Raw genomic sequence first — 55,188 nt, forward strand, 5'->3', positions numbered from 1 at the left:
GTAGTAAGTATTTTTTTATGACATTTTAACTGGTCAAGACAGTCGATAAACAGGCTACCGGACATAATTCCACCCTTTATATTATAGAATATAAGGATAATATAGCACAATTTTTTCTGTGTCACGATATTTTATACTGTTTTCTTCATAGTTCTCCTTTTTTCAATTTCCCCGGCTCGTTATGGGCTAAACTTGACCCACAACAAGGGGTGTGCCAGATGCTATTCCAGGCGCCCCTAACCTTTATACATTTCCCACTTCTTTCCGAAAAGACTTTTCTTCAGCCCATAAGAATAATATCCTGCTTTTTTCCCGTTGCGGTTGTAGACATCGGCGAAACCGGTGGGAAAACTTGAATCGGTCAACCGTACCCCCGCCTCAATGGTGACACTCATTCTTGAGGCAGTACCTGCAAACGCTCCCTCGTTGATAACGGTAACGCTTGCGGGAATATGCACCTGCTTAACACCATTATCGCTAAATGTAAACACCCCTGATCCGATTTCTGTGACGGGAATGCCTCTGATTTCATTGGGGACATCCACTTCCACTTGTCCTTCCCCACCGGTGTAGCCGGTGAGGGTAACACCTTCGCTGTTCTTTTGAGACGGGAAAAGCGCATCCAGCCGTTTCAATTCTTCCTCCTGCCACTGCCGTTCCACTTCATCAAGTTCCCAGAGCCTCATTTCACCATGCTCATTAGAACTCTTACCGCCAGAGCCTGTGAGCGCGAAGCGCCCGTCGGGGCTGAACGCCACAGAATACACATCGGCGTCCACGGAAAACGTGTGGATTGCCCTGCCCATGCCCATGCGTGTACTTACATCCCATAGTGTCATTTCGCTGCCGGAGCCTGAGAGTACGAAGCGCCCATCGGGACTGAACACCGCAGAACGCGCAATACCGGTATATCCGGAAAACGTATGGGTTTTATAGCAATATTTTACATCGCTTACATCCCACATCTGTATTTCATCCCCTGTGGATAAAAGCACAAAACGCCCATCAAGACTGAACACCACAGAGTACACATCAGGGGTTTTCCGGTTGCCTTCGGAACACGACTTGCTATGGATTAGCTCACCCGTATTTATATCCCACAGAGACATTTCGAGATAATAGGACCCGTTGCTGGCTTTAAATTCTGTGATTGCGAGAGCGAAGCGCCCGTCGGGACTGAACGCCACCTTTTTTACCTCAGTTTGTTCAGCGCCCTTATAAAAAGACAGAGAGCCTTGAGTAGATTTAAGCAAAAACGTGCGGATTTCCTTGCCCGTGCTTACATCCCACAAGTGTACGGTAGTATTTTCCTTATTACTGGAGAGTACAAAGTTCCCATCGGAATTGATCGCCGTATATCTCAAATTGATTTGCTTGGGGAATGTACGGATTTCATTACCTGTGTTTACATCCCACAGCTTCATTGCGTCCACAGTCGATGAAAGCACAAAACGCCCATCGGGACTGAACACCGCACTGTTTGAGAATTTCGGAAGCTCACGAATTTGCCTTCCCGTACTCAGATCCCACTGTCGTACGGTAGACGCAGAGCAGGAAAGCGCGAAGCTCCCTTCGGAACTGAACACCATGGAGTGCACTCTTTCGCCATGTACCGCCCCCTCTCTCGGGATAACCCTTCCGTTTTGCCGCCGCCAGGTGAGTATTTTTTCAAGCGCTTTCTTTATAGCCAGAAACGGTGTTGTATCCAAATACGGCTCTTGCGCTACGAGCAGCACAGACAATGCGGCTATCTGCTGCTCAATCTCCGAAGGAAGCGGGACCGAGAGCGCCTCAAGGGTTTTTTTGAGATTGTCAATCACATATAGTTCTGCAAGCGCCGCGGATGTAGCCATAAAGGGCGCTAAATTCTCAATAACATCGCGTATGTCAAAATACGGCGACTGCTCTGTGGGCGCCGGCAGCGCGGCTATCCACCCCGCAATTGCCGAAGGAAGCGGCCCGGAGTTCGCTTCAAGGTTTTTTTTGCCCTGGTCAAGCGCGTCAAAAGCCTTCCGCAGCGCGGCATAGGTTTCCGCTTTCATGGACGCAATAAGCTTGTCGATGCCGTCATACACCGGTACAAAGTCCGGATCGGAAAGCGGCTTTAGCGCATAGATCCGGTCGGCGATAATGAGCGTCCGCAGCTTGTCCAGGGCGGCGCCGTTGTCGCCCAGCAGTATGTCACAGCGGGCGGCGTTATACAGGGATTCAAGCATCCCGTTTGAATACTCAAAGGACTGGGTATAGGCCGTCCTTGCGTTTGTTAAAAGCGCCGGATCTTCCGCAGTCTTGGCGCTTACCGCTGCGTCCCTTGCCTTGGTCTGCCGTGCCAGAGCCAGAAAAAACAGAATCTCCGCTGCGGTGAGCCGCGCTTCCCCATGTCCGGCAGCATCCGGTTTGATATATTTCGCAGCGCTCTCAAGGGCAGCAATTGATTTGTCGAGATCCATCACGCAGGAAAACTCCCCCGCGCCAAAGAGATAAACTTTGCCCAGCAGGAACCACGATAGGTAATCGGTCTTGTAAATATCCAGCGCTTTCCGGAGGTCTTCAACCGCTTCCTCAAAGAAACCTTTGTTGTAATTCGTAGCGGCGCGGCGGTAGAGTTCCCTTGATTGCATTAAAACGGGGTTGCTCAGCTTTTCATCAATCGCGTCCAGCCTGTCGCAGATGGCCGCGCCGACCCTGGTAAACGTATCGTTAAGCTGCGCCATTCCCTGGTTAAAGTCCGCACGTATACTTCCCAATCCGCTCTCTATCGAATAGAGGCGGGCATTCGTCTCTGCGCCCTGCTGCAAAAGTCCGCTAAATCCCTGTTCCAACACTGCTGTGTTCGCCGTGATGTGCCGCGCAATGGCCGCGCCTTGCTCGTTTATTGCGCCGCTTATCTGTCTGGTAGCGATGGCGGTCGCCGCCACGTTAGCCGCCGCGCCCCGCTCTACCGATCCTACAATGTCTTTGGTCATTGCGGCATGAGACAGGTAATTACGGTAGCTTTCTCCGCTTGTCCCCAGGTAATAGGTTCCAACTCTCGAAATTGATAAATCCGCCATACTCTAATCTCCTTTCCCATACGATAATATATAGTAGGCTATTTAGGGTCAAGTGAATATTCTGCTCAGGACCATATACACCGCGGTTCCGCCAATAATACTGATCAGGGCATTCCGCTTCCAGAGATGCACCAGGGCGGTGAAGGCGGAAGCTATCAGCACCGGGATGCTTATGTGGATGTTGTCTTTGATGAGCCCGCTTATGGCGTTGAAGGCCAGCACGGTCATGGCCACCGGGGGAGCGGTTTTTTCCACCAGGGACAGGAAGGCCTCCGATGTTTTTTTCTGGAAGAACAGGAAAGGAAACGCCCGGCAGAAAAAAATTACCGCCCCCATGACGAAGGTCATGACAAGGGCTTGGGTGACGCTAACCATTACCGGCCTCCGTACCATTCCCGTTTTTTACAGAGCTCTTCCCCGTCAGCAGTTGTACGGCAACCAGGGCAATCACCATGGCCGAAAGCAGGGAGAGCCGGGAAGGCAGAAACACTACGCCCAGGATCGCCGCCAGGGCGGAAATGATAAAGGGCTTGGGGCGCTTTACCCGGAGTATCTGTTCGATCATGAGAACGATAAACAGGGCGGTTAGGGCAAAGCTGATCCCCTCCATGCTGAAGGGGATGAGGGTTCCCAGCAAAGCGCCGATCACCGTGCCAATGGTCCAGTATACATGGTTCAGGAGCGCAACCAGGAACATAAAGCGGCTTTTATTTTCATGACACTGGTCATCCCCCTCGGGCAGGGAAGAGAGGAGGGCGAAGGTTTCATCCGTAAGGGCAAAGATGAGATAGTATTTATAAGGGCCGGCGGCATTGAACCGTTTGAACATGGTGAGGCCGTAGGCTATGTGCCGGGCGTTGACCACCAACTGTACCAGTGCTGCCTCAAGAAGGCCCGCGCCGGCGGCAAAGAGGCCCACGGCGATATACTGGCCGGCTCCGGCGTACATCACCACGCTCATGATCAGGCTGAGCCACCAGGGATAACCGGCGTCTGCCAGGAGGAGCCCGGCGGCTATTCCGATAGTGAAGTAACCCAAGAGGACCGGAAAGGAGTATTTGACGGCGTTGATGAATAATCCCTTGTTGTTTTGCACATTCATGGTTGTTCTCAAATTTGTGTATCCATGATACACTGTATGTATGGATTTTACCATAAATTCCGAAGAACGGAAGGCCCTTTTGGCGGATGCCCGGGAAACTATTGCCGCCAAACTGGAAAACCGGCGACCCGACTATCCTCGGAATCCGGAATTGCAGCGGGCAATCGAAAGCGGGAATTCGGCGCTGCTCCGGCCCTGCGGGGCCTTTGTGACCCTCCGTAAGGCGGGAAATCTTCGGGGTTGTATAGGCAGGATGGCATCCCCGGACCCCTTGGAAAAAACCGTCCGTACCATGGCTTGCGAAGCGGCCTTTGGAGACCCCCGGTTCCCGCCCCTCGCCGGGGACGAATGGCCCGCCTGTGGTATCGAAATCTCCGCCCTCTCCCCCATGGAGGTCTGCGCCGATCCCCGGCTGGTGGTGGTGGGTGTCCACGGGCTTCATCTCAGCCTGAGGGGCCGGGCCGGGGTACTGCTCCCCCAGGTGCCGGTGGAGCAGGGATGGAATCTGGATGAATATCTGGATTACATTTGTGTTAAAGCGGGCCTTCCGCCCGGTTCCTGCGAGAACCCGGAAGCGAAGCTGCAAACCTTTACTGCGATAGTGTTTGGGGAGCATTAAATATGAATATAGACGATCCCAGGGTTGGAGAAAATCTTGGAGAATTATCACGGACCCTTGCTAATACCGGGGAGCCGGAACTTATCGAATCCTTTCTTCGCTGCCTCCTGACCCCTGCGGAAACGGCGGATATTGCCGCCCGGTGGGCCCTGGTCAAAGCCCTGGACGCAGGGCTTCCCCAGCGGGAGATTGCGAAAAACCTGGGGCTTTCGCTTTGCAAGATAACCAGGGGTTCCAGGGAATTAAAAAAGGACAATTCTGCATTCCGGCGTATCCTGGAAACGGCAAAGAAAGGCTCGGTATAGATTTGCTTAGTACCGCAGGGCCAGGAGTTCCCACAGTTCCGCCGGATTATCTATGATCCGGTCGGCGCCGGCGGCCTCCAGGACGGCCCTGCCGCGGAAGCCCCAGCTTACCCCCAGGAAGCTGCATTCTGCGGCCCGGGCTGTGGTCACATCCACCTCCGAATCGCCTACGAACAGGGTTTCCCGGGGACTTGCATCCAGTTCCGTAATAAGTTCCCAGGTAGTGGCAGGGTCCGGTTTTCGCGGAAGGTTCGGCCGCTCTCCCATGACCAGATCAAAAGCATAGGGGGGGAAGAGCTTCCCGATTACCAATTGAGTTATGGAATCCGCCTTGTTGGACAGGACGGCGGTCTTAGTTACGAACCTTCGGTCCGATTTTCCCCGCAGCTCCGCCACCAAGTCCGGTATTCCCGGATAGGGCCTTGAAAGATCCGCCGGGTGATCCCTGTAATAGGTTACGGCGCTGCGGTATACGGTATCCACGGTCTTTTCATCCCGGGCGGAGGATGGTAGGGCTTGGGTGGCCAGGTTTTTCAGGCCGTTTCCGACAATTTTAGCATAACTTTCCCGGGTGAGGCTGGGGAACCCCCCCTCTTCCAGGGCATGGTTCATGGACGCAGCAATATCGCCGATGGTATCCACCAGGGTGCCATCCAGATCAAATATAATGCATTTAAATCTCATATCTTCTATTATACTGTACTACGTTGAATATGAAAAGCGATTATGTTATTCGCAGCGGGCTGTCCTTGCCCGGATCAGCATCACGTCTCCGGCTGTAAAAAATTTCGCTGCCCTGTCGGCTATGCGCTTTAAGGGCGCCGGAGCAATCCCCGCTGCAAGGCCCCCCCAGGTACGTACCCGTTCTATCGTAAACCCATGCTTCGTTAAAAGCCGGGACAGGGTCTTTATCGAAAATAGGTAGAGGTGATCAAAAATCGCCGACCGCCAACGGCTCCGGAAGAGCCTGGCCTGGAAACCAGAGATGTTCGGGGTGGTGACGATAAAATACCCCCCCGGAGTAAGTATCCGGTAAACTTCCCGGATAAAGGAAGAAGGATCGTTCAGGTGTTCGATTAAATGGGATGCCAGGACCATATCGAAACCCGCATCGGGGAACCGGTTTTCCTCCAGGGGAAGGCTCCGTACATCAAGGGAGCGGTTTTTACGGGCATATTCGGCGGCGGGAGAAATCTCCACCCCGGTTACAGCCCAGCTGCGATCCCGCAGTTTTTCTAACAAAGCTCCGGTGGCGCAGCCTATGTCCAATGCCCGGAGCTTGGCGGCGGACCGGGTATGCAGATCCATTTCAAGCTCCTCTAACCCGGCGTCTTCCAAGGCCAGTTCCTGGAGATGCAAGAATGCCGATTCGTTTTTTATTTCGTAGGACAGGTACTCTGTACCGGAACCTTCCCGGTAACGCCGAGTCACTTCGGCCTGTTCAGGCTGGGGGTTCATTTGTACTAAACCACAGTGCCTGCAGCGGACATACGAAAAGCCTTCGCTGCTTGCAACGGAGTTTTCCGAGCAGGAAAGGTGCGGACTAAATTCAGCGCCCCCGCAGAGGGCGCAGGGGATGGTCCGGGTACTTTCTTTTCCCACCGGGGTAGACCAGGTTTTAATCAACCTGGAGCCGGTAGATTTCATTTCGGGGGTTTTGAACACTATCAAGGGCAATTATTTCCAGGGTGACCTGACCCCGGGTAAAAGCGATATCACCGATTTCAAAGGCGGGGTAGGGAGCGTAGACTTGCTGCACCGGGGCCAGACTGTTTCGATAGGCCATGGCAATTCCATCCCGGACGGAGAAGGTTTCAAGGTTAAGATAGCTCAGCTCAACGCCGTTTAAGGAGCAGACAATACGGAAGGGAGCCAGTTGCCTGTCTCCGTTTCCTTCCCGGGTATCCGAAACTTCCACAGAAACGGTATACCGGCCCTGGCTGATGGTGTTTCTGGCCGGGCTTGGACTGAGGGTAATACCTTTGTTATTCCCGTTACTCAGGGTAACGGACAGGATATTCGGGGATTTCGTATCCGGCAATGGGGTGATGATCATAGAGGGGTTAACCCAGCGCCGTTCCCGCCGGTCAAAGAGGGAAAAAAGAAACCCCCCATCATCGGACCAGCCGGACTTTCCCGAAGAGGCAATGACCGTATCCTTTTCCACCAGAGAAAGGGTTTCCGGCAATGACTTTTCGTCAAAACGGCTGTATATACTCACCAGTCCGTCGCCGTGATCCAGGGCAACCCAGGCGCCCAGGGGCGAGGGAAGCTGGGAGGCGGTATTTTCGGGATCACTATAGAAGAGGATCTCCCCGGCGTCGGCGGCGCGGATGGGACCTTCAACCTCAAAACACACCCCCAGAACAGGTTTGCCATGGTCATTCCATCCGAAATTACGGCTCATCAGCCCTTCCTGGGTAGGCCATTCCATTCCGTGGAGACCGGACAGGCCAAAAAACGCCGCAAGCAAAAACAGGTACTTGTTTTTCATATTTACCTCTCTTCCAATTCAAAGGAAGCCAGGGTCATGCCCCCGCCAACGTAGAGTTCCGAACCCCGCCGGCTTAAAAAGGCGGTTTCACTTTTAAAGGAGGCCTGCATGACGATGATACCCGGCAGCCGTATGGCGACCAGATTTTTCGATGCGCTTCCCAAAGCGCTGATTACAAAGATCAGGCCATTATTGCCCGTATCATCCAGGGCTGTAATGGTTCCATTAAGGGGCGTTTTAATACTCCGCCGGGTCTCAATCTCGTAAAGCCCAAGCCCGCCCTGACGTTCAAAGACGATCCATTTGTCGTTTTCAACAAAGGCCATATGGACCGCATGTCTGAATCCATCTTCCAGAAATTCGTGGTAAACAATCCGGTAGGAATTCCCAAAGCGTTCCAGAAGCAGGAAGCGCTGATCGTCGTAGCCCGAAATAATGGCCAAGCGGAAACCATCCTGGGAGATACGGCAGCCCAGGATCACCGCAAGCCGGGAACCGCCGGGGTTAAGGGTATAGATCCGTTGTCCGGAAGCGTTCAGCAATTCCACGGTCCCGTCCAGGGAACCGATGAGGATTAGATCCGCACCGGCATCGATGCAGGTAAGGGGAGCCGCAAAATCGTAGGTCCAGCGTATCTCCCCGCTTTCGTCCACCAGGGAAAGGGAAGTCTGATCTTCCCCGATAAGAAAAATCTTCCCATCCAGGAATAGGGGATAGCCTCTGCCTTTTTCGATAACCGTGAGGGATTCTCCCTGGGGATTGCGGATATTTATGGTATCGGGAACCGCTTTAAATTCCGCCCAACGATCTTCCGAAAAGGATACGCCGCTTGTACCGGCCCCCATGATAGGCTGATTAATGGTAAATCGCCCCCGGGTATCCACATAGCCGAAACGGTTTCCCAATTTAAAGGGGACAAGATAATCCAGGGACGGGCTGTTTTCTGAGAGCATATTTGTGGAATAGTCCGACTCCAGGGAACTGAGCCAGCGGGGAACCAGGATGGTCTCCACGGGAATCGGCTGGGCGGCAACAAAAACATAGGCGACAAAAATGAAAAAAACCAGGATGATCCAATATTTCCTTTTTTCTTTTGCCACCGGAACCTCTCCGAAACCACGTTTTGATTAGGGTACCATAAAATTTTAAAAATGTGTATACTTATTTAATGGTTGATTTAATTAAACAGCGATATATTCAGCTCCTTGCTCTGTGTCTATGCGGATTCTTCGCCGTTTCCGGGCTTTTTTCCCAGGATAATGTATCCGGTCAAGCGGACACCGCGCCGGCAGCCGCCGGAGACGCCTGGATTATCACCATCCGGGGGGATATCGATCCTTCCATGGTTACCTTTGTCCGCCGGGAAACGCGGCGGGCCATGAGGGAGGGGGTGAACTTCCTCATTTTTGAGATTGATACCTTTGGAGGCCGGGTGGATTCGGCCCTGCAGATCGCTTCCTTCATAATGTCCATACAGGGAACCGATGATTCCCCGATCCGCCCCGTGGCCTGGGTAAACAACAATTCGGAGTCCATGGGGATAAGCTGGTCCGCAGGGGCCCTGATTGCCTTTTCCTGTACGGAGATTTACATGGCCGCGGGAACCTCCGTGGGAGCCGTAGCGCCGGTAACCGTGGTGTCCGGGGATACCCAGGGCGCCGGAGAAAAGGTTGTGGCGGCGGTACGGTCCCAGATGGCGGCCCTGGCGGAACGGAACGGTTACCCCGTGGGTATAGCCCTGGCCATGGTGGACTACGATGTGGAACTCTGGGAAGTCGTAGTTGACGGCCGTACAGAAGCGTTGACCCTGACGGAACTGCAGCGGCATGAGCGGGATGGTGTAAAAGTAGAGCGGGTTGCTATGATTTCAGCGCCGGGAAAACTCCTTTCCCTCACCAGCGGAGACGCCTACCGTTACGGCCTCTCTGCAGGAATCGTGGATACCCAGGAAGCCCTGCTGGAAAGGCTGGGCGCCGCGGCGGTGACCGCAGAAAGCCTTCCCGGCTTTACGGATACGGCGCTCTCTATTTTAACCTCCGCCCCGGTCCAGGCCATACTTATCATCCTGGGCCTGGTGATGATCTTTCTGGAAATCAACAGCCCCGGTTTCGGCATATTCGGTCTGGTGGCAATTCTCGCCTTTGCGGGAGTTTTCGGCTCCGGCTTCGTCCTGGGCCGGGTCGGTTCCCTGGAGCTGATCCTTTTTCTGGCGGGCGTCGGGCTTTTGGCGGCGGAGATCTTCCTTATCCCCGGCTTTGGCGTGGTGGGCATTTCGGGGATCGTCATCATCGGTCTGTCACTGATACTTTCTATGCAGGATTTTATGATCCCACGCAACGATTTTGAGTGGATCCTTCTGGGCCGTAATGCCCTGGTGGTGTGTGCGGGAATCCTCGCCGCCATTACGGCAATCGCCCTGATCGCCCTCATGGGTCCCAAGATAAAGATCTTCGACCGCCTTACCCTGCATAGCCGGATCACCGGTACTGCGGGTGGTCCAGATCCGGTTTCCGCCGGTAGTTCCGGCATAGGGGATGACTACGCGGGGTTGGTAGGGAAAACCGGTATAGCTGTTACAACGCTGCGTCCTTCGGGGAAAGCGGAGATTGATGGGCGGACTTGTATGGTGGAAACCGAAGGGGTCTTTATTGAAAGCGGAACGGGGGTTACGGTTGTGCGGGTGTTGGGGAACCGGGTTGTGGTAGGGTCGGTGCGGTAGGGGGAACGGGGTTATACATACCTTGTGTAAAACGCCGGTGGGGGCGGGGAAGCCCCACTGCGGGATGCCTGTAGAGTCTGCTTCCGCAGCCCCGCTGCGCGGGTCTACTACAGCAGGGAATTCCAGAATATCCCGCAGCGTGGCTTCCCCGCCCCCACCGGCGCCTGTGCTAAGGGGTTTAACTCCGTTCACCCTAACTTCGCTGTACGAGATGGTTACGCAGAAGAGCTACGCTCCGGGTGCCTTAACAGCGCTGTACGAAATGACTGCGCGGGGGAGGGCTACACTTCGTTCGCCCTAACTTCGCTGTACGAGATGACTACGCAGAAGAGCTGCGCTCCGGTTGCCCTAACAGCGCTGTACGAAATGGCTACGCGGGGGAGGGCTACACTTCGTTTGCCCTAACTTCGCTGTACGAGATGACTACGCGCAGAAGAGCTACACTCCATTAAGCGAAACAGAGGCCCCTATGGACCCCCTAAACGGCTCGGGAACGCACTTACACTAACGTTATCGGGGGTGACAGTGGAAAAAGTATCAGGGGGACCCTTTGGGGGTTCCTGATACTTTTTCCAGCTGGCAGGACCCCATACACAGTTTTAGTGCGTTCCCGGTAACCTAACTGGGGTCCATAGGGGGTTACCTGTCGATCCGGACCAGTTCGTATTTTTGGCTGCCAAGCCCGAGGGTTTCTGCGTGGTCGAGGGTGTGCATGCCGTTTCTGGATTCGATACGCTGACGTAGGGATGAGCTTCGTTTGGTATCTGAGGCGTAAACCTGGTCAACACAGGCTTTGTCCAACGCAACGGGATCAAGGGAAGCTAGGATGCCAATATCGTCCATTTCGGGTGGGGCAGGATTACTGCTGCAATCGCAGTCAACGGATAGATGGTTCATCACGCTGATATACATGATATTATCTCCCAGGCTGTTCATAACAGCGCCGGCAGCTTCCGCCATGGATTCAAGAAATGAATCCTGGTTGCGGTTTCCCCAGGCATTGGTTTTGCTCGTACCCCCGCTGTGGATCCAGGCTTTCCCCATGGTAGAAGCGATACCTATGGAAATATTTTTAATGGCGCCGCCAAATCCGCCCATGGGATGGCCCTTAAAGTGGGAGAGCACCAGGACAGAATCGTAATTGGTAAAATGGGAACCGACAAAATCTTCGGTGATATTTTTCCCCCGTGCAAAGGGCAGACTGGTGGAACCGTCCTCATCCAAAATATCCACCGGGGCTATGGCGGTAAAGCCGTGCTCCTGGACTACCACCCTGTGCAAGGCCGTGCTTGCGCGCCGTCCGCCATAGGCGGTATTGCTTTCAACAATGGTACCATTCACCGAATGAACCAGATCTTTAATAAGCTCCGGGGCAAGGAAATGATGCCCCCCGGGTTCGCCGGTACTGATTTTTACCGCCACTTTGCCGCTTACCCTGCGTCCCAGGGCTTCATACATTGCCGCCAGCCCTGCCGGGCTTATATCGGTGGTCATGTAAACCTTGGGGGTACCGACTGCTCCGGTTGTTACAAGGGGCTGGGTTTTAGTAGATTCAGTATGAACAGCCAATTGGGCGCTTCCGATCCGGCTTGAACAGGCGGTTAAACCGCAAAAACAAACCGCCGCAAGGAGGAGATATCCTTTAAGTGACCTTTTTGTATCCATAATTAACCTCTTACCATATTTTATCAGACAAATCGTCTTTCCGCCACTGTAACAATTTTACACGCCTCTGGGTTTTTTAGGGAACCACCCCCGGGCGACCCTTTTCCGTTGTTCAAATAATTCCTTAATACTCCAGAAACTGCAAAAAGCAATAATCCCCAATATTGAACTGAGGATACTATTTTTTATGAGCAATGATGCAATGGAAAGCGCTATTCCAAACAACAGAAAAGCCGGCCATGACTTTACCCCAAAATGGTATTCGGCATGAATAATAAGTGGGTGGAATAATCCAATTAGTATAAATGCGGCGCCGCCAATTATTAACCCATAGAACGACATTTCATCTCCTATCTCCCGGTGGAAGAAGATTCGTATAAAAAGGTGTAATCGTCTAGTCCCTTGTACGTTATTCGATATTGACATTTTCGGTTTTTGGTGTTATTCCTATTAAAGTATCATTCCCCGGTTGTGTAATGGTAGCACGGTAGACTCTGGATCTGCTCGTGGGGGTTCGAATCCTCCCTGGGGAAAAGTATTTAAATCCAAACTAAATTGAGGATTCGAACCCGGAGCACCCGCCGACCAACGGGAGGAAAAGCCGCCAGGATGGCGGCGTAAGGGTGCGGAGGCGCCTGTAGGGAGGCAACAGGATGTTGCCGACCGGAAGGTCGAATCCTCCCTGGGGAAAAGTATTTAAATCCAAACTAAATTGAGGATTCGAACCCGGAGCACCCGCCGACCAACGGGAGGAAAAGGGCGCAGGATGCGCCCGGCAGGACACGGAGGCGCCTGTAGGGAGGCAACAGGATGTTGCCGACCGTAAGGTCGAATCCTCCCTGGGGAAAATAAGTAACTCCTTATAAAATAAGGAGTTACATTGAGAACCACCGGAACGCCCGGCGCTCTTGTCATTCAATCAATGAGAAAAACCGTAGAAAATGTATTCTACCAAGTTTTTCGAGGAGGTTAGACAATGCGCCGGTATTATCTACACACAAGGAACGGCATTTTTTACGCGGAGATTGTAGCCCCGGAGGGATACAATCTCACCGCCCGCGCAGTACAGGGACCAGGAACCGTGACGAGGCTTTATTAAAAGTCGCCGAGTGGTTAAAGAACGGAATCCCCACCGGAAAGGACCGAAAGCATTGCGGCATTGCTTTAAGTCGGGTTCAGAAATATTGGATACCGGTATTTAAAAACCGAACCTTGGGAAGTATTACCCGGCAGGACCTTAAAATTTTTTCAATGTCCCTGGTTGATATCGGCTTGGCGGTATCAACGATTAACGGAATTGTTGTTATTGGGACCACGGCCTTAAACTGGGCATACCATGAGGGGATGATCCCCGCAGATCCTACTGTGGGGATTACACGATTCAGCGGGAAAGCGGAAAAACGGGGGGTTCTTACATCGGAAGAAGCGGAGATCGTTTTTTCCGTCCCCTGGAAAGACCCTCGGGCCTATGCCGCTAATTTGTTGGCATGTACTACCGGACTTAGGGCCGGGGAAATACAGGCATTAAAACGGGAGGACATAGGGGAAAAAGTTTTGAATGTCAGACATTCATGGTCGGTCATGGACGGGATGAAAACCCCCAAGAACGGCGAGGAACGTAAGGCGCCCTTATTGCCGGCGGTTCGGGAAAAATTGTTAGATCTTGTCAGGAAGAACCCCCACGGGGAAACGGGTTTTATATTCTACGGTCTCCATCCTGAGAAGCCCATGGACAGTAATATTTTTCTTGAGGGGTTGAAAGAAGCTTGTACCACCTTGGTATTATGATTTTATACGAATGGCGGAATATTTAAGCCAAGTAGAAATTAAAATAAAAGCTATGAAAGAAGCGCTTGAGAAATTTCAAAATTTTGCCAAGGGAAGTTCCGGAACCACAAATACATTAAACGTTCATGGTAATTTCATAGAAAACGCTACTGGGGATACACACAACTACAGCGGACCGGTTACCCAGAAAGGAGATATTATTACGAACCCGGAACCGGGAAGATTGCCTAGATTGCTCACATAAGGGACCGGGAAATCCTAGAAAATAAATGGCTTGAGAACCATCCGGCCATCACCCAGGAAGAACGAGAAAAATTAAGGCTATTAGGACAGACCGGGAGGGCTAATTTTTCCCACAAGGACGATTCTAAACCCCCATTTCCGCCGGGATGCCAGCATATCCCCGATGAAAAAGGTAGAGAGCCCCTAGCGGGGGAAGCGGGGCCGCCACCAATAGGGAAAACATAAGCCCTGGAGGGCTCTATTTACTGGATGGAATAAAAAAACGCTCGATGCGACCAGAGAGCCTTTGTCCAACCCTGGTGCTACACAAACCAGCCTTACGTTTTCGCGGACCGATTTGGGAGCGGGCGTATCTAAAATATCAGACGAACTTGCCAACAAAGTCAAGACCAATCCCCAAATAAGCGCAATCTTGTCCTTGTTTATTTAAGGCTGCGCCCATGGGCACGGGAACCGGCTGCGGATACAGCCAAGGGGGGGCGCTCCCCGGAAGAGAGTAGGGAAGCATCAGCCCCGGACTCCATTTCTTTTTTGGTTTGTGTTTTTGAATAAAGTTTTTTCCGGGGCCGCCGCCTTTATTGAGTTACTTAATAACCAATATCCTCCAAGAAATAATTTATTATTGTGTATCTTTGACGAATACGGTCATTATGGAGGGGGACCACTACCCGGCGCTACGGCAATGGTCCGGGGCTGAGACCGAAATCCCACATCACATATAATTGATTTCTGAAAATATAATAAAAATATAACAATCTTATAACCTACGGTATTGGATAATAAAGAAACCCATAGAGTATTTTTAAATCATAAGGATCCCTAACCAGAGGGAAAATATATATGGGAGGACAAATAAAGATGATACAGACCACAGAGCGCCCGCCAGTACAACCCCTGCTTTACAACATCAAGGACACGGCAAAGATTTTAAATTGTGCGGAAATTACCTTACGGCGGCAGGTTGCCAAGAAGAATATTCCCCATCATAAGATCGGAGACCGGATTCTATTCACCAAACGTGACATAGAGGATTATTTGACTTTTATAAAATGCAGATCAGTATGGGAACAGGATGCGGAGACCATCCGGAACGAGGCGACAGCCGGAGGCGCCACATGTTAAAAGGAACGCCCACAAAGCCCGGCGGCGTTCCTCAGGATGAAAACAGCGCCACTATACAAATACACAGATCCCTTAAATTGGGTATGCCCCATAATGTATTTGTCGCAATGTTGAATAGCTTAGATGACGAAATACAATCTGTTAACAATAACGATATAGCCCAAATACTAACAACGCTTTCTATTCGGTATCCAGTATATACTCCGGCAAAGGGAGCTTTTTCGATGTTGAATCCTGGTCAAAGCTTGCCCGGAGTGTCCAAAACTTGGGACATAAAGGCAGAGGGGTAAAAGTGGTGGGGCGATTAAAGCAGGACCGGGATTTTCAGAAAACTTGGTTCAAATTCACCACAAACAGAACCGATATAGCCTGAAAGTCCCCTGAGAGGCGACCATTTTCTCGGTATGCTGTTTTATCTTAATCATTAAGGAGCGCTACTTGCAACAGAGTTCCCCGCGCAGCAAAGCGGTCCTAATACACGAATTGGAGGCTTATATATGACAAGGGAAAGCGAGACTGATGACTTTCAGGATGAAGATGGATTCAGCGAAGGTATTGAAAAGATCACCACGATACTCGATGAGACGGCGGATAAACTGTACGAGCTTGCGGAATCTTTGGATGGTACCGATGAGGAACTGGAAGAAATCAATGCCGGTAAAACCCAGGATGAAATTGATACGGAAGACGAACTGGCGGCTCAAATTGCCGGTCCTATTGTGGATGCCCTGGATGCAGCAACTGCCGAAATCTACGGGGTAACTGAAAAGGTTCTTGAAATGACCGAGGACTTTCTAAACAACATTTTTTCAGAAAAGGGGTAATGATGAGCAAAGTGTTATCGGTACTAATCCTGCCGCAGACGCCTTGAAGCCGCTTATTAACCTGATAACCACATCGTTACCGCAAACGGATGATATCATCGATGACGATGAGTAGGAGGAGAACCTCTATGGTACATGAAACGCTGATTGCGGAACTCCGTGAGTATATCAAGAAACGATACCGGCTTGTGTCAATTCCCTCAATTTTTAAGGGAACAGACAAATCACTGCCGCCCGGTACCGAGCGGGGCATACGACCGAATGCCTTCGGAGAAGCCACGGAACTGTTGGCTTCCTTTGTGAAACAAAATCAACATGAACCATTTGCCTTTACCCTTGAGAGCTTGCGGGAAGAAAAGGGCTTAAAACCAGCGGAACTTTACAAACGGGCCTGGATTGACAAACGCCTGTACTCAAAAATACTGACAACCGGCAATTACAAGCCTAAAAAAGAAACAGCCATTGCGTTTGGCCTTGCCCTGCATCTGCCCATTACAGAATTTAATGGCTTTTTAAAAACCGCTGGATTTACATTAAGCGATAGTTCTATATCGGATTTGGTTATCCGGTTCTGTATAGAGCATGAACTTTGGGATATTGCCGATGTAAATGCGCTGCTCTTTGAATCGGGGCAAAAAGTATTATGCCGGGAATAGGGGAAACCGTTATGGGAAAAACCGAAAATATAATTCGTCAAGGTAACTATCCACCAAAGCTTGGGGACATTCTTGTAGTAAGCCGTGGAATGTATTACCATTATGGCGTATATGTTGGGAATAATAAAGTCATCCATTATGCCTCAAAGAATGGAGATTTTGGAGATGCTATTTGCGTGCATGAAACTACTCTTAGTCGTTTCCTTCGCGGAGGGCGTTGCTTGATTTGCACGTTTTCAGGTACATACCGGAAGCCGGACCTTGGAACAAAAGTATTTAGTATGATAGAGCATCCAAATCTTTTTACGGTTATGGATTCGGTGTCTGCTTTCATGGTAGAGCTTTCAAGTTCCAGTTTCCATTTGTATTCGGGCAAAGAAACGGCGGACCGCGCCCGCTCCAGGATCGGTGAGGGCAAGTATAACCTCTTCTTTAATAACTGTGAACATTTTGCAATCTGGTGTAAAACGGGTATTGCAGAGTCTGTACAGGTGAGTTCAATAGTATCTCTTTTAGCGGCGATTCCGGCAAAGACAAAAGGAGGTGGATTGTGATTAACTTAGAACTCATGTGGGACCCGGATTGGGTCGAGCAAAACAAGGAATTTCCTTATCAGTTTCATTTCGAGCTTACACTCATCGGCAAAGTATGCTGGCTGTTGCTTGGCAGCCGTTTTATTTATTTCGATCACATTATAAGTTTTCACAACATTGGGACTGCGGGAGATCTTGATGAAACTAATATTTTGTATACTACAAATCGCTTTGTCAAACTAAGAGCGATTGTGGTGTTCCGGGACAGCAATGTTCTCCGGGACTTGTGGAAATATAAGAATGCCAAACGCGTCGATGAGTTTCCTAACCTGCACAATTACCTTTGCCATTGTTCAAACGAAAGAGTGGGTAAAAGAATGGGTAGTCCATATCAGGATCAATACTACTATGAATCTTTCCGTACACTCAAAGAACAAATAGAAGAACAGGTAAAAAAAATGTGGAGAACGATAGTGAGACGTGGCGGAGTTAGGGTAGACCCGGTTTACAGGCAGGATTTACTGGAAAGCCGTCAACGCACTTATGACGAGAAATATGTTGATGCACCATCAAACTGAGCGCACAAAGCAATTAAGGAAGAATAAAGGAGCTAAACAGAAAAATGGATGATTTTGATAAAACTAATCCTTATAGATTTTATTTTAGGGCGACATTTATCAGCAGAGTTCTTCGGCGAATATTCGGGCTATCCAACCCGTTTTGGTCAAGGTATATTCGAACTGGTTATGTTTCATATTCACCTAGATTCCGCGATTTAAACACCGGTATGGACATAATGAATATTACAAATAGATTCATTAAACTGGAAGCGATTATATGCTTTTGCGAAAATAATGTCCTTTATAGCCTTTGGGGAGATAAACATTCAGGGTATAAAATCGAGTATCCCAATTTACATAAATATCTCCAGCATTGCTCAATTCATTTAGATCCATTTTACGACAAGCAATATTACTATGATTTCTTCCGTCCGGTAAAAAGAATATTTAACAAAATTACCCATCATGAATTAAAAGTAGAACATGTTGAGGTGATCACTGTTTGTTCTGAGACAGATGATCTAGGCATAATAATCCGGATACATTCTGACGACCACGGATACATGAATAACGAATTGCTTGATGAAAACCAATCTCCTGCCCATGCGCATGTATTTAATCTTGGCGGGGAAGAAATTGGTATTCTCAATATCACCGGTCCTGCGCCAATAAAAAGCAAGGATGTCAAAATAAAACACCGTGTAAGAAACAGGGAATCTTGGTCCCAAGAAGTTAAAGCCGATATTGCAAAATGGGCCAGACGGCCGTCGAAATTACCATCGTGTAAAAATATGACTGGATGGGAAGCTGCTAGGTTCATTTGGGGGATGTATCATCTGAACAACAGGTATACCGGGTTAGTGAATAGTGATTGACCGAAATACGGTACTGTTCCTCTCCAACGCGTTGAGTGATACATTCTAAAAAAAGGGGGAAAAATGCTAAACAAAGACATTAATGAAGACACCGGCAGCCTTATGAATCATGATGAGGATGAGTTGAGTGAAGAAAACGTCGTTGAATGGATGAAAAAGCATAGCCGTAAAATCGGTAAGTTTACCATAAAACCTATGCCAATGGGACATGGTAAACCGAGTGCATTCCTTGAAACTATCAGTAATTGGTGGTGGAATCTTAGCAACGTATTCTGGTTTGGTTTAAAAATCGGATTATCAGGGATCAAGATACATTTTTGGGTCCTCGATATGGGATTTACTTTCGAGTTCAATTTGCCATGTTTTCGAATACATCTGCCATTGGGCTCAAAACTGGATTGGCACGCTTTTGCCCATCTAAAAAAAGACAAAGGGATTGAAATACAAACATGGGGCAACGATAATTTAACGGCTGGTTTCGATATACGTATCAATATGCATACGGATCATTTTGGGTTATTTGGCAATCTCGATCTGCTCTTTCTTCATATGGAGTTCAGCCGCTATGACGGACGACACTGGAATGATGGAAAACATCGACCGGATGAATGGCGAGGAGATGAAATCGGATGTGAAATTTATCGGAACTCATGAAGAGTAGATATGTATCATTCTATTTTAAAGGGTTTGATTTATGAATCAGATTTTTCGTCGGAGACCTTGCCCAATAGTTCCAGGGAAGAATTTATCAGGGTAGACACGTCCACGGTCAGCTTATCAACGATTTCCTTAATATCTGCGACCACAGGATTTTCCGGGCTAAAAAACTCCCGGACTTCCACCCCAAGGGCATCGGCCAGTCTCGCCAAAATATCCGGATGAGGCCAGCGTTCACACCGCTCAATGGCCCCCAAATACGTGACTGAGATATTCGCCTTTTCTGCCAGAATCTGCTGTGAAAGCCCATGAGAAGCCCGTAATCGTTTTAAATTCCGGCTAAAAAGGACTCGCAGGCCATCGCCATCCACTACACTATTCCCCTATAATACGAAATAATATAGGTCCCTTGACAGTAGATAAACTTACAGATAGTGTTATAAGACTACTATCTGTGATTGCGAATCGCTTAAAAGTCGCCTATCGGGGGACCTATAATTGCTTTAGGGTTAATATAATGGTTCAAACAGGAGTCGGAGGCAGGTTTGACTAAGAACACTGAAAAAAAAGCCCGGATAAATGAAGAAAAACCACAAACTAAAGCAACACAAGGCGATATTGCTGACTTTTCGACCCAGATCAGCAAGCTTGTAGGCCAAACCAGCAGCAGCATAGAACAGATTTTGGGCGAAGCTACCCATAAAATTAAAGATTTAGCCGGAGATGAGACGCTCAAGCCTATTTTCAAGGAGTTGGGGGAGTATCTCAAGCGGGAATTCAAGCCCCAGCCATCGGTATTTGACCTTTTTGGCAAGGTTCCCAAGCAAAACCTGCCCGATGTGGCTAAACATATTGGTCAGCAAGATTTTAATGAAACAACAAACCTTATGTCGGCCTTCGTCAAGGAGAACCGGAGTTGGGAATCCTTCGGTTTTGCCCTGGAACGGCTCCGGGAGGAACGGGGGTATAAACCGGCTGAGCTTTACCACCGGGCGCAAATTGACAAGCGGCTTTACTCCAAGATATTGGGTTCCTCAAATTATCGGCCAAAGAAAGAGACCGCCGTTGCATTCGGCCTTGCCCTTAGCTTGTCTCACGATGAGTTCGATGAGTTCCTCAAAACCGCCGGGTATGCTTTAAGCTACAGTTCTATAGCGGATTTGGTTATCAGGTTTTGTGTGGAGCATAAGATTTACGATTTGACGGATGTGAACGCGCTGCTTTTGGAAGCGGGGCAGAAAACGCTGAGTAGGGAGTAAGGATAAAATGGGTTTATTTGATATAATTGATGACATTCAGGATTCACTTAATTCAAAACTTGACGATATTTTTGATCCATTGCTTGGCGTTAGTTCTGAAGAAGAAGAGGAAGTTTCAGAAAAATCCCATCGCCTGAAAAAAGGTGACGTAATTTATACTGATCGAGGGGTGTACCAGCATTATGGTGTTTATATCGGACGCAAAAAAGTAATTCATTATGCTTCTGAAACCGGAGATTTTGGTGATGATATCTGTGTACATGAAACTTCTTTGGATAATTTTCTAAAGGGCGGCGAATGTTACAAAATTGAGTTCTCTGAAGATTACGACTGGGGAAAATATAGGAAAAACACAAAGGTTCCAGTACTACTAAAAACAATGGGACCAATAATTTCTGTAGGTGACAATGGTGTTATTGGATTGATAAATAAAATAAAAAAAAGTTCCGAATATCATTTGTATTCAGGCGAAGAGACCGTAGAGCGAGCGCGATCAAGGATTGGCGAAAATGAATATAACCTGGCGCTCAATAATTGTGAGCATTTTGCTGTTTGGTGCAAGACGGGGCTGTCTGAATCCAAGCAGGTTGAGGCAGTCTTGGGCGGATTTCCGATTATACCGATATTGGTTCATTGATAGGTGTATTAAGTGAATAAATATATTTACTAAAACAAAGGAGTATTTACTATGGCAAATGATTTAGCGCTTCCATATCAAAAAAAGACGGAGAAACTATTAACTGAACTAGAAAAAGTAAAGGCCTATTTTCCTGATAGTTTTTCTTCTGAGGAAAAGTCAATCCGGCAGTACTCCGGATTTGTCAGCAATCCGGAGCTGCAGGTTGCTCTGGTTGGGGCAGTCAAAGCGGGAAAATCGACGCTTATGAATGCTATTCTTGGTGATGACATTGCACACTGGGATGTTACACCCGAAACTGCCGCACTTTCTATTTTCAAATACGCGGAAAAGAACTACGTCAAAGTTAGTTTTTACAGCAAGGCAGAATGGAAAGATCTTTGGAATTCAGCACTTAAACATCCTGAATCACCATTTTTAAAAGAATATAATGCTTTGAACGGTGATGGCAAAAAGAATGAATTGCTCGGACATCCAGCCATTGAGGAATTCCCGACATCAATTGGAGCATTAAAAGAACGAGTAAAAGAATTTAGCTCGAAAAATAACGTGGCACATTATTTTGTAAAAAAGATAGAGATAGGCCTATCGAATTTTGGTTCGCCTGAATCGCCTTTACCCAAGGATATTTGCTTTGTAGATACGCCTGGACTGCATGATGTAGTAGCTTACCGCTCGGAAATCACCAAGGGGTATATTAATCGTGCTAACGCAGTAGTTGTATGCGTCAATTCGTCAACGATGCGCGATCAGGAGCTTTTGACCATACAAAAAACCTTTGAAAATATAGGGAAAGACAAAAGTAAGGTGCTTATATTGGGTACGCAGCTTGATCGGCTGAATCGTCCAAAAGAAGATTGGGACAAACAAAAAGCTGATTGGTATAATCATCTTGAAGGTCTCTATGAAGATCATTCCGCGATAAATACCAATATTATTGGCGTATCATCTTTAATATATAGCCTTGTGCGTAAGTTGCAAGATGGTACTGAAATTGATGACAATGATGTCCGCGATATTACCACTTTTGCTGAAAAAAACGGAATCAAGATTGTTGCAACAGGCATACTGGAAAAAGTTTTTAGTGATGAAAAACAAAAAATTATTTCAAAGGCAAAAAATATTCTTGATTGTACCAATGTCCTTAAATTCCTTGAAGTGCTTAAATCTGGCCCTTTAAGTAACCCTGCAAAGGTTCTTTCGGAAGATTTGGATGAATGGTATAATGATGTATCAAAAGAGGCAAAAGAAAAGGCGAGCGTACTTAAAACAAGAGTTGAAGAACAACTTGAATTGCTCAACAATGACATCGCATCACGACAAAAAGCAATTAGCAAAAAGCAAAAGCAACTGGATGAATTAAAGGATTCTACAAAAAAAATTAATATTCTTTTTTCTGAAATGGAAAACGATATCACAACGGAGGTTTCAAAAATGAAAGAAAAATTGAATTCCGCGCTTAATAGCGTAATAGGAGGCCGATAATGGGTGCTATTGGATCTGTAATAATCGGCATTGCATCGGCTGTTACTGCTATAGCATCAGCTGTAAAAGCATGGGCTGATAATACAAACGACATAAAAGAAGCCCCTTCTTATGATGAAAAATCGGCAACAATTGATGAAACTGCCGCAATGAACAAACTTCTTTCGTCTAAAAGAAAAGATTTTCAGAAAGTGTGCGCTAAACTGGAAGAAGAATTAGAATTAGCGACGCAATCCATTTTTTCTACACTGGTTGACGGTATTGAACAAAGCAGAAAAGAGGCCGGTATTTCGCTGAGCATTGATTATGTAAAACGTGAATTTGATGATTACAAATCCGGTCTGAAAGACGGTATTTCCGGATTGGTTATACGACGCCTTGCCCTCAGCGATGAAGAATGCGCGGAAATACTGCGTCATGAAGCTAGTAGAGCACGAGCCAGCGAGATCGACCATTTTATCCATAAAATCATCCGCGAAGGCTTTACCAAATACCAGGATGTTTTCGGAAAAATTATTGAAAGAACCTTTGAACTGGTTAAAGACAAAATTACCGAAAAAAACGCGGATAAAGAAAAAGAAATAGGAGCAGCTTTGCGTGAAATTGAATCGCTTAATCGTGAGTTATCTACAGTGGAAATTCAAGGAAAAAAGAAAGAATATACCCAAGAAATAATATCTATAGAAACATTTTTAGCGGCAGCGATATAAATTTTCATGGATGGCGGCAGTAATTACTATTCATCCGGTTCTCACAATGGTTCGTCCGAAGCAGGCATGGAAGCTGGGAGAACTAGGTTGCTGAATCATGTGCGTGAAGAATTTGAATTGCATTGCTGCTCGCTTGAAGATGGTATCAGAATTGAAGGTTCAAAAATATTTAAGTTATTTAAAAAAAAAGTAATTAATATTATAGAAAAGTACAGGCTTTCTGTTAATATGAAATTAGTGAATGAAGTTTTTAATGAATATTTAATGAAAATCTCCATAACCGATTTGGTTATGGAGCGTCTGACGAGAGAAGATATAGAATGCATTGAGGTGTTGCATAAAGAAGCAGGGGAAGACAGGAAGTATGAATTAATACAATTTGCCGAAAAATGTATGCGGACTATACTTTCTAAAAACTTGAAAAAATTTGACAAAACAATTGATAAAGCTCTATTGTTAATAGGTGATATCATTAAAAACAGAACCGGGGATAAACGGCAACTTGAAAAGCCCCTTAATACTGAAATTAACAAGGGTAAAAAATCAATTTTATTTCTTAAAGAAGACACATCTGTATTAATAAGTAAAGTGGAATTATTAAATAGTTTTATTGACTCAATAAAACTATCAACGGAAAAAAACCGTAATGGCTGTTACTCAAAATTCAAGGTATATAATAAAGCCAGGGGTGCATAGTGGCTCAGTTTGTGGTAAGAACGCTTTCAAAGTCCAATGTGGAAGAATTAGTAAATCATTTCTCTTGGGATTACGATTTTACCTTAGATAAAGATGAGTATCTTTGCCTGACTGACGGTGCAACTTTTATCATTCTGACGATTGACGAACAGGTATGTATTAATATAACACTTATAAAATACGATAAAAGGCTATTAAATTATTTTGACTTGGCAGCAAATATTTTAGAACTGCCCTTTAAAATGTATTTCTTTAATAGTGAGCGAAGATTAGGGAATAAATACCAATTTATTACAAGATTGCTTGGCGGAACATTTTTTGAAGATAATAATAAATATTATTACAAGATCGATGCTTCAGTTGCCAGACAAAGAATAGTCGAACGACTTTTCTTTATACGAACAAGAGAGTATAAATCACTTTGTGCACCTCTTGAGGGTTTTGTTAAAACAGGATTTGAAAATATATTAGTCTATTTTCAAGAAAAAGTTATAAAATTTAATAATGCTGGTATAATTATCAACGTAATGATAATTGAAAATGAATATAATATTTATTATGATGCAATAAATAAATATTTATATAATTCATTGTTAAAAAATCTTAATTTTAATAAATATTACTTGGATATTATATTTGATAAAAATAAGCTTAATATTAGAAATACAATCGACTATTTCATAGAAGATATAATTCGTCGTGATATTGAATTTGTCAATGAAACAATAAATAAATTTGCGGATGGCGTCATCTTTATTATTAAAGATGCATGTTTTTCAAAACTTAATTTTATTGAAACAGAAATAATGACTGTTAATGAAGAGGTAGAAAATTTAAAATCAAAAGAGATTTTGAATTATTTACTTATACAAAGCGAGGAGCTACACAGCGTAATAGACTCCTTGAATGAGTTTATTCTCTTAAACTCGGACAATTTTGTCTGGAAAACAACAAAGGATGCTACGTATGACAAATATTGATTTTTTTCAAAATTCAAGCGCTCTTTATGATCCAAAATATTCCCATAAAATATGTATAGTGATATAATTGGATTGACCTTTGGTAAAATTACAGATAGGGTTATAGTAACCACTATCTGTGGTTAAAGTTTGCTGTGCAGAAAACACTGAAAGGAGTAAGGAAAGATGGGATTTAAAGATGTTATGTTAAATATTGTAACCTTTGGGGCTCATCAACGGGTCGTGAACGCAGTTGACGGTTATGAGCGTCTTCAGGAAGAATTAACCGAATTAAACGAAAAACATGAAAAAAGACGGCAGGAAATAAATACAATTTTGGAAAATGTAATTGGTGCAAAAAAGGCAGCAATCTTAAAAGTAAAAAAGACTCAGGAAATATTAGAAAATCTAAGTATAAAACAACGGGACATAATAGATGAAAAGATTGAAAGTGAAAATTATTCCTTAGAGAAAATGGATGCAAGTATTACCGCTGGCGACATGGCTATTAGTGCAACTAAAGGCGCCGTTGCAGGTGTTAGCACAGCATTGGGTACATGGGCATTGATTGGAACATTTGGTGCTGCTTCAACCGGTACGGCAATTAGCACATTGTCAGGAGCAGCAGCTTCTAACGCAATTCTTGCATGGCTTGGCGGTGGTTCAATTGCAGCTGGTGGCGGAGGTATAGCCGCAGGAACAGCCGTTCTGGGGGGTATAGTTGCAATACCCGTGCTGGCTATTTCTGGATTATTTCAACATTTAGCTGCTAATAAAAAAATTAAACAAATAAGAGAGGAAGAACTAAAAATACTTGAATATATTGATAGCATCAAGAAAAACCTTGTTCAGTTTGATGCTATAGAAATGCGTTCAAAAGAGCTTATAGAATCTCTGGCAAAATCTTTGGAGGCATTTTCATATCAATACAAAACAGTATATAAAAGGGTATTCCCATTGGGTGTTGTTTCCAAAATATTAAAGAATATGAAAAAGACGATTTTTAAAAAAGCCTATTTTTCAGACAAAGACCTGGGGTATATTCTGGATTTAGGAAATACCACTGGGTTTATATTAAAGATGGTGGATTCACCAATATTTTAAAGGAGTTATTATGAATAAAATTGCACCAAATGATATTGTTAAAGTTGCTTCAAAAATACCAAATAACATGCCGGTACCTGATGTTACAAAAGTATTTGATATGCTAATGGAATTCAAAAGGGAAAATGAGGCAACAAAAAGGGATATTGCCCGTTTGGATGTTATGAAAGAAGTAATGATAACGGAGATAACAAAAAAATATGATTTTTATGAAAAATTATTTAATAATGTTTTCGACGAAAGGAGAATTGCAATACAGAAATATTTCGAAATTATTGATAGCGGGATAAAACAAAATGATAAGGACTTGGTTTTATCGGGTTTATCTAATTTGTCTAATGTTGTTGCGTCAAGTCCATTTGCAAATATTGGAGAGCTAAAAAACCTGATAGAGTCAAATAAGCAAATAGAAATGTAAATTGGAAATACGATTTGGGAGGCTGCGTATGGCAAATATTGAACTAAAATACGATTCTTTTGCGATCGAGACAGATTTGATTATTAACGGCAAGGAAATCTCCTTGCGTTGTTTCGCTATTGGGTATGGTAACGCTAATGCCCTTCTGTAAATACTGCGGCAAAGAACTCCGCCCCAGCGGCTCCCAAGGCTTATTCGCCTCCGGTACCGGCCTTACCTGCAAAAACTCCCCCACAAAGAAGCACCAGTTGGCGGCCAGTTCTGTCCTGATCTGCCAATACTGCGGCAAGCCCCTCCGCACCAGCGGGGGGAGCGACCTTTTTGCCTCTGGATCAGGACTTAAATGTACGGCTTCACCTAACGGCAAACACAGTTTAGTATAAAATATAGCTAAAAGTCGCTATGTACACGACCATATTTAATAATATGATAGATATTTTAGATATATCAACAAGGAGGCCAGTTATGTTAATAGCCAATAGTAATCTGACAGGATCTATCCGTCAGACAGCCAAAGCAGGTATTTCTTTCGGTTCATGCCTTGCAATGATTATTTCCTATGGTGCTTGGAAATCAATTTGGTGGGCGATTTTGCATGGTTTATGCAGTTGGGGCTATGTTATTTATTACGCTATTAAGTATCTTTGATAGGGAGATACAGCCTTTCCAAGGAGAATACAGCCAGTGAACAAAGACACGATTAGATCCTATACCATTCTTTTCCAATACCTGCTCCTACTCAAAGAACCTACCTATGTTTTTTTAGTCCAGGTATTTCAGCATATTTCCCCGAGCACATGGTGGGAAGATTTTATTATGCCGGTCTTACAGCGGGAAGAAAAAGAAAACTTCAAATACCTTGATATGGCTGATTTGCTTAATGTGCTTAAGCTAAACTGGAACAGGATATTTAAGTATCTTGATGAAAAATATTATTATGGAAAATATGATAACGAATACAAGGCGGTCAGCAAAGTACACTGGATACGGACAGTAGTTGCCCACGCTAACGAAGTAGATATGTCGCCCTTTGTTCTGGTTTCAAGCCTGTCTGCCTTGCTGGATTATTCCCGCTTGATACAAGCGGATGAAAGCCTGGTTCAAAAACTTGAGCTTGATTGGATTAAATATCAAAAGGCCCTTCCGGAAAAATCGCAAAAAAATAAAAAGGAAGACGAATTAAAAGCAAAGATTCTGTCTGTCATCGAAAATAAAGTCTTGCTCAAGGCCATAAACTCAGAAGATTTGCCCAATGAATATAAGCTAAGCATTGACAGAACTGCCCTGCGTCTTCGCAGTATGCGAACCATCGAAGAAGTTATTGGGTTCTTTAACGGCGCCATGGGATCGGAAAGAGGCCGGGAAGTACAGGAAGAATTAAGCAGCCTGGGTTTACTCTCCTTTGGCGATATTAAAGACGAAGTAAACGAACTTTACAAGATGACTGCGGAAAACTAATCAAAATACTTCGCTATTCTGAGCCCGCTTAATTTTTGCCTGTACTTCCTCAGTAAACCAGGGAAAGATCTCAGCGTCTTTCTTTATGGCAAGCAGGCACATTTCGGAACTCAATACTTCTGCCGGTATATGATTTATAGATTCAGCTTTCCTGTTCAGTGCCGCAAGGCACATTTCCGATTTCCTTAAAGGAATAGGGACTTTGCTGAGAACGGTCCATAAACTTGCGTAATCATGTTTTACGGCTTCCAGGCAGAGCTCATACGTTTTTAGCTTCTCCGGTATCTCGGTTATGGCGGCCCCGTTTTTCTTAACCGCTTCAAGGCACAGTTCATAGGATTTAAATTTATTCGGCACATAATCCAGAGCCGTCCCACAGTCTTTTACGGCTGTTAAGCAGAGTTCCCTGGTTATCATGCGATTAGGAACCTTGCTAAGCGCATCCCCATATTTACTGACAGCATGAAGGTACATTTCATAGGTCCTAAACTTTTTTGGGACATACTCCAATGCCCAGCACAAGCTGTAAACCGCTTCAAGGCATAATTCATACGTTTTTAGGGAAGGATTGACAAACTGGAGCGTTTTGCCATCCCGCCTGACCGCTTCCAGGCAAATTGATGGCGTTTGTTGCACGACAAGAACCAGCGCATCCCCATCCATTTTAACCGCCTCTATGCAAGACTGCTCTGTCTGGCTTTCTATTGGCAACCCATATATCCTGGCTGCCTCGGGCAAAAGCTCCCGGCGATACTGACCGCAATATTTTAGCTGGAGCGGATCTTTATTTATAGCCATACGGCAAATCTCAAGAGTCCTCCATTTGTAAGGTATAAAATCAAGCTTCCCTGACCGTTGAACTTTTTCAAGGCATTCCTTATATGTTTTAGGAATTTGTCTTTTAAGAAAGCCACCTAAATCGCCCATAAGTACGGTTCGGCTCCAATGTTTCTTCATGTTATTTTCCTCCCTGAAATAAGTTTGATAATAACTTAATCCTTTCTTTTGTATGCCTTATACGCTTTTCTGACAGCCATCTCTATCAAGCCTTGTTGCTGCAGATAATAGAGAACATCCAGGGGCTCTCCTTCCCAACGTTTTATAACTTTTTTGACCCCATGATGATTAAGCCATTCAAAATCGAATACGCCGCTGCCATCCATACTGTTAAAATTATTGAGAAACTTTTCCCTGTATGCTTCCCGTGGCCGCCTGCTGTGGAAATCGTTAAGGATATGGTTTATTTCAGTATAGTATGTATCCCGTATTTCCTTTATTGACAAATAGCATCTATGGGTAGACACCCAGCTTTTCTCATTGGCCGGGTAATACCGGGGGAAAAGCGTCTCGCCATGGTCAACTGCCATCATTTCCCGGTGGACACACTGACGTTCCTGTTCACGAAAATGTTTCCATTCATGTGGTATAAACTCCCCATTAGGGGAACAAGAAGGAAATTTTCGGTAACTCCTTGACATAACTGCCTCCTGCGCTAAAACGCATGAAGACAGCCCCTTTCCTTGTATGTGCTTTCATATTGACTAATATACCTTGACTTTCTTGCTTTTCGGTCCACCGGCAGGCGACCTTTTTATCATTTCCATGAGGTATCTTATAGGAAGTGAGGTTTTATATGCTTAAACGCAAACCATTTATTCCTACATTACCGGGGATGGCTATTATTTACCGATGCTGTGATTGTAACCATAGCTTTATGGCCAGACTACCCGTTTTTGAGTTTTTCGGAGGGTTATTTAGAAAAAAATGTCCTCATTGCGGTAGCCGGAATATTGAACGGGATAATCGGGTCCGATACTAGACTTTCAGGCTTTAATAAAACCGTTAGGCGTTGAGTTTTGATGGGTTACTTAGTAACCAGGTTTATATCGAAAATATCCTGATCGTTACCGTAGATGACAAAGATAGGATTGATCTTATCGTATAGGGGAATAATAGTATAATATCCCTATCATCACCATGACTGAGGATAAATTGCGGTAGGAGGTATTTAAATGGAAGAAGAACTTATAGAAAAAACGATGGCGTTTTTTAAACTTTAAGGAGTAATGATGAAAAAGTCACGATTTTCTGTGGAATTTTTGAGGGATATAACGTCGGTAAAAGTATCACCTGTACCAAAACGTATTCAAGCGATCTATGATGAAGTTGCGACTGGTTTTAAATATGTCGACAAGACAGATGGTGGACGGTATAAGAATACAATTCTTACATACGATATAGATGGTTTTGAACTCATGAATGGAGGCGATTGCCTTGATTTTGCTAATTATATCTATCACAAATATAAAAAGGCGCACCCAAAGTGTTTTCTCATAGGAATTCAATGTGGTCCTCAGAAATTTATTGGACACACTATTACGGTATTTGAAAACAAATATGTGATGGAATTCGTTATTCCGGATCTTAAAGGATGTAACGCATATAAAAATGAAGATGAAATTATTGACAAATATCTTATCACACTCTATGGGAGTCCTTCTTTACATCAAGACGATGTCGTAACCCGGGAAATAGCCTATAAATTCATTCCAGATAATCATGTAAGTTCAAATTCAACAGAAACCAACAGAATTCGTTCTAGAGGAAATTGTGTGTTTGAATACACAATTAAAACGACATTATCGGCTCTCATCAAAGCAGTTGAAGAGGATATTGATGATCTCAATTATGCTTTTAATAAGCTTGCCGAATCTGCCTTCAAAAAGTACGGAAAAGATGTACTGATAGCGGACGATTGGGATAAACCTGATTATGCGGAGAAGGAGATTAAACTCCGAGTAAAACGGCTTAAAGAAAATATAGCCGATCTCAATAGTTGGATTATACGAAGACGACCTCCTGGTTTTGCGGATCTCATTGAATCGCGGACGAATCTTTATTCGCTCAATCGAAAAATCGAAATTGCGATTAAATCGTTCAGTACAGTAAAGTTTGAAAATCGATCTAAAATTGCCAAAGACGAATATCAAAAAATGCTTAGTCTTATGTTCGATTTTAATGAGGCGGTTGATATATACAACTTGGCACAGAAAAAAGATGGGACAAAGCTTTTGAGGATCATACTTCCTAATATTTGATGACGGTATAAATCATCGCTTGTAAAATATTTATATATTTGAATAGGGGGGTTAATGGACATTTATAATTAATTATTATACTGACTATGGAAGAAAACGTGGGTTACTTAGTAACCGGTATAATGGCGTAACCAATATGGCAAAAAAAAAGAACGAAAAAAAACCACGCAGGAACTTGAACGGGAAGCTGCTAACCGGGAAGGCGAAGCCAGGCAGGAGAAAGAAAAGGCTACCCGGATTACAAATGCCGAAAAGCAAAAGCGATTTCGGCAAAATATGAAAGCCCAAGGTTATAGAGCAAAGTTAATTTGGGTAAAACCTTTGGCTTCCGGGTTGGTGTCAGCGGAGGCTCCCGTGATACATGAAAGTTCTGTCGGAATAGCCCAAAGAAATCCAGAAATGAATACCCTCCTGCGTCATTTAGCTGGTACTTTTCTCAAGGAGTGTGCGGAATAAGGTATCCCTCGTAAAGTATGGGCTCCCGTCTATAAAGACTTCCAAACCCTACTAAAACCGTTTGGAGTTGAGTTTTGATAGGTTACTTAGTAACCGGGTTTATATCGAAAAATGCCCCCCAGATCGCTACTGTACCCTTGTTTTTTAACCCCCGATAAGCCATGATTATACAGGAGGCAAAATGATTAACCTAAAAGAGAACATACGACCTCTTTCCTATATAGTGTCTCATCCTGATGAGGTACTTACCCAAGTCACTGATAGTGGGAGTCCTATGATCATAACGCAGGAAGGGGAAGCTAAAGTTGTCCTTCTTGACGTCCAGCGGTATCAAAGCATGGTCGATACGATAAACCTGTTGAGGCTCCTTTCTTTGGGAGAAAATGACATCCGGAATGGCCGCTTTTCTACCACAGAAGAACTTGATAAAAAAGTCGCTGCTATTCTTGAACCTTCTACCGAAGCGCAAGGCGCCGCCCTCCGGTAGTATGGCTTCATCCTATTCACTAAAATGGTCCGCAAACGCTGAAGCGGATGTGCTGGATATCGTTGCTTATATTAAGAATCATAGCGGCCCTATGACGGCAGCTAACATCTATGAACGGCTAAAGGCAAGAGCAGAGCCTCTTGTTGATTTTCCCGGATCTGGCCGGGCTGTTCCTCAGCTTGCCGATATTGGCATAGATGATGTACGGCAAATCACCGAAAAACCGTGGATCATCTATTACAAGATAGTTGATAAGGAAATCTGGATATTATCGGTTATTGATAGTCGGCGTGATCTTGAAGGGATAATTTACGCTAAGGTAATTGAAGGCAGGCGGGTATAACCGTTGTCCACATAACAGATATTCGCCGATAGATGTCCAGTTAAGGCCTCATAATCTTTCATCCGTGGGGTATATTGGGAAAGGTCAGAATCAATACTTGCCAGTAAGTCCAGAAAAGAGAATACTGGATATGGAGAAGCCGTTTGGGGCAACGGGGTTCTTAGGGGAGAAAGATGGGTTTTAACTTAACCAATGTAGATTACCAGGAATTTTTGAAAAAGAAAGAATATATTAGCAATGCCCGGATCAGGCCCGATGACATGAATATTTTTGAATGGCTGTCTGCGGCAGATGCTGACATGAAGAAAACTCCGGAGGGACAGTATCTTATCATCGCCTTACAATCCATTAGCGACTAACGCAAGCAGACACATGCATTGTTCGGCAGCCTCGGCTTGGTAGATCCTTCCAGCTTCCTACTATGAGCAAGAAGTATGAGCAAAACCCCAAATTTCAGGAGATTCCAGGATGTGTCAGGAGGATTTTTTTGTTACCCCTTAGGGTTTCGGCAATTATTTCCAAAACCGCTTTTCAAGATGTTTCCGTATCCAATCAGGGAATGCCGGCAGTTTCCCTTTGAAATTCTTCCTGAGACTGGGGAAGGCATTAAGCGGTTTTAGTATACGGCGCACTTCCAACGGAAGTTTCAGCTTTTTATCGTCCATATCGCCTGAAAAACCAAATGCCGGATGAAACTCTTTTCCCTTTTCAATCAAGGCGGCAATATCTTTCTGGAAGGTTTTGAAGTTATATATCGATTTTACCGAATGATCAATGTCCACAATGAAGTAAGCTAAAAGTCCGCCGGCAACAAAATGGGAAAGATAGGGTCCCAGAACCATGATCCGGGTAAATACCAGGGGCTGGATAAGTAAAACCAGCAGGGCCGCAAAAAAGGCCCAGTAAATCGAGAATCGCAGGCATATACGGCCCGAGAGATTAAAGCGCCTTTCGTGATAATCCCATAATTTCATGCCGAATAGGTTTTCCATTAACCACCCCCCAAAGTATTCAAGTATGGTTGGTGAAAGAAGGGTGATAACCCACGCTGCGGCGACCGGTAACGACTGCGCTTCTACATGAATGGCGGTAATAATTACGGCGCCAAAGCCGTAAATTGGTACAAAGGGACCTGAAAGAAACCCGGCGTTTACAAAGCGCTTTTCCTTCGACGACCGGTATAGCACCTCAATAATCCAACCGAAAAAAGACATGATACCAAAGTATAAAAAGTAATTCAGTGTTTTTTGGGGGATCATAGGGTTCATAATTAATTAGCTCCTTTTCCGATTCGTTCAATATTATTTCGTATGTCCTGCATTTTCAAATCAAGCCATACGCTTGTTTCTGCGCAATTTTTTAATTCGCCGGAAATGCTATTTGCTTTTTCACTATTTTTTTCTTTTTTATACGTAAGCCGGTGTTCCAAACTTGCCCAAAAATCCATGGCAATAGTCCTTAATTGCACTTCCACTTGCATTAGCCGTTTTTCAGTATGTAAAAATATTGGAACTTCAATTATTAAGTGAAGGCTTCGGTAACCGCTTTCTTTGGGATTGGCAATATAATCTTTCTCTTCAATAAGGGTCACATCGTCCTGGGCGAGTAAACAATCCGCCAGTACATAAATATCATCGACAAATTGGCATATAATGCGGATTCCTGCAATGTCGTGGATATTTTTTTCCAAGGAACTCACGTTTCTTGGAATATGTAATGCGCACATTTTTTTTCTGATACTTTCCGGCGTTTTTATCCGCGTCTTTATATGCTCAATAGGATTTCTGTCATGGGATAGCGAAAATTCTTCATTCAATACTTTAAATTTGGTTTCTACTTCCATAAGGGCGCAGCGGTAATACGTCATAAGCTGCAAGGCAGGGGCGAGTTTTTTCTGAAATATTCCGGCAACGTTTTCTTCGATCTTCTGAACAAAGTCCATATATATACTCCTGTCAGGTTATTATATTTTTTACAATTACTGTGATAATTAAAAGCCACACTGCAATTATGGGTATTGCGTAATACCATTTTTTCGGTTTTCCATTGTCCCATAATCCCCTTGCTTCCTCTTTGCATTCATCAAATATGGGCTTGGGTATAAATTTTATTGAAAGGGTAATGAGGATAGGCAAAATGATAAGATCGTCCAGGTATCCCAAAACCGGAATAAAGTCCGGTATTAGGTCAATCGGCGACAAAGCATACCCTATGGTGATGAGCGGTATCACCTTGGCATACATTGGCACATCCTTTCTTTTATAGGCAAGATACAATGCAGAAAGGTTGTACTTTAATTGTTTTGCCTTTCCCTTTAATAGCGAAATTAAACCCTTTTCAACTGTCATAGTCAATTTCTAAGCCTTTCCCCGTTTCTTTCAGGGGTTATCGACTATTTTGCCGCGGCAACATACTGTTTGATATCCTCTAAAACCTGATTGTCAAGGGGTGTCATATCGTATTTTTTTGCCGACCGCCTGATAAAGATTGCCTCGTACAATGTCATACCATACCTCCGTACTGTATAATCTATAAGATAATCCTACCCGTTTTCAAGGGATGCGATAAGCGCTTCCAGTTCAGCGATAGCGGCGGTTACGGCTGCCGGATCTTTGCCGTTAAGCGCTTTTTTTGCGGTTTTTAACGGCTCCTTGAAAGTCTCCCGGTGTTTCTTAGCCATTTCTTCCGCCTGCATTATTACTGTTTGCAGCTTTCCCTGCGCCTCTTTATCACTGCAGAATTGGGCGTCTTCAGCGGCATACTGCTCGGCGTCATGTATGGCGGACTGCAGCTCGGCTTCGCTCAGGTTGGAAGAGGCTTCTATAGTAATCTCCTGGGCTTTGCCGGTTTTTAGATCCCTTGCGCTTACATTCACGATACCGTTGGAGTCGATGGTAAAGGTAACCTCTATTTGGGGAACCCCGGCCATGGCCCGCTGTATGCCCTTTAGGCGGAATTTGCCCAGGGTTTTATTCTGGCTTGAGCGGGGACGCTCCCCCTGTAAAATGTTTATTTCAACCGAAGACTGGAAAGGAGCGGCGGTGGTGAAAATCTGGCTTTTGGAAATAGGAATCGTGGTGTTACGTTCAATCACATGGGTACACATCCCTCCCACGGTCTCAATGCCCAGGGACAGGGGCGTAACATCAAGCAGGAGTAAACCGGTTACTTCTCCGATGAGTACACCGGCCTGTAAAGCTGCGCCCACCGCCACGCATTCATCGGGATTGATACCTTTAAAACCGGGCTTCCCGGTGATACGCTGTATCCCATCCTGCACCGCAGGAATCCTGGTTGAACCGCCGACCAAGAGCACCTTCCCTATCTGATCTTTGGTAATATGCGCATCCTCCATAGCCTGCCTGACCGGAGCTTCCGTGGCATCCACCAGATGGGAGGTGAGTTTATTAAACTGCGCCCGTGTAAGGGCGGCTTTTAAATGCAGGGGTGAACCCTTTGCTTCACAAAGATAGGGCAGATTTATTTCGGTTTGTTCGGAAGCGGACAGTTCTTTCTTAGCCTGTTCCGCCGCTTCTTTTATCCGCAGCATTGCTACGGGCTGTTTTTTTACATCAAAGCCGGTTTCTTTTTTGAATTCTTCGGCAAGATATTCCGTTATGCAGGCGTCAAAATCATCTCCTCCAAGGCGGTTATTCCCGGCGGTGGCGCAAACCTCTATGACACCGTCTTTTATATCAAGGATGGAAACATCAAAGGTGCCGCCTCCAAGATCGAAAACCAGCACTTTTTGGTTTTCTTCTTTATCAACACCGTACGCCAGGGCCGCCGCGGTTGGTTCATTGATGATGCGGCGCACCGTAAGTGCGGCGATTGCCCCTGCGTCTTTGGTAGCCTGCCGCTGGGAATCGGTAAAATAAGCCGGGACGGTAATAACCGCCTCTGATACGGTTTCACCAAGAAAGGCTTCGGCGTCCCGTTTCAGCTTGGAAAGAATCATGGCGGAAATTTCAGGCGGGGAAAATGTCTTTTCCCCCATTTGTACTTTATGGGAAGTTCCCATTTCCCGTTTTATGGACCGGACAGTCCGTTCACTATTGGTAAGTTCCTGGCGCACTGCACTTTGCCCTACCAGGCGTTCACCGTTTTGGGTAATAGCCACCACCGATGGGGTTGTCCTTCCCCCTTCCGCATTGGGAATGATCTCAGACTTTCCGCCGTCCAGCACGGCTACGCATGAATTGGTTGTTCCAAGGTCTATACCGATTATTCTACCCATACCATTAACCTCCGTAATTTCTTTAACATGGCCGGCAGCAAAACAAACAGAAAAGTTGTGCCAGTATAATTTTGAAAATAGAGCTTCCCAGGTTTTGCATACTAAACCCGCGCCCTTCCCCGGCCTCTCGGTACGCAAAACTGTTGCGTTCAAATTGATTCAGCAAAGCCCGGTATTGCATGTTGCCCGGTTCTCTCCGTACCGCTTCACGGGCATGGGAGAGGGCAGTTACCCTGTTGCCTGTCCCTGCATTTGCAAGGGCGCTGTAAAAGAACCATTCTCCGGTATGGTTGGGTAATTTTGTTAATACAAACAGCGCGTCACGGTAACGCCCGTTTTCAACAAGAGCACGGGCCTGGTTTATTTCTGGATTTTCCTGCTCCCGGCCTTCACCGAAGAAATCACCAAAATCACCAAACCAAAAATTAAAACCGCCGCTAAAGGGACCTTGGTCTCCGGGATCTTCCCCCCGGTATCCCCCGCTCTGGTTTTGCGATTGCTTACCATAGCTGCCGTCCGGCTGTTCATAATTCACGCCCCCGGATTTCTGCTTTTTGATCTGTTCATAGGCGGCGTTTATTTCCCGCATCTTTAATTCCGCAGTTTTATTGCCGGGATTTATATCGGGGTGATATTTTTTTGCCATCCTCCGGTAGGCCTGGGTTAGTTCCTCATCGGAGGCGCCGGGGCTGATCCCCAATATGCTGTAGGGGTCTTCCATCCTATTAGGCCTCCGCCTTTTTCTTGCCGGAAGGATGCCGGTAACTTTGCCAGACCCCGGAGTAGAGTACATTCCGTAGAATACCACTGTCCCGGTTTACCGGAACTTCCAGCGCCGGCTTTAGCCGGAGAGCTCCCCACGGAAGCTTGTCAAAGGCTGCGGTACACTCGGCCATCATCATGGTTAAAAGGGGAGTAAACTCCTCTCTTCTCTGGGCCACCAACGGGTTGTAACGCTGCTTTTTGATATCCCGCTTGAGATCATTACAGGCATCCAAAAGATAGATAAAACGCCCCAGGGCGGCGCCCATGGCTTTAAGCGCCGGGGTGTGATCACGAACATCAGGTCCTTGTTCACGCCATATAAATAGTTCCCCCAAAAGTTCCCCAAAACAATTCATGGGCAGGTCAGGATTAAGTTCATTGGCTTTTTCCATATCGCTTAAGCTTTTCAGTTTTTCTTTAATTACCCGGCATTGCCGGGGCCATTTTTCGGCTATTTCAGGAAGGTATTTTACCAAGGCTTCGCTTTTCTGTTTTGCACTTTTTTTCCTGTCATCCTTCCAGTCGTCCAGAGCTTGGTAATAGGCCAGGGTTATATTCATATCGGCGCAATACGATAGGGCTTCATTGGAAATACAGGGGTGAGGTATCGGACGAACCATGCACACACAATTTTCCTGTTGTTCATCAAGATTATACAACGATGAAAGAAGCATGGATAAAAAGGTCATATCATAACTCAGACAGGAACGGCCTAAAGCGCCGGCCTTGTTACCCAATTCACGGCAAAGGCCGCAGTATGCCCCGTCATACCGTTTCCGTTCTTCCGGGGAAAGCGCTTTTCGATTTGCCCTTACGGTTCCGAACACAGTTCCCCCTAGGCCTTTTTTATAAACTGAGCGCCGCAGTGCTTACAGGTGATCCTGACACGGCCCTTGCCCTTAGGTACCTTACAGCGCTGGCCGCAGGATGGGCAGGTAAAAATCCGGTGGGTCATGCGCTGCCGTACATTTTCTGCGGCGCCGCCGAAAAAGCGAATCAACTTAGATTTCAGACTGAAATAGTAATTTGCCTCCCTAACCCGCGCCCCGGTATTTTTTGAAAAGGAACGAAAGACACAGATAATGACCAGGGCCATGGACAATGATGACAGCGGGGGCCACCGGATAATAAGGGAAACAAAGCAGAGCGCCAGGGCCAAGGCCGAAAAAACGCGGTTAAGTTCATCATGACCATAACGTCCCCGCATAAAGCGTTCTAACTTTTCCTGTCCGGGCAGCTTCCTCATAATCCGGTTACACCCCTTGATCCTAATTGTCAATTACTTTATTGTTAATATATTGACAATATATGAAAATGTCAAATGAATTTGCGGTATTTTGGGGCAGGAATGGAAGGGGATCTTATAAACCGGATGATTCATTCAGTTTTCAGGTTCAAGCAGCTGGAGATGGCCTTTCGGGTTTTCCATCCCGGCTCCGGAGAGAATGTCTCCATGGCGGAACTTGCCGTATTGGCGGGCATTAAAAACCATACCTTTGAAGACGGCGAAGTAACGATTCCTGATTTACTTTGTATCAGCCGGGCGGCGGTTTCCCAGATGCTGAGAGTTATGGAACAAAAGGGCTTTATCATACGGGATATAAACAAAGCAAATCGAAGAAAACAACTGCTCACACTTACCAAAAAAGGGAGCGCCGTGGTTGAAGAACAGGAACAAAAGGTTATGGAGTTACTGGCGCAGATTGTTGATCAATTTGGCGAAAGGGAAACGAAACAGTTCATAAAGCTTTCCGGCCGCTTTATGGATATAATAGAAAAACTAAAGATAGAAGCGTAGAGGCGCGGCAAGTTATAGCGGCAAGCAACAAGTTTTCCCAGACCTCGATTTTTTTGGTAACCGCGGATTATATTCAATAAGCGCCGTATTTTTCTTATAACACCAACTGAAATAAAAAATTTTTACTCTATCATTATATGACAGATTAACTATTCTATACTTGCCATAGCTTTGAATATTTTAACCGTATTTATACATAATAGAGTATAAAAGGGAGTGGGTTGAATAATGTCCCATAGCTGGAATATTTTAATGACAGTGGTGACGGTGGTGGTGATGATCGTCATCCCGCTTCCCACGCCGCTTCTGGACATCTTCATGGCCATTAACCTAGTTTTAGCTCTGCTTATATTCCTGATTGTCCTTTTTTCCCTGGCCGTCCGGTTGTGCATTCTGGCGATCCGGTTTTGCTGGAAACAGCCCGCAGAGACAAAGAGTCCCAACCCTGAGGAGGCGGAAATGTCCCCCGTTGTATCCCTGGATACCCTGTCCCTGGAACTTGGCTTCGGCCTCATCCCCCTGGTGGACTTGGAGAAGGGGACGGAACTCCCGGAACGGGTCCACCGGATTCGCCGGGAATTCGCGCTGGACCTTGGGCTGGTTATTCCCCGGATACGGATCATCGGCAATTTACGGCTGGAACCCTTCGAATACTGTTTCAAGATCCAAGGAGTGGATGTGGGCCGGGGCAAACTCCGTATGGGGCATTACCTCTGTATTAACCCCGGAGAGGTAAAGGACGAGTTAGACGGTGAAAAGACCCGCGAGCCAGCCTACGGTCTCCCGGCGCTCTGGGTGAGCGAGGATAAACGGAATGAGGCGGAACGGGCGGGTTATACCGTGGCTGATCCTCTTTCGGTTATCGCTACCCATCTTACGAACATCATCAAGTGCCATGCTCCGGAGATCTTGGATCGCCAGAAGACACAGTCAATCCTGGATACCCTCGGGAAAGATTACCCCGCAGTGGTGGGGGAAGTACAGAAGATTCTTACTCTGGGACAAATCCATAAGGTCCTCCAGTCTCTGCTCCGGGAACAGATTTCTATTCGCAATATGGTAGCTATTCTGGAGGCGCTGGTGGATTACGGCCCGGCGGCCACCAAGGCAGCCAAAGATATACAGTTTCTCAACGAAAAGGCCCGGCAAGCCCTTAGCCGACAGATATGTTTGCAGTACGCCACCGAGGATAGGGTCCTCAGGGTACTCACCCTAAGCCAGAGCTTGGAACAGAAAATTCGGGACAGTGCCGTGGAAACTTCTTCAGGGATCGTGTCCGCCATGGACTCACTCACCAGAACTGTCTGGATCAAGGCGCTTTCCCAGTCGGTGGCTGCCGTACAAGATCAAGGCTGGCATCCGCTGCTCCTTTGTTCAGAAGAGGCCCGGTTTCTGGTTAAGTCCTCAACGGAACGGGAGTTGCCGGATCTGGCGGTACTTTCGGTACCGGAGATCGTTTCTGATATCACCGTGGAAGTAGTGGGAGAAGTGAAAATTGAAGGAGAGACGGCGGACAATGACGAGAGTCTAAAATGAGCGTTTATGAATATACCAATAAATATATTTTTATCAACTGAAACATTTACCATCGCCCATGCGGCAATGACTATTTCTTATGTAATGCGATGAGAATTTTTACTTTCATTCTCCTCTGTACCAATTTCCTTAACTTGTCCTCTACAAAAGCTTCTAAGTCTTCCTTGCAGCATAAAAAGCAAGTAAAAACTGACATTATAACACTATATAAAGGGCAATACTACCAGCATAGCGCTATATATAGCGTTATCATACATAAACAAGCAACTTACAGCAAGTAAAATCATGCCCAGAATGGTACATAAGACCTATATTTAGGTCCTGCATCTGGGTCAAGGGCTTTAGCATAAACAGCCGACTTGGTTTTTCCCTGCTTTGCTATCCCCTTATTGGCGGCAATAAAGTCCTGTATCTCTTCACGGCTGGCCGACTTTTTTACCTTTACAAAGTCGAGTATTGCCTGTCGTCTTATCTGTATTGTTTTTTGTTCGTTATTTGCCATTTTGCCCTTAATAGTTTCATTTAAAGTTTATTATAGGTCTAATTATACTATTAATTGAAACTATTATCGTGATAAATGGGATTAAATGAAACTAAAATACCCCCGGCCTTCCGGTCGTAGAAAAAGAGTCAACATCATAGAAGAAATCAAATTCGAAATAAACTACAAAAAATTTATAATCCGTTGACCAATTTTGTTTATGTGTTATAGTAAAGGCATGGTTGACGGAATGATTATCGATACCCTGAATATCAATGCCCGGGACCTTGCCAAAAAATGGAAGGATCTAATCCGCAAAGCTCCCCAGTTAAAGCAATATGCTGCTCTTGACGATGGGGGGATTATTGATGAGGGGGCCAGCATTTACCCTCTCCTGGCCAGGACTCTGGATCGGGGGCTGGACCGGGCTGCCTTGGGGGACTTTTTCGTCCGCATGGGTAAGGATAAAATGCGGGAGGGTTTCCCTATTTCGGAGGTGATCTACGGGGTTAACCTGTCCGAACAGGTGGTAATCCAGTACATCATGACCGATTTCGTCCTAGACAGTACCATCCGTATGTATCAGGCTATGGGGGTGGTCAATAATGTGGCGGAATTCTTCCTCCTGGGCTGTTTTTACCTGACCAAGGGCTTCCTGGAAGCCACCTATACCAATATGAAAGGCAAGGACTCGGTTTCCGAGGAATTGCTGAAAAAATATTTCCGTGACGACTTCTTTTTCAAAAAGGACTGACGGTTTTTATGGATGCTCTGGAAATTAAGACGATTTTCACCATTTCCTTTTTTGGAACTACCCTTCCTATTACCGAAACGGTGATCATCTCCTGGGTGGTGATGGCCATTCTTATCATCTGCGCCCTGGTTTTTACCCGGAAATTCACCGAAATACCGAAAGGTCCCCAGGCGATACTGGAAACCATGGTGGAATTCCTCAACAGCTTTGCCAAAGACCAGTTCGGTTCCTGGTCTAAGTATTTCGGCTACTATATGGGAACCCTGTTTTTATTCCTCCTTTTGGCAAATATCATCGGGGTCCTTTCCCCGGTGGAAATTTCCTTCATGGGCCGGGAATTTATTCCCCCCTTTACCATTGCGCCCCCTACCAAGGACATTAACGTCACCGCTTCCCTGGCGGTGCTGACCATCCTGGGGGTGCTGGTGTTTGGGATCATCGCCAAGGGTCCCCTGGGATGGTTTAAGCATCTGCTCCACCCCATGGCCTTTATGCTGCCCTTTAACCTCATGGAGTACGGTACCCGGCTCCTGTCTTTGTCCCTGCGGCTCTTTGGGAATATCATGGGGGGCTATGTGTTGATGCACATGATTGAAGGGCTCCTGCCCCTGGGCCTTCCCATGATCGCTTCCCTGTACTTCGATTTCTTTGACGGCCTTATCCAGGCGGCTATTTTTGTGTTCCTGTCCAGTATGTATTTGTCCGAGGCCCTCAAAACAGGGCATGAGGAAGAGTAGGGTTAGAATAACAGCGGGCTTAGTATAAGCTTGATGAATATACGTAAAGGAGATATCTAATGGATTTAACACTTTTAGCGGCCCTTGGGGCCGGAATCGCGGTTATAACGGGGATTGGCGCAGGTATCGGTATCGGTATCGCCACATCGGGGCTGCTACAGGCTATTGCCCGCCAACCTGAAGCTACGGGGAAACTGATCCCCTGGTTTTTCACCGGGATGGCCCTGGCGGAATCCACCGCCATATACGGCTTGGTCATATCAATTCTGTTGATTGGCAAGCTGCCCTAAGGGCAGGGTTAAAAAATGCTTGATTTTTCCGTAACCTTTATCATAACGATAATCAATATCTTCATTCTTTTCCTCATACTTCGGAAGATCCTCTTCAAGCCGGTAACCAAGTTCATTGAAGAACGGGCAAAGAAGGTGCAGGATTCTCTGGATCTGGCGGAGAAGGAACGGAATCAGGCGAAGGGCCTCCTGCAGCAGTACGAGGATCAGCTGAAAATGGTTGAGGACCAGGCCACGGAGATTATCCGTTCCGCCAAAGAGACCGCCCAGGCTGAGGCGGCCCGGATCGTCGCCGAAGGTAAAGCCCAGGCTGAACAGTTGATCGACAAGGGACATAAACAGCTTGAGGCGGAAAAACGGGCGGCCATGTCTGTGTTCCAGGCCGATGCCGCCGCCCTGGTTATCGGCGCTTCCAGCCGTCTTATCCAGCGGGAACTCTCCGGCGAAGACAGCCGTCATCAGGCGGAATTGCTTCTCAAGGAACTTTCCGATTCATTAGTCTCAAAACCGGAGGATAACTAATGTTCCAGGGGGATCGTTGGGCGGATGCCTTTCTGGCGGCCTGCAGAACTTCCGGCGGCGACTGTACCGTAGAGGCTTTGGACGCACTGAAAGCCTTTATACCCCCCCTCTCCCATCTTTCCAGTCGAATTTCCGGAGTTAATGACGCTATTCGGCTGGAAAAAATACTCCGCAGTGCTTTAGGAAGCTCCGGGACCGGGCAGGGCACAGAGTATGCCCTCCGTTTCGTGGTGCTTCTGGTACGCAAGGGACAAACGAAGTACCTAAATGAGGCTTTGCAGGCGGTTGAACAGCGGATTGACGCAAAAAACGGGGTAGTTTCGGTTAATGTCGAATCGATACGCCCCTTGGATACGGATCTACAGGAAAAGATTAAGGCCGGATTGAAAAAGCGATACGGCGCCCGGGATGTTAGGCTGGCTTTCCAAATTGTACCCGAACTTCTGGGCGGGTACCGGCTGCGTATCGGCACTGAACTGATCGATTCCAGCTTGAAGGGTCAAATACAAAAAATGGCCAGGGAATTGCACGTAAGCGCTGCTTCCGACGGAGGTTATTAGATGACGAATTTTGGAGACCTTTCCAGGGTCTTGCAGGAACAGATTGAACATTGGGAATCAAAGGCTTCCACCGATTCTGTCGGCTTTGTTGGTCAGGTAGGGGATTCGGTGGCCACCATTTACGGTCTGGATAAGGCCATATACGGGGAACTGGTGGAATTCACCTCCGGCGCCACGGGGATCGTGATGAACCTGGTGGAAGACGGGGTGGGCTGTGTGCTCCTTTCCGGGGAATCCCTGGTAAAGGCCGGTGAGGAAGCCAAGGCTACCGGCCGGGTCGTGTCGGTTCCTTCGGGAGAAGCCCTGCTGGGCCGGGTAGTGAACCCCCTGGGCGTGGCTATCGACGGCAAGGGCGACCTCTTAGCGGAGGCGTACCTTCCGGTGGAGTCCCCCGCCGCGCCGGTTATCGAGCGGGGTCCGGTGAACGTGCCCCTCCAAACCGGCGCCCTTTCGGTGGATTCCATGATCCCCATAGGCCGGGGTCAGCGGGAATTGATCATCGGGGACCGCCAAACCGGCAAGACTGCCCTGGCGGTTGATACCATTATCAATCAGAAGGGTAAGGGTGTTTACTGTGTATACTGCGGCATCGGGCAGAAATCCTCCTCGGTGGCGGCGATTATAAAGAACCTGGACCGCTTCGGCGCCATGGATTATACCTTTGTGGTATTAGCCTCCGCCTCGGATTCCGCCGCCCTTCAGTATCTGGCGCCCTATTCGGCCTGCGCCATGGCGGAACACTTTATGCATCAGGGCAAGGATGTCCTGGTGGTCTACGACGATCTTTCCAAACACGCCGTGGCCTACCGGACCATCTCCCTGCTTTTGCGACGGCCTCCGGGACGGGAAGCCTTCCCTGGGGATGTGTTTTACCTCCATTCCCGGCTCCTGGAGCGGGCCGCCAGGCTTTCCGCCGACAAGGGGGGCGGTTCCATCACCGCCCTGCCCATAGTGGAAACCCAAGCGGGGGACATATCTTCGTATATTCCAACCAACGTTATATCCATCACCGATGGCCAGATCTTCCTGGATTCGGAGCTTTTCAATTCAGGTTTCCGTCCCGCCATCGACGTGGGCCTTTCGGTCAGCCGGGTAGGGGGAAGCGCCCAGACCAAGGCGGTACGGAAGATTTCCGGACGGCTGCGGCTGGACCTGGCCCAGTACCGGGAAATGGCCGCCTTCGCCCAGTTCGGCAGCGATTTGGACAAGGCCACCCAGGACAAGCTTGCCCAGGGGCAGCGGCTCATGGAAGTGCTTAAACAGCCCCAGTTCTCCCCCTTGGCTATGGAGGAACAGGTGGCGGTGCTTTTTGTTTCTATCAACGGCTTCCTTCTGGATGTTCCGGTGGATAAGGTCTCCGCCTTTGTAAAGGGATTTGTAGAGTACCTGAAGCTGCGCAAGGGGGAACTCCTCAAGGAAATTGCGGATACCGGGGTAATGTCCCCGGAAATTGAGCAGGGTCTGACCGGCGCCATTGAAGCGTTCAAACAAGCCAAACAATAGGGGAGACCATGGCGAATTTACGGGATGTCCGGCTGCGGATGCGGGCGATACAGCAGACATTGCAGGTTACAAAGGCGATGGACCTGATCTCCACAGCAAAACTGCGGAAGGGTCGGCGGGTGCTGGAGGATACGGAACCCTATTTTAACCGTATCCAGAAGTCCATGTACGACATCGTAGCCGGTTCGGGATATGTGAACAGTGATTTTTTCGGCAGAAAAACTAATGACGAAAACTATCACAGCGCGGTGGTGGTAATTACCAGTGACAAGGGCCTTGCCGGGGGCTATAACGCCAACATTTTCCGGTATGTAAACGATGTTTGCGCAAGGGTCAAAAACCCCATCCTGGTGCTTATCGGCGCCATCGGGTACCGCCATTTCATGCATTCCCCCTACCTGATTTTAGAAAATTTCTCTTTCAAGTCCAAACTACCCGAGGTAGAGGACGCCAAGGAGATTGCCGATTATATCATCTCACAGTATCTCTGGGGTATGTTTGACGAGGTACACATCGTTTATACCCACATGTACAGCACCATAAAGCTGCTCCCCACGGAGAAACATGTTCTGCCCCTAAAGGCGGAAATCATGCGGCAGGAATTGAATCAGATTGAAACCAAGGAGCGGGAATCCCACAGTTTTGAATACATCCCCTCGGAGGAGGCGGTGTTTGACGCCCTGGTGCCCCTGTATATCAAGGGCCTGGTCTACGGCTGCCTTGTGGAGGCCTATGCCAGCGAGCAGAGCGCCCGTATCGCCGCCATGGACGAGGCTTCGAAAAATGCAGAGGAAATGCTGGGTTCCCTGCAGCTCCACTATAACCGGGTTAGGCAGGCCAGCATTACCCAGGAAGTATCGGAAATTATTTCGGGCTCTGCGGCCCAGAGCGATTAAAAGTGAGGAATAGCTTATGGCTAATATAGGTGTTATTACACAGATAGTTGGACCGGTGGTGGATGTGCGGTTTGAGGAGGGTAAGCTTCCGGCGATTTTGAACGCCCTGGAAATCAAGGCTGCGGACAAAAACGTGATTCTTGAGGTACTCCAGCATATCGGGGATAACCGGGTACGTTGTGTCGCCATGGAGGCCACCGAAGGTTTGTCCCGGGGGCTCCCGGTTGAGGATACGGAAAACCCCATCCGGGTACCCGTGGGAGCTGAGGTCCTGGGCCGTATGTTCAGCGTTACCGGCAAGATCATCGACGATAAGGGGCCCTTTACCGCGGGGAAGTACGCTTCCATCCACCGTGCCCCGCCGCCCTTTGAGGAGCAGAAACCCGCCACCGAAGTTTTCGAGACCGGGATTAAGGTTATCGATCTGGTGGCCCCCTACGCCAAGGGGGGAAAGATAGGCCTCTTCGGCGGCGCCGGCGTAGGCAAGACCGTGGTTATCATGGAACTGATCCACAATATCGCTACCGAACATTCGGGGTACTCGGTTTTCGCCGGAGTAGGGGAGCGGTCCCGGGAAGGGGCGGACCTCTGGCGGGACATGAACGAGTCCGGGGTTATAGACAAGACCGCCCTGGTATTCGGTCAGATGAACGAACCCCCCGGCGCCCGTATGCGGGTTGCCCTGGCTGGGCTGACCATGGCGGAACATTTCCGTGACCATGGCGGCCAGGATGTGCTCCTCTTTATCGACAACATATTCCGGTTTATCCAGGCGGGCGCCGAAGTTTCCGCCCTCCTGGGCCGTATCCCCAGCGCCGTAGGCTACCAGCCCGCCCTGGCTAACGAAATGGGGAGCCTCCAGGAACGGATCGCCAGTACCTCCAAGGGTTCTATCACCAGTATCCAGGCGGTCTACGTCCCTGCGGACGACCTGACCGATCCAGCCCCGGCTACCACCTTCGCCCACCTGGACGCTACCATCACCCTTTCCCGGAAGATCGTGGAACTGGGCATCTACCCATCGGTGGACCCCCTGGCTTCCAGCTCCCGTATTCTGGACCCCGCCATAGTTGGGGAAGAGCATTACCGCACCGCCATCAGGACCCAGCAGATACTCCAGCGCTACAAGGAGCTGCAGGACATTATCGCCATCCTGGGTATGGATGAACTTTCCGCAGAGGATAAGATCACCGTATCCCGGGCCCGGAAGGTGCAGCGCTTCTTCAGCCAGCCCCTGAATGTGGCGGCCCACTTTAACGGTATGGCCGGGGTCTACGTACCGGTCAAGGAAACTATCCGGGGCTTCAGGATGATCCTGGATGGAGAGACCGACAATGTTCCGGAGCAGGAATTCTTTATGTCCGGTACCATAGACGACATCCTCGCCAGGGTTAAAAAATAATGCCAAGCCTGTTTACCTTTGAAGTGCATACCCCCTACCGCCTGTTTTACAAGAACAAGGTTGAGGCTATTAGCGTCACCCTCCTGGACGGCGAAGTTGGTATTCTTGCCCACCATGCGGCCATAACCGCTCCGATTAAACCCTGCCTGGTAAAGATAAAAGAAAAAAGCGGTCAGTGGAAAATCGGTTTTGCCTCAGAGGGCATCCTGGAAGTGGCGGGGGGTAAAACGGTGCTCATGGTAGACTCCGCCGAATGGCCCGATGAAATTGATCACGAAAGAGCCCTGGAAGCAAAAAGACAGGCCGAGGAAATCCTGAAGAATTCGAGCTTTAAGTTTGAGTCCGGGACCGCCAAGCAAAAACTGGAGCGGGCGGATATGCGGCTTAAGGCTTGGGAGCTTCGCGGGGAAAAGGCGCCCGAATAATTACCGTAGTTCCTTCGCCGCTTTCGCTTTCAAAACGCAGACTGCCGCCCAGAATTGCTGTGCGGGTGTACATCCCCCGTATACCGAAATGCCCGGAGGCATAGATAGCCGGCTTTTCCCGGGAAGGGGGAACCGCAAAGCCTTTGCCGTCATCGCTGATGCAGATAAGCAGGGCATCCTCCTCCCAGCGTAATAGAACCGCCGCTTCAGATGCTTCCGCATGTTTTTCAATGTTGGCCAGCGCCTCCTGTACCAGACGGAAACACTGGAGCTGCGCCGTGGTGTCCATGCCTGTGTACCGGGGGTCTTCCCGCAGGGTGAGGCGGCAGTCGATTCCCGTGCGCTCGCCAAAGTCCCTACAGAGCCGGTCCAGGGCATCGTTCAAACCTTGGTACCGGAAGTCCGGGGGAAAGAGGCCGTCACAGATAGCCCGTATGGATTCTACCAGCCCCCTTTGGGTTGCGGCCAGTTCATCGCATAAAGCAGCCTGCTCAGTACGGTCTTCTACCCGCTTAAGTCCGGCAATCCGTAACGCCTGGGCGCGCAGCTCCTGGGCAACCGTATCGTGGAGCTCCCGGCTTATCCGGCTCCGCTCATCCTCCTGGGCTAATACTATGGCTTGGGAGAAGGCGGCGCTCTGTTCCGCACGTACCTGGGAATGGGCAAGCGCCCGGTTCAGCAGCCATATTGCCAGGGCAAGCAGGCTGATAACTGCGGTAAGGATAAAGAACTGATTAAAATAGCGCAGATGTATGGCGTCCGCCACCTCCGCATCCTGTTTCTGCCAGTTGTTCAGGGCTTCGCTCATATCCAGGGCCAGCGCGGGTAGTTTCTCCTGTTGTCCCCGTAAAACCGCCTCCTCAAAATTGGCGCTTGCGGTAAAGACCCGATTCATGATCTCCGTGTGAAAAAGGGAATTAAACCGATAGGTTTGGTAAAGCGGAGTTTCAATAAGATCTTCCAGGGATACACGGAAACCCCTAAGCATCTCCAAAAGCTGTTCGTTTTGGTCCTGCCCCTTTTCCTCCAGCATAAGCCGTTCAATGTCCAGCCACTGCCGGGAAAACATATACACCGGTTCTCCCGAATGGTCCCCCTGCCCAGAGCTGCTTGCAACGGAGTTTCCCGCGCAAAAGGCTGAAAAGCTTCCGCTAAGAATGAAGGCCCCAAGGAAGCACATTTGCCAAAAACGTTTTTCCATGATCATACTTAAACGTCTTTATTAATTTCATTCAAGTCTGAGCAAAATGGTGCTTGACACTAAAGCAGATCCGGGCAGATCGGAAAAACGCCGGTGGGGGCGGTGAATCCCCACTGCGGGATGCCTGTAGAACCCGCTTCCGGAGCCCCTGCGGGTCTCCTACAGCGGAGAATTCCAGAATATCCCGCAGCGTGGCTTCCCCGCCCCCACCGGCGCCTGTACGATTAGTCTGTGTTTGAACGTATTTCCCGGCGCCTAACTAAGCTTGGTGCAGTGAAGTAGCCTGGTTTAGGGTAAGCGCGTTGCCTATTGACAAAGGCGGGTGGGGGGAGGGGCATCCCTGGCTGAGCACATTTGGAATTCCTCACTGGAGGAGACCCGAAGGGGCTCCGTAAGTGAATTCTACAAGCGTGCGAGCGCCAGGGATGCCCCTCCCCCCACCCGATTTTGCCGATAAAGTATTTCTCTGCGGTTTTTTACAAAACCCCGCAAATACACTTAAACATCCTTTATAAGGGTGGGGTGACCGTTCCCATTTTCTCCGGAGTCATATTTTATATGCGTTCGCCCTGGTCTTGAGCAATGAACCAATTCAGGGTACATTCAGGATGATGAAGGAAATACTAAAACTAACCCTGCTTTGCTTCCTGGCCGTGGCGGCTAATTTTTTTCTTAATAGCCTAACGGCAAGGGGTTTTCGTCTATCCCTGTTTTTTGACACGGTCTTTACCGTTGCCCTTACCTTTGCCGCAGGCCTCGTCCCGGGGATAGCCGCCTCTATCCTAAGCGCCTTTATTATCAATACCCGTGACCATGTACCGCTGTTTAACTATTTTTTTGTGCTTTGCAGTATCGTTGAAGTGATTCTGGTGTGGATGTATTGCCGCCGCCTTGGTAAACCCCGGGAACACTTCATCAGTACCATGGCTTCCCTTCTCCTCCTATACCTTATCACCTGTGTTGTTGTCAGCGTCCTTGGGGGGCTTATTGATTATTGCATTTTTACCGTAGCTTCCCGGCCTAAAAATTTCTTCTCCCCGGAGGATATTTTTAAACTGGGTCTTTTGCGGAACAATGTTCCTGTGCTCTGGTCCGATATCTTTGCCCGTATCCCCATCAACCTGGTTGACCGGTTTGTGGTTATCTTTGGCGGTTACGGCGCCTCCCGGCTCATGGTAAGTTTTATTCGCAATAAGGAATAACCACGGACCACACGGACCTCACGGACAAAGAAGATTTACCGCAGAGGACGCAGAGGGGAGAACACAGAGATCACAGAGATAAAGCAAAGATGCCTAACAAAAACTCTGTGCCCTCTGAACCGTAGCGAGGGTCTTGTTTTTTGCCCTTCTTGGGGGTACACTGGCTTATCATGTTAGACTATCGTTTTATCGTAGAAAATCTTCCGGCGGTGAAGAAAAATATCGCCGACCGGTATATGAAGGCCGATGCGGACGCCGTGGTCCGCCTTTTTAACCGCCGTACCGAACTGACCACGGCGCTCCAGTCCCTGCAGCAGCAGCGGAACTCCAATGCCGCGGCCATGAAGGGTAAACTTGAGCCTGACGCCAGGAATAGGCTTATTGAGGAAGGGAAGAAGCTTAAAGAGGATATCGCCGCAGCGGAGGCGGAATTGGGCAAGACCGAGGCGGAGCTTGATACCGAAGGCCGGCGGGTTCCCAATATGGCTCATCCCGAAGCGCCCTTGGGCAAGGAAGACAAGGATAACCTGGAAATTAAGCGGGTGGGGGAGCCTACCAAGTTTGACTTTGAGCCGGTGGACCACGTTAAGCTGGGTCAGGATCTTGATATCATTGATTTTGATTCCGCCACCAAGGTCTCGGGGACCAAATTTTACTACCTCAAAAACGAAGGGGTGTTTCTGGAACTGGGGTTGGTGCGCTATGTGTTGGACATACTCCAGAAGAAGGGCTTTACCCCATTCATCACCCCGGATGTGGCCAAGGAGGAAATCCTGGAGGGCATCGGCTTCAACCCCCGTGGGGCGGAATCCAATGTCTATACCGTGGAGGATGAGGGGACCTGTCTGGTGGGTACCGCGGAGATCACCCTGGGGGGCTACTACTCCAATACGATTCTGAGCCGGGAAAAACTTCCCCTGCGTATGGCCGGTCTTTCCCACTGTTTCCGCCGGGAGGCGGGCGCTGCGGGGCAGTTCTCCAAGGGCTTGTACCGGGTGCATCAGTTTACCAAGCTGGAAATGTTCGTTTATTGTCTCCCGGAAGATTCGGACCGTTTCCATGAGGAACTCCGTTCTATAGAAGAGGAAATATTTACGGGCCTGGAGATTCCCTTCCGGGTGGTGGATACCTGTACCGGCGACCTGGGGGCTCCGGCCTACCGCAAGTGGGACCTGGAAGCCTGGATGCCGGGCCGCAACAATGGTGAGTGGGGGGAGGTAACCTCCACCTCCAACTGTACCGACTATCAGGCCCGGCGGCTCAATGTTAAATACAAGGACGATGAGGGGAAAAACCGCTTTGTCCACATGCTCAATGGAACTGCCATCGCAGTGTCCCGGGGCATTATCGCCGTCCTGGAAAACTTCCAGCAAGCCGACGGCACAGTAAAGCTGCCCAAAGCCTTGGTTCCCTACTGCGGGTTTGAGGTGATTCAGAAAAAGAAATGAAGATAAACCACGGAGCACGCAGAGATAGCACAGAGAACGCAGAGGAAGATAGAAAAAGCTCTCCCCCCTTTCTTCTCTCTGCGTCCTCTGTGTTCTTCCCTCTGTGCTCTCTGTGGTAAATCTTCCGGTATAATAGATTTTCTAAGAAAAATTCATAAAAAAGGCGGAACTCGAATTATGGACGATTGTATTTTCTGTAAAATCGTTAAAGGCGAAATACCCAGCAAGAAGATCTACGAAGATGATGAAATCCTGGCCTTCCACGACGTGTCTCCCCAGGCGCCGGTTCACTTCCTCCTGATCCCTAAAAAGCATATACGGAATATCATGGAGCTGGATACGTCCGATACGGCCCTCCTGGGGCGGCTTTTGTTCAAGGCCCAGGAACTGGCGGTAGACTTAGGCTGCGGAGAGAAGGGCGCACGTTTTGTGATCAACTGTAAAGAAAACGGCGGGCAGACCGTGGACCACCTCCATGTCCATGTCCTGGGCGGCAGGCCCCTGGACTGGCCCCCGGGGTGATGCCCGGCTAATGAACCGCAAAGAAGAAGGAAGAGGAAGGATTTTTAACCACTAAGGACACCAAGGGTATTTTCTTCTTCTTTCTTTCCCTTTGTGTTCCTTCGTGTCCTTTGTGGTGATGCCATCTCATTCAAAGAACAGGGATACTGCGCAGTACAATAGTAACACTGCTATGATGAAATCCAGTTAAACATGGGGTACCACTTTTTGGCTCAGGCCCAACCCTAAAAAAGTGAAGCCAAGGCAGAGCAGGTTGTTAAGGGCCATATTGGCGAGGGCTGCAGAAATACTGCCGCTCATGAATAGCCGTACTGTTTCCAATGAATAGGAGGAAAAGGTGGTATAGCCGCCCAGAAAACCGGTGATGAGGAAGAGCCGGAACTGGGCGGGAACGGCGCGTATTTCGAAGGCCCCAAAGAGGAAGCCTATGATCAGAGCGCCCGCTGCGTTGACCGCCAAGGTCCCCAGGGGGAAGCTTGGTTTGAAGACCGCGCTTATCCCCTGGACACTGAGGTACCGCAGCCCGGCGCCACAGCCGCCACCCAGGATAACTACGAGCAGATTCATTGTGTTTCTCCTTTTTGCCGGGTCTTCATTAGTACCATAAGCAGGGCGATATCCCCTTGGCGTACCCCGGGTATGCGGGCCGCCTGTCCTAAGGTGAGGGGCCGGACCGCCTTTAGCTTTTCCCGGGCTTCCGCCGAAAGCCCGGTGAGGGCGCTGTAGTCAATATCCGCGCTTAATTTGATGGCGTCCATCTTGGCTGTTCGTCCCGCTGCCCGCTGTTCCTTTTCGATGTACCCCGCATACTTGATATCCAGGAAACTCCGCTCGATCCATTCCCGGGGGTAGTTTCCAAGCTCCGGCGCGTAGGGCAGGATGTCTCCAAGCTTTACCGCCGAATCGGTCAGGACCCGCTCCAGGCTGTCCCCGGCGTGGGGGCCAAGGGCGGCGGCGGCGCCTGCAGCAGCCTGGTCCACAAGGCCGGGAACTTTCCGGGTACGCAGTAATTCTGCGATAATCCCAAGGCCGGCGGTTTTTTTCTGAAACCGCTCCCAGCGTTCGTTGGACACCAGTCCTGTCTCCCGGCCCTTGGGGCTCAGTCGGGTGTCCGCCGTGTCGTGGCGCAGCATGAGCCGGTGTTCGGCCCGGCTGGTAAACATACGGTAGGGTTCCTTGGTACCCAGGGTGGTAAGGTCGTCCACCAGGACCCCGATGTAGGCCTCCGCCCGGCCTAAAACCAGGGGCGGTTCCCCGCGCATTTTTTGGGCGGCGTTGATCCCCGCCATGATGCCCTGGGCTGCGGCTTCCTCGTAGCCGGAACTGCCGTTGGTTTGGCCCGCCATAAAAAGCCCGTCCATGCGCTTGGACTCCAGGGTTGGGTAGAGGTCCAGGGGGTCCAGGTAATCGTACTCCACCGCATAGGCAGGCCGGACGATCCGGGCTTCCTCCAGGCCGGGAATACTGTGGATGAAATCCCGCTGCACATCCTCCGGAAGGGAGCTTGAAGCGCCGTTCATGTACATTTCGTTGGTACTCAGCCCCTCGGGTTCAATAAAGATGTGGTGCCGATCTCGTTCGGGGAACCTGATTACCTTATCTTCAATGGAGGGACAGTACCGGGGGCCGACTCCGACGATCTTCCCTCCGTAAAGCGGCGACCGGTGGATATTGGCCCGGATAATTTCATGGGTAGCCGGAGTAGTATAGGTAATCCAGCAGGGAACCTGGGGCTGGTCCGGGACCGCGCCGGTTTCCACATCGAAGGAGAAGGGCATTGGGCTTTCACCGTCCTGGCGTTCCATTTTTGTGTAATCGATGGAATCCCCGGCAATCCTGGCGGGGGTACCGGTTTTGAGCCGCCCCACGGGAAAGCCCCGCTGCCGGAGCCTGGTCCCCAGACCCCGGGCCGCCTCTTCCCCAAGCCTGCCTTCCAGCGCATCGTATTCGCCGATAAATATCTTACCTTCCATGAAAGTACCCGTGGCCAGTATTACGGTGCGGGCGGAAATACGATGACCCCGTTGTGTTACCACCCCCTGGACCCGGTTTTCAGCGCTTATCAGGTCGGTTACGGTGTCCATAAAAACCGTCAGCCCCTGCTGGTTTTCCACCGCAGACCGTGCGGCCGTCTGATACGCGTACTTGTCCGCCTGGGCGCGCGGCGCCTGGACCGCGGGACCCCGGGAACGGTTCAGGACCCGGTACTGTATCATGGTTGCGTCGATGAGCTTGCCCATCTGGCCGCCCAGGGCGTCCAACTCCCGGACCAGGTTGCCCTTGGAGAGCCCCCCCACTGCGGGGTTACAGGAGAGCGCCCCGATCCGGTCAGGGTTTTGGGTGATAAGCAGTACCGAAAAGCCGAGCCGGGCCACGGCCAGGGACGCCTCAATTCCCGCATGGCCGCCCCCAACCACTATGCAATCATAATCCATTGCTATTTCCCCACACAAAATCTGCTGAACATGGCGTCAAGTATTTCTGCGGTGGAAACTTCCCCGGTAATTTCCCCCAGGGCGTTCACACCTTCCCGCAGCAATGGTGCGATGAGGTCCAGGGGTTCCGCATTGTCCGCAAGGGCGAG

Annotated in this window: 65 protein-coding genes, 1 tRNA gene and 2 pseudogenes (1 of these 68 only partly in view); 44 read left to right on the forward strand and 24 right to left on the reverse strand. The window is 48.0% G+C overall.

The window, feature by feature from the left end; translation table 11 throughout:
• Positions 1–236 precede the first annotated feature (236 nt).
• From LQZ19_RS15820 to LQZ19_RS15830, 3 genes are read right to left on the reverse strand one after another with little or no spacing between them, the layout of a single operon-like run.
• A complete protein-coding gene (locus tag LQZ19_RS15820; protein WP_411048654.1) occupies positions 237–3,053 on the reverse strand; it encodes a hypothetical protein in 2,817 nt (938 codons plus the stop codon).
• A gap of 48 nt (positions 3,054–3,101) precedes the next feature.
• A complete protein-coding gene (locus LQZ19_RS15825) occupies positions 3,102–3,428 on the reverse strand; it encodes a branched-chain amino acid transporter permease (RefSeq protein ID WP_411048655.1) in 327 nt (108 codons plus the stop codon).
• Positions 3,421–4,155, reverse strand: a complete 735-nt coding sequence (locus LQZ19_RS15830; RefSeq protein WP_411048656.1) for an AzlC family ABC transporter permease — start codon at positions 4,153–4,155, stop codon at positions 3,421–3,423. Before LQZ19_RS15830 ends, LQZ19_RS15825 begins: the two co-directional genes overlap by 8 nt.
• Positions 4,156–4,195: 40 nt before the next feature.
• On the opposite strand from LQZ19_RS15830, the gene amrA reads away from it, so the two are divergent.
• Entirely contained in the window at positions 4,196–4,774 is a 579-nt protein-coding gene (gene amrA / locus LQZ19_RS15835; protein WP_411048657.1) for an AmmeMemoRadiSam system protein A, read from the forward strand.
• Positions 4,775–4,776: 2 nt separating this feature from the next.
• The gene (locus LQZ19_RS15840; protein WP_411048658.1) at positions 4,777–5,079 is read left to right on the forward strand and encodes a Trp family transcriptional regulator; all 303 of its coding nucleotides are present in this window, start codon (positions 4,777–4,779) and stop codon (positions 5,077–5,079) included.
• A 6-nt stretch (positions 5,080–5,085) separates the two neighbouring features.
• Here the strand turns inward: LQZ19_RS15840 and LQZ19_RS15845 are convergent, their stop codons facing one another.
• The 4 genes from LQZ19_RS15845 to LQZ19_RS15860 are packed head-to-tail and all read right to left on the reverse strand — an operon-like array spanning position 5,086 to position 8,673.
• Positions 5,086–5,763 (reverse strand): HAD family hydrolase, encoded by a 678-nt coding sequence (locus tag LQZ19_RS15845; RefSeq protein WP_411048659.1) that lies wholly within the window; start codon positions 5,761–5,763, stop codon positions 5,086–5,088.
• Positions 5,764–5,808: 45 nt separating this feature from the next.
• Positions 5,809–6,726, reverse strand: coding sequence for a class I SAM-dependent methyltransferase (locus LQZ19_RS15850; protein ID WP_411048661.1), 918 nt, complete (start codon positions 6,724–6,726; stop codon positions 5,809–5,811).
• On the reverse strand, positions 6,698–7,573 hold the full coding sequence (locus tag LQZ19_RS15855; protein WP_411048662.1) for a hypothetical protein: 876 nt from the start codon (positions 7,571–7,573) through the stop codon (positions 6,698–6,700). Before LQZ19_RS15855 ends, LQZ19_RS15850 begins: the two co-directional genes overlap by 29 nt.
• Positions 7,574–7,575: 2 nt before the next feature.
• A complete protein-coding gene (locus tag LQZ19_RS15860) occupies positions 7,576–8,673 on the reverse strand; it encodes a WD40 repeat domain-containing protein (RefSeq protein WP_411048663.1) in 1,098 nt (365 codons plus the stop codon).
• 68 nt (positions 8,674–8,741) lie between these two features.
• On the opposite strand from LQZ19_RS15860, the gene LQZ19_RS15865 reads away from it, so the two are divergent.
• Entirely contained in the window at positions 8,742–10,292 is a 1,551-nt protein-coding gene (locus LQZ19_RS15865; RefSeq protein ID WP_411048664.1) for an NfeD family protein, read from the forward strand.
• A gap of 639 nt (positions 10,293–10,931) precedes the next feature.
• Here LQZ19_RS15865 and LQZ19_RS15870 read toward each other — a convergent pair.
• Both LQZ19_RS15870 and LQZ19_RS15875 read right to left on the reverse strand, forming a co-directional pair.
• Positions 10,932–11,957, reverse strand: coding sequence for a DUF362 domain-containing protein (locus LQZ19_RS15870; RefSeq protein ID WP_411048665.1), 1,026 nt, complete (start codon positions 11,955–11,957; stop codon positions 10,932–10,934).
• A 57-nt stretch (positions 11,958–12,014) separates the two neighbouring features.
• The gene (locus LQZ19_RS15875; protein WP_411048666.1) at positions 12,015–12,383 is read right to left on the reverse strand and encodes a DUF4491 family protein; all 369 of its coding nucleotides are present in this window, start codon (positions 12,381–12,383) and stop codon (positions 12,015–12,017) included.
• A 36-nt stretch (positions 12,384–12,419) separates the two neighbouring features.
• On the opposite strand from LQZ19_RS15875, the gene LQZ19_RS15880 reads away from it, so the two are divergent.
• The 11 genes and pseudogenes from LQZ19_RS15880 to LQZ19_RS15930 all read left to right on the forward strand — a co-directional run bounded on the left by LQZ19_RS15880 (position 12,420) and on the right by LQZ19_RS15930 (position 19,212).
• Positions 12,420–12,490: transfer RNA gene (locus LQZ19_RS15880), tRNA-Gln, on the forward strand.
• Between the two features lie 718 nt (positions 12,491–13,208).
• Positions 13,209–13,745: a tyrosine-type recombinase/integrase gene (locus tag LQZ19_RS15885; protein ID WP_411048667.1), complete on the forward strand. Its 537-nt coding sequence runs from the start codon at positions 13,209–13,211 to the stop codon at positions 13,743–13,745.
• Between the two features lie 10 nt (positions 13,746–13,755).
• Positions 13,756–13,989 (forward strand): hypothetical protein, encoded by a 234-nt coding sequence (locus LQZ19_RS15890; protein ID WP_411048668.1) that lies wholly within the window; start codon positions 13,756–13,758, stop codon positions 13,987–13,989.
• An 857-nt stretch (positions 13,990–14,846) separates the two neighbouring features.
• On the forward strand, positions 14,847–15,110 hold the full coding sequence (locus LQZ19_RS15895) for a helix-turn-helix domain-containing protein (protein WP_411048669.1): 264 nt from the start codon (positions 14,847–14,849) through the stop codon (positions 15,108–15,110).
• A 211-nt stretch (positions 15,111–15,321) separates the two neighbouring features.
• A pseudogene (locus LQZ19_RS15900) lies at positions 15,322–15,429 on the forward strand (single-stranded DNA-binding protein); the annotation flags it as partial.
• Between the two features lie 178 nt (positions 15,430–15,607).
• Complete coding sequence (locus LQZ19_RS15905; RefSeq protein ID WP_411048670.1) at positions 15,608–15,934, forward strand: hypothetical protein; 327 nt, start codon at positions 15,608–15,610, stop codon at positions 15,932–15,934.
• A 128-nt stretch (positions 15,935–16,062) separates the two neighbouring features.
• Positions 16,063–16,590 carry a helix-turn-helix domain-containing protein gene (locus LQZ19_RS15910; RefSeq protein ID WP_411048671.1) on the forward strand — a complete coding sequence of 176 codons (528 nt, stop codon included), beginning with the start codon at positions 16,063–16,065 and terminating at the stop codon, positions 16,588–16,590.
• A gap of 11 nt (positions 16,591–16,601) precedes the next feature.
• Positions 16,602–17,144: a lecithin retinol acyltransferase family protein gene (locus LQZ19_RS15915; RefSeq protein ID WP_411048672.1), complete on the forward strand. Its 543-nt coding sequence runs from the start codon at positions 16,602–16,604 to the stop codon at positions 17,142–17,144.
• Positions 17,141–17,701, forward strand: coding sequence for a hypothetical protein (locus LQZ19_RS15920; RefSeq protein WP_411048673.1), 561 nt, complete (start codon positions 17,141–17,143; stop codon positions 17,699–17,701). Before LQZ19_RS15915 ends, LQZ19_RS15920 begins: the two co-directional genes overlap by 4 nt.
• Before the next feature lie 44 nt (positions 17,702–17,745).
• Positions 17,746–18,558: a hypothetical protein gene (locus LQZ19_RS15925; protein WP_411048674.1), complete on the forward strand. Its 813-nt coding sequence runs from the start codon at positions 17,746–17,748 to the stop codon at positions 18,556–18,558.
• Positions 18,559–18,621: 63 nt separating this feature from the next.
• Positions 18,622–19,212: a hypothetical protein gene (locus tag LQZ19_RS15930; protein WP_411048675.1), complete on the forward strand. Its 591-nt coding sequence runs from the start codon at positions 18,622–18,624 to the stop codon at positions 19,210–19,212.
• A gap of 38 nt (positions 19,213–19,250) precedes the next feature.
• Here the strand turns inward: LQZ19_RS15930 and LQZ19_RS15935 are convergent, their stop codons facing one another.
• Positions 19,251–19,586 carry a helix-turn-helix domain-containing protein gene (locus LQZ19_RS15935; RefSeq protein WP_411048676.1) on the reverse strand — a complete coding sequence of 112 codons (336 nt, stop codon included), beginning with the start codon at positions 19,584–19,586 and terminating at the stop codon, positions 19,251–19,253.
• A gap of 174 nt (positions 19,587–19,760) precedes the next feature.
• Between LQZ19_RS15935 and LQZ19_RS15940 the strand changes: the two genes are divergently transcribed.
• The 11 genes from LQZ19_RS15940 to LQZ19_RS15990 all read left to right on the forward strand — a co-directional run bounded on the left by LQZ19_RS15940 (position 19,761) and on the right by LQZ19_RS15990 (position 27,941).
• Positions 19,761–20,474, forward strand: coding sequence for a helix-turn-helix domain-containing protein (locus LQZ19_RS15940; RefSeq protein WP_411048677.1), 714 nt, complete (start codon positions 19,761–19,763; stop codon positions 20,472–20,474).
• A 7-nt stretch (positions 20,475–20,481) separates the two neighbouring features.
• Positions 20,482–21,111, forward strand: a complete 630-nt coding sequence (locus LQZ19_RS15945; protein WP_411048678.1) for a lecithin retinol acyltransferase family protein — start codon at positions 20,482–20,484, stop codon at positions 21,109–21,111.
• 51 nt (positions 21,112–21,162) lie between these two features.
• Positions 21,163–22,596, forward strand: coding sequence for a dynamin family protein (locus LQZ19_RS15950; protein ID WP_411048679.1), 1,434 nt, complete (start codon positions 21,163–21,165; stop codon positions 22,594–22,596).
• Entirely contained in the window at positions 22,596–23,306 is a 711-nt protein-coding gene (locus LQZ19_RS15955; RefSeq protein WP_411048680.1) for a hypothetical protein, read from the forward strand. The genes LQZ19_RS15950 and LQZ19_RS15955 overlap by 1 nt, the downstream gene beginning before the upstream one ends.
• A gap of 6 nt (positions 23,307–23,312) precedes the next feature.
• On the forward strand, positions 23,313–24,002 hold the full coding sequence (locus tag LQZ19_RS15960) for a hypothetical protein (RefSeq protein ID WP_411048681.1): 690 nt from the start codon (positions 23,313–23,315) through the stop codon (positions 24,000–24,002).
• Entirely contained in the window at positions 24,002–24,982 is a 981-nt protein-coding gene (locus LQZ19_RS15965) for a hypothetical protein (protein WP_411048682.1), read from the forward strand. The genes LQZ19_RS15960 and LQZ19_RS15965 overlap by 1 nt, the downstream gene beginning before the upstream one ends.
• A 165-nt stretch (positions 24,983–25,147) precedes the next feature.
• Positions 25,148–26,065, forward strand: coding sequence for a hypothetical protein (locus LQZ19_RS15970; protein WP_411048683.1), 918 nt, complete (start codon positions 25,148–25,150; stop codon positions 26,063–26,065).
• A 10-nt stretch (positions 26,066–26,075) separates the two neighbouring features.
• Positions 26,076–26,483 (forward strand): hypothetical protein, encoded by a 408-nt coding sequence (locus tag LQZ19_RS15975; RefSeq protein WP_411048684.1) that lies wholly within the window; start codon positions 26,076–26,078, stop codon positions 26,481–26,483.
• A 28-nt stretch (positions 26,484–26,511) separates the two neighbouring features.
• A complete protein-coding gene (locus LQZ19_RS15980; RefSeq protein WP_411048685.1) occupies positions 26,512–26,634 on the forward strand; it encodes a hypothetical protein in 123 nt (40 codons plus the stop codon).
• Positions 26,635–26,948: 314 nt separating this feature from the next.
• Positions 26,949–27,131 (forward strand): hypothetical protein, encoded by a 183-nt coding sequence (locus tag LQZ19_RS15985; RefSeq protein ID WP_411048686.1) that lies wholly within the window; start codon positions 26,949–26,951, stop codon positions 27,129–27,131.
• Between the two features lie 36 nt (positions 27,132–27,167).
• Entirely contained in the window at positions 27,168–27,941 is a 774-nt protein-coding gene (locus LQZ19_RS15990; protein ID WP_411048687.1) for a Swt1 family HEPN domain-containing protein, read from the forward strand.
• Here the strand turns inward: LQZ19_RS15990 and LQZ19_RS15995 are convergent, their stop codons facing one another.
• Together LQZ19_RS15995 and LQZ19_RS16000 are read right to left on the reverse strand one after the other, a co-directional pair.
• Complete coding sequence (locus LQZ19_RS15995) at positions 27,942–28,739, reverse strand: DUF4116 domain-containing protein (RefSeq protein WP_411048688.1); 798 nt, start codon at positions 28,737–28,739, stop codon at positions 27,942–27,944.
• A 194-nt stretch (positions 28,740–28,933) separates the two neighbouring features.
• Positions 28,934–29,419 carry a hypothetical protein gene (locus tag LQZ19_RS16000; protein WP_411048689.1) on the reverse strand — a complete coding sequence of 162 codons (486 nt, stop codon included), beginning with the start codon at positions 29,417–29,419 and terminating at the stop codon, positions 28,934–28,936.
• 591 nt (positions 29,420–30,010) lie between these two features.
• Between LQZ19_RS16000 and LQZ19_RS16005 the strand changes: the two genes are divergently transcribed.
• The 5 genes from LQZ19_RS16005 (at position 30,011) to LQZ19_RS16025 (ending at position 32,684) form a co-directional block, all read left to right on the forward strand.
• Positions 30,011–31,039, forward strand: coding sequence for a hypothetical protein (locus LQZ19_RS16005; RefSeq protein ID WP_411048690.1), 1,029 nt, complete (start codon positions 30,011–30,013; stop codon positions 31,037–31,039).
• 136 nt (positions 31,040–31,175) lie between these two features.
• Entirely contained in the window at positions 31,176–31,319 is a 144-nt protein-coding gene (locus tag LQZ19_RS16010) for a hypothetical protein (protein WP_411048691.1), read from the forward strand.
• Between the two features lie 357 nt (positions 31,320–31,676).
• Positions 31,677–31,982, forward strand: coding sequence for a type II toxin-antitoxin system Phd/YefM family antitoxin (locus LQZ19_RS16015; protein WP_411048692.1), 306 nt, complete (start codon positions 31,677–31,679; stop codon positions 31,980–31,982).
• Between the two features lies 1 nt (position 31,983).
• Positions 31,984–32,325 (forward strand): type II toxin-antitoxin system RelE/ParE family toxin, encoded by a 342-nt coding sequence (locus LQZ19_RS16020; protein ID WP_411048693.1) that lies wholly within the window; start codon positions 31,984–31,986, stop codon positions 32,323–32,325.
• A gap of 173 nt (positions 32,326–32,498) precedes the next feature.
• Complete coding sequence (locus LQZ19_RS16025) at positions 32,499–32,684, forward strand: hypothetical protein (protein WP_411048694.1); 186 nt, start codon at positions 32,499–32,501, stop codon at positions 32,682–32,684.
• A gap of 153 nt (positions 32,685–32,837) precedes the next feature.
• Here LQZ19_RS16025 and LQZ19_RS16030 read toward each other — a convergent pair whose 3' ends face one another.
• From LQZ19_RS16030 to LQZ19_RS16060, 7 genes are all read right to left on the reverse strand, one after another.
• The gene (locus LQZ19_RS16030) at positions 32,838–33,593 is read right to left on the reverse strand and encodes a putative ABC transporter permease (RefSeq protein ID WP_411048695.1); all 756 of its coding nucleotides are present in this window, start codon (positions 33,591–33,593) and stop codon (positions 32,838–32,840) included.
• A gap of 2 nt (positions 33,594–33,595) precedes the next feature.
• Positions 33,596–34,267, reverse strand: coding sequence for a GTP pyrophosphokinase (locus LQZ19_RS16035; protein WP_411048696.1), 672 nt, complete (start codon positions 34,265–34,267; stop codon positions 33,596–33,598).
• Positions 34,268–34,280: 13 nt separating this feature from the next.
• Positions 34,281–34,673: a YkvA family protein gene (locus tag LQZ19_RS16040; protein WP_411048697.1), complete on the reverse strand. Its 393-nt coding sequence runs from the start codon at positions 34,671–34,673 to the stop codon at positions 34,281–34,283.
• Between the two features lie 194 nt (positions 34,674–34,867).
• Entirely contained in the window at positions 34,868–36,562 is a 1,695-nt protein-coding gene (dnaK, locus tag LQZ19_RS16045) for a molecular chaperone DnaK (protein ID WP_411048698.1), read from the reverse strand.
• Positions 36,563–36,584: 22 nt separating this feature from the next.
• On the reverse strand, positions 36,585–37,283 hold the full coding sequence (locus LQZ19_RS16050) for a J domain-containing protein (RefSeq protein WP_411048699.1): 699 nt from the start codon (positions 37,281–37,283) through the stop codon (positions 36,585–36,587).
• Between the two features lie 4 nt (positions 37,284–37,287).
• Positions 37,288–38,154: a DUF5685 family protein gene (locus LQZ19_RS16055; protein WP_411048700.1), complete on the reverse strand. Its 867-nt coding sequence runs from the start codon at positions 38,152–38,154 to the stop codon at positions 37,288–37,290.
• Positions 38,155–38,162: 8 nt separating this feature from the next.
• Positions 38,163–38,573: a hypothetical protein gene (locus LQZ19_RS16060; RefSeq protein ID WP_411048701.1), complete on the reverse strand. Its 411-nt coding sequence runs from the start codon at positions 38,571–38,573 to the stop codon at positions 38,163–38,165.
• A 75-nt stretch (positions 38,574–38,648) separates the two neighbouring features.
• On the opposite strand from LQZ19_RS16060, the gene LQZ19_RS16065 reads away from it, so the two are divergent.
• Positions 38,649–39,125 (forward strand): MarR family winged helix-turn-helix transcriptional regulator, encoded by a 477-nt coding sequence (locus LQZ19_RS16065; RefSeq protein ID WP_411048702.1) that lies wholly within the window; start codon positions 38,649–38,651, stop codon positions 39,123–39,125.
• Positions 39,126–39,563: 438 nt separating this feature from the next.
• A pseudogene (locus tag LQZ19_RS16070) lies at positions 39,564–40,661 on the forward strand (flagellar biosynthesis protein FlhA); the annotation flags it as partial.
• Positions 40,662–40,944: 283 nt separating this feature from the next.
• On the opposite strand, the gene LQZ19_RS16075 reads toward LQZ19_RS16070, so the two are convergent.
• Positions 40,945–41,163 (reverse strand): hypothetical protein, encoded by a 219-nt coding sequence (locus LQZ19_RS16075; RefSeq protein WP_411048703.1) that lies wholly within the window; start codon positions 41,161–41,163, stop codon positions 40,945–40,947.
• Positions 41,164–41,380: 217 nt separating this feature from the next.
• Here LQZ19_RS16075 and LQZ19_RS16080 point away from each other — a divergent pair, with 217 nt between their 5' ends.
• The 9 genes from LQZ19_RS16080 to atpC are packed head-to-tail and all read left to right on the forward strand — an operon-like array spanning position 41,381 to position 48,231.
• A complete protein-coding gene (locus tag LQZ19_RS16080; protein WP_411048704.1) occupies positions 41,381–41,896 on the forward strand; it encodes a hypothetical protein in 516 nt (171 codons plus the stop codon).
• 8 nt (positions 41,897–41,904) lie between these two features.
• On the forward strand, positions 41,905–42,633 hold the full coding sequence (gene atpB, locus LQZ19_RS16085) for a F0F1 ATP synthase subunit A (protein ID WP_411048705.1): 729 nt from the start codon (positions 41,905–41,907) through the stop codon (positions 42,631–42,633).
• A gap of 59 nt (positions 42,634–42,692) precedes the next feature.
• On the forward strand, positions 42,693–42,923 hold the full coding sequence (gene atpE / locus LQZ19_RS16090; protein WP_010263787.1) for an ATP synthase F0 subunit C: 231 nt from the start codon (positions 42,693–42,695) through the stop codon (positions 42,921–42,923).
• A gap of 15 nt (positions 42,924–42,938) precedes the next feature.
• Positions 42,939–43,445 carry a F0F1 ATP synthase subunit B gene (gene atpF / locus LQZ19_RS16095; RefSeq protein ID WP_411048706.1) on the forward strand — a complete coding sequence of 169 codons (507 nt, stop codon included), beginning with the start codon at positions 42,939–42,941 and terminating at the stop codon, positions 43,443–43,445.
• Complete coding sequence (gene atpH / locus LQZ19_RS16100) at positions 43,445–44,005, forward strand: ATP synthase F1 subunit delta (protein WP_411048707.1); 561 nt, start codon at positions 43,445–43,447, stop codon at positions 44,003–44,005. The genes atpF and atpH overlap by 1 nt, the downstream gene beginning before the upstream one ends.
• Positions 44,006–45,508, forward strand: coding sequence for a F0F1 ATP synthase subunit alpha (gene atpA, locus LQZ19_RS16105; RefSeq protein WP_411048708.1), 1,503 nt, complete (start codon positions 44,006–44,008; stop codon positions 45,506–45,508).
• An 8-nt stretch (positions 45,509–45,516) separates the two neighbouring features.
• The gene (gene atpG / locus LQZ19_RS16110) at positions 45,517–46,404 is read left to right on the forward strand and encodes an ATP synthase F1 subunit gamma (RefSeq protein WP_411048709.1); all 888 of its coding nucleotides are present in this window, start codon (positions 45,517–45,519) and stop codon (positions 46,402–46,404) included.
• Between the two features lie 16 nt (positions 46,405–46,420).
• Positions 46,421–47,806: a F0F1 ATP synthase subunit beta gene (gene atpD, locus LQZ19_RS16115; RefSeq protein WP_411048710.1), complete on the forward strand. Its 1,386-nt coding sequence runs from the start codon at positions 46,421–46,423 to the stop codon at positions 47,804–47,806.
• Entirely contained in the window at positions 47,806–48,231 is a 426-nt protein-coding gene (gene atpC / locus LQZ19_RS16120; RefSeq protein WP_411048711.1) for an ATP synthase F1 subunit epsilon, read from the forward strand. The genes atpD and atpC overlap by 1 nt, the downstream gene beginning before the upstream one ends.
• Here the strand turns inward: atpC and LQZ19_RS16125 are convergent.
• Positions 48,191–49,432: a sensor histidine kinase gene (locus tag LQZ19_RS16125; protein ID WP_411048712.1), complete on the reverse strand. Its 1,242-nt coding sequence runs from the start codon at positions 49,430–49,432 to the stop codon at positions 48,191–48,193. The two genes, atpC and LQZ19_RS16125, sit on opposite strands and share 41 nt — an antisense overlap.
• A gap of 608 nt (positions 49,433–50,040) precedes the next feature.
• Here LQZ19_RS16125 and LQZ19_RS16130 point away from each other — a divergent pair.
• The 3 genes from LQZ19_RS16130 to LQZ19_RS16140 all read left to right on the forward strand — a co-directional run bounded on the left by LQZ19_RS16130 (position 50,041) and on the right by LQZ19_RS16140 (position 52,604).
• Positions 50,041–50,634: a hypothetical protein gene (locus LQZ19_RS16130; protein WP_411048713.1), complete on the forward strand. Its 594-nt coding sequence runs from the start codon at positions 50,041–50,043 to the stop codon at positions 50,632–50,634.
• Between the two features lie 170 nt (positions 50,635–50,804).
• Positions 50,805–52,082 (forward strand): serine--tRNA ligase, encoded by a 1,278-nt coding sequence (gene serS / locus LQZ19_RS16135; RefSeq protein ID WP_411048714.1) that lies wholly within the window; start codon positions 50,805–50,807, stop codon positions 52,080–52,082.
• A gap of 177 nt (positions 52,083–52,259) precedes the next feature.
• Entirely contained in the window at positions 52,260–52,604 is a 345-nt protein-coding gene (locus LQZ19_RS16140) for a histidine triad nucleotide-binding protein (protein ID WP_411048715.1), read from the forward strand.
• Between the two features lie 186 nt (positions 52,605–52,790).
• Here LQZ19_RS16140 and crcB read toward each other — a convergent pair whose 3' ends face one another.
• The 3 genes in view from crcB to mnmE are tightly spaced (at most 2 nt apart) and all read right to left on the reverse strand, a layout consistent with a single transcriptional unit that may run on beyond the window.
• Entirely contained in the window at positions 52,791–53,171 is a 381-nt protein-coding gene (crcB, locus tag LQZ19_RS16145) for a fluoride efflux transporter CrcB (RefSeq protein ID WP_411048716.1), read from the reverse strand.
• Positions 53,168–55,039, reverse strand: a complete 1,872-nt coding sequence (mnmG, locus tag LQZ19_RS16150; RefSeq protein ID WP_411048717.1) for a tRNA uridine-5-carboxymethylaminomethyl(34) synthesis enzyme MnmG — start codon at positions 55,037–55,039, stop codon at positions 53,168–53,170. Before mnmG ends, crcB begins: the two co-directional genes overlap by 4 nt.
• Before the next feature lie 2 nt (positions 55,040–55,041).
• Positions 55,042–55,188, reverse strand: partial view of a tRNA uridine-5-carboxymethylaminomethyl(34) synthesis GTPase MnmE gene (gene mnmE / locus LQZ19_RS16155; protein WP_411048718.1) — the 3' portion only. Its footprint extends 1,278 nt past the window's final position; 147 of the gene's 1,425 nt are visible here — the last part of the coding sequence; the start codon falls outside the window, past its right edge; it ends in the stop codon at positions 55,042–55,044.

Source organism: Treponema primitia, assembly GCF_046533075.1.
Lineage (GTDB): Bacteria > Spirochaetota > Spirochaetia > Treponematales > Breznakiellaceae > Termitinema > Termitinema primitia_B.

Excerpts from the sequence above, each read along its gene's own strand:
- LQZ19_RS15925 (WP_411048674.1), top strand. The coding sequence starts at position 17,746 with ATGGATGATTTTGATAAAACTAATCCTTATAGATTTTATTTTAGGGCG.
- LQZ19_RS15955 (WP_411048680.1), top strand. The coding sequence starts at position 22,596 with ATGGGTGCTATTGGATCTGTAATAATCGGCATTGCATCGGCTGTTACT.
- LQZ19_RS16015 (WP_411048692.1), top strand. The coding sequence starts at position 31,677 with ATGATTAACCTAAAAGAGAACATACGACCTCTTTCCTATATAGTGTCT.
- LQZ19_RS16025 (WP_411048694.1), top strand. The coding sequence starts at position 32,499 with ATGGGTTTTAACTTAACCAATGTAGATTACCAGGAATTTTTGAAAAAG.
- LQZ19_RS16005 (WP_411048690.1), top strand. The coding sequence starts at position 30,011 with ATGAAAAAGTCACGATTTTCTGTGGAATTTTTGAGGGATATAACGTCG.
- LQZ19_RS16125 (WP_411048712.1), bottom strand. The coding sequence starts at position 49,432 with ATGGAAAAACGTTTTTGGCAAATGTGCTTCCTTGGGGCCTTCATTCTT.
- LQZ19_RS15870 (WP_411048665.1), bottom strand. The coding sequence starts at position 11,957 with ATGGATACAAAAAGGTCACTTAAAGGATATCTCCTCCTTGCGGCGGTT.
- LQZ19_RS15825 (WP_411048655.1), bottom strand. The coding sequence starts at position 3,428 with ATGGTTAGCGTCACCCAAGCCCTTGTCATGACCTTCGTCATGGGGGCG.
- LQZ19_RS15950 (WP_411048679.1), top strand. The coding sequence starts at position 21,163 with ATGGCAAATGATTTAGCGCTTCCATATCAAAAAAAGACGGAGAAACTA.
- LQZ19_RS16000 (WP_411048689.1), bottom strand. The coding sequence starts at position 29,419 with ATGTCAAGGAGTTACCGAAAATTTCCTTCTTGTTCCCCTAATGGGGAG.
- LQZ19_RS16065 (WP_411048702.1), top strand. The coding sequence starts at position 38,649 with ATGAATTTGCGGTATTTTGGGGCAGGAATGGAAGGGGATCTTATAAAC.
- LQZ19_RS16030 (WP_411048695.1), bottom strand. The coding sequence starts at position 33,593 with ATGAACCCTATGATCCCCCAAAAAACACTGAATTACTTTTTATACTTT.
- LQZ19_RS16035 (WP_411048696.1), bottom strand. The coding sequence starts at position 34,267 with ATGGACTTTGTTCAGAAGATCGAAGAAAACGTTGCCGGAATATTTCAG.
- atpB (WP_411048705.1), top strand. The coding sequence starts at position 41,905 with ATGGATGCTCTGGAAATTAAGACGATTTTCACCATTTCCTTTTTTGGA.
- LQZ19_RS15830 (WP_411048656.1), bottom strand. The coding sequence starts at position 4,155 with ATGAATGTGCAAAACAACAAGGGATTATTCATCAACGCCGTCAAATAC.
- LQZ19_RS15905 (WP_411048670.1), top strand. The coding sequence starts at position 15,608 with ATGACAAGGGAAAGCGAGACTGATGACTTTCAGGATGAAGATGGATTC.
- LQZ19_RS15890 (WP_411048668.1), top strand. The coding sequence starts at position 13,756 with ATGGCGGAATATTTAAGCCAAGTAGAAATTAAAATAAAAGCTATGAAA.
- LQZ19_RS16010 (WP_411048691.1), top strand. The coding sequence starts at position 31,176 with ATGGCAAAAAAAAAGAACGAAAAAAAACCACGCAGGAACTTGAACGGG.
- LQZ19_RS15945 (WP_411048678.1), top strand. The coding sequence starts at position 20,482 with ATGGGTTTATTTGATATAATTGATGACATTCAGGATTCACTTAATTCA.
- LQZ19_RS15910 (WP_411048671.1), top strand. The coding sequence starts at position 16,063 with ATGGTACATGAAACGCTGATTGCGGAACTCCGTGAGTATATCAAGAAA.
- LQZ19_RS16060 (WP_411048701.1), bottom strand. The coding sequence starts at position 38,573 with ATGAGGAAGCTGCCCGGACAGGAAAAGTTAGAACGCTTTATGCGGGGA.
- LQZ19_RS15975 (WP_411048684.1), top strand. The coding sequence starts at position 26,076 with ATGAATAAAATTGCACCAAATGATATTGTTAAAGTTGCTTCAAAAATA.
- LQZ19_RS15820 (WP_411048654.1), bottom strand. The coding sequence starts at position 3,053 with ATGGCGGATTTATCAATTTCGAGAGTTGGAACCTATTACCTGGGGACA.
- mnmG (WP_411048717.1), bottom strand. The coding sequence starts at position 55,039 with ATGGATTATGATTGCATAGTGGTTGGGGGCGGCCATGCGGGAATTGAG.
- crcB (WP_411048716.1), bottom strand. The coding sequence starts at position 53,171 with ATGAATCTGCTCGTAGTTATCCTGGGTGGCGGCTGTGGCGCCGGGCTG.
- LQZ19_RS16080 (WP_411048704.1), top strand. The coding sequence starts at position 41,381 with ATGGTTGACGGAATGATTATCGATACCCTGAATATCAATGCCCGGGAC.
- amrA (WP_411048657.1), top strand. The coding sequence starts at position 4,196 with ATGGATTTTACCATAAATTCCGAAGAACGGAAGGCCCTTTTGGCGGAT.
- LQZ19_RS15980 (WP_411048685.1), top strand. The coding sequence starts at position 26,512 with ATGGCAAATATTGAACTAAAATACGATTCTTTTGCGATCGAGACAGAT.
- LQZ19_RS15875 (WP_411048666.1), bottom strand. The coding sequence starts at position 12,383 with ATGTCAATATCGAATAACGTACAAGGGACTAGACGATTACACCTTTTT.
- LQZ19_RS15845 (WP_411048659.1), bottom strand. The coding sequence starts at position 5,763 with ATGAGATTTAAATGCATTATATTTGATCTGGATGGCACCCTGGTGGAT.
- LQZ19_RS15865 (WP_411048664.1), top strand. The coding sequence starts at position 8,742 with ATGGTTGATTTAATTAAACAGCGATATATTCAGCTCCTTGCTCTGTGT.
- LQZ19_RS15850 (WP_411048661.1), bottom strand. The coding sequence starts at position 6,726 with ATGAAATCTACCGGCTCCAGGTTGATTAAAACCTGGTCTACCCCGGTG.
- LQZ19_RS15995 (WP_411048688.1), bottom strand. The coding sequence starts at position 28,739 with ATGGCTATAAATAAAGATCCGCTCCAGCTAAAATATTGCGGTCAGTAT.
- LQZ19_RS15985 (WP_411048686.1), top strand. The coding sequence starts at position 26,949 with ATGTTAATAGCCAATAGTAATCTGACAGGATCTATCCGTCAGACAGCC.
- atpE (WP_010263787.1), top strand. The coding sequence starts at position 42,693 with ATGGATTTAACACTTTTAGCGGCCCTTGGGGCCGGAATCGCGGTTATA.
- atpC (WP_411048711.1), top strand. The coding sequence starts at position 47,806 with ATGCCAAGCCTGTTTACCTTTGAAGTGCATACCCCCTACCGCCTGTTT.
- LQZ19_RS16075 (WP_411048703.1), bottom strand. The coding sequence starts at position 41,163 with ATGGCAAATAACGAACAAAAAACAATACAGATAAGACGACAGGCAATA.
- atpD (WP_411048710.1), top strand. The coding sequence starts at position 46,421 with ATGGCTAATATAGGTGTTATTACACAGATAGTTGGACCGGTGGTGGAT.
- LQZ19_RS15885 (WP_411048667.1), top strand. The coding sequence starts at position 13,209 with ATGTCCCTGGTTGATATCGGCTTGGCGGTATCAACGATTAACGGAATT.
- serS (WP_411048714.1), top strand. The coding sequence starts at position 50,805 with ATGTTAGACTATCGTTTTATCGTAGAAAATCTTCCGGCGGTGAAGAAA.
- LQZ19_RS15960 (WP_411048681.1), top strand. The coding sequence starts at position 23,313 with ATGGATGGCGGCAGTAATTACTATTCATCCGGTTCTCACAATGGTTCG.
- LQZ19_RS15915 (WP_411048672.1), top strand. The coding sequence starts at position 16,602 with ATGGGAAAAACCGAAAATATAATTCGTCAAGGTAACTATCCACCAAAG.
- LQZ19_RS16040 (WP_411048697.1), bottom strand. The coding sequence starts at position 34,673 with ATGACAGTTGAAAAGGGTTTAATTTCGCTATTAAAGGGAAAGGCAAAA.
- LQZ19_RS15970 (WP_411048683.1), top strand. The coding sequence starts at position 25,148 with ATGGGATTTAAAGATGTTATGTTAAATATTGTAACCTTTGGGGCTCAT.
- LQZ19_RS16050 (WP_411048699.1), bottom strand. The coding sequence starts at position 37,283 with ATGGAAGACCCCTACAGCATATTGGGGATCAGCCCCGGCGCCTCCGAT.
- atpH (WP_411048707.1), top strand. The coding sequence starts at position 43,445 with ATGTTCCAGGGGGATCGTTGGGCGGATGCCTTTCTGGCGGCCTGCAGA.
- atpF (WP_411048706.1), top strand. The coding sequence starts at position 42,939 with ATGCTTGATTTTTCCGTAACCTTTATCATAACGATAATCAATATCTTC.
- LQZ19_RS15855 (WP_411048662.1), bottom strand. The coding sequence starts at position 7,573 with ATGAAAAACAAGTACCTGTTTTTGCTTGCGGCGTTTTTTGGCCTGTCC.
- LQZ19_RS16130 (WP_411048713.1), top strand. The coding sequence starts at position 50,041 with ATGATGAAGGAAATACTAAAACTAACCCTGCTTTGCTTCCTGGCCGTG.
- LQZ19_RS16140 (WP_411048715.1), top strand. The coding sequence starts at position 52,260 with ATGGACGATTGTATTTTCTGTAAAATCGTTAAAGGCGAAATACCCAGC.
- LQZ19_RS16020 (WP_411048693.1), top strand. The coding sequence starts at position 31,984 with ATGGCTTCATCCTATTCACTAAAATGGTCCGCAAACGCTGAAGCGGAT.
- atpG (WP_411048709.1), top strand. The coding sequence starts at position 45,517 with ATGGCGAATTTACGGGATGTCCGGCTGCGGATGCGGGCGATACAGCAG.
- LQZ19_RS15930 (WP_411048675.1), top strand. The coding sequence starts at position 18,622 with ATGCTAAACAAAGACATTAATGAAGACACCGGCAGCCTTATGAATCAT.
- atpA (WP_411048708.1), top strand. The coding sequence starts at position 44,006 with ATGACGAATTTTGGAGACCTTTCCAGGGTCTTGCAGGAACAGATTGAA.
- LQZ19_RS15840 (WP_411048658.1), top strand. The coding sequence starts at position 4,777 with ATGAATATAGACGATCCCAGGGTTGGAGAAAATCTTGGAGAATTATCA.
- LQZ19_RS15895 (WP_411048669.1), top strand. The coding sequence starts at position 14,847 with ATGATACAGACCACAGAGCGCCCGCCAGTACAACCCCTGCTTTACAAC.
- dnaK (WP_411048698.1), bottom strand. The coding sequence starts at position 36,562 with ATGGGTAGAATAATCGGTATAGACCTTGGAACAACCAATTCATGCGTA.